The 57,671-nt window shown below is 35.0% G+C and carries 55 protein-coding genes and 1 pseudogene (2 of these 56 only partly in view); 24 read left to right on the forward strand and 32 right to left on the reverse strand.

Features of this window, described 5'->3' with window-relative positions:
* From ACPF63_RS04775 to ACPF63_RS04815, 9 genes are all read right to left on the reverse strand, one after another.
* On the reverse strand, positions 1-694 hold the 5' portion of the coding sequence (locus ACPF63_RS04775; protein ID WP_426482176.1) for an SDR family oxidoreductase. Its footprint begins 128 nt before the window's first position; the window shows 694 of its 822 coding nt (coding positions 1-694); its start codon is at positions 692-694; the stop codon falls past the left edge of the window.
* Positions 695-715: 21 nt separating this feature from the next.
* On the reverse strand, positions 716-2,317 hold the full coding sequence (locus ACPF63_RS04780; protein WP_426482177.1) for an aldehyde dehydrogenase family protein: 1,602 nt from the start codon (positions 2,315-2,317) through the stop codon (positions 716-718).
* Between the two features lie 85 nt (positions 2,318-2,402).
* On the reverse strand, positions 2,403-2,975 hold the full coding sequence (locus ACPF63_RS04785; RefSeq protein WP_426482178.1) for a TetR/AcrR family transcriptional regulator: 573 nt from the start codon (positions 2,973-2,975) through the stop codon (positions 2,403-2,405).
* Positions 2,976-3,398: 423 nt separating this feature from the next.
* Positions 3,399-4,526, reverse strand: coding sequence for a tyrosine-type recombinase/integrase (locus ACPF63_RS04790; RefSeq protein WP_426482179.1), 1,128 nt, complete (start codon positions 4,524-4,526; stop codon positions 3,399-3,401).
* A 122-nt stretch (positions 4,527-4,648) separates the two neighbouring features.
* The gene (locus ACPF63_RS04795; RefSeq protein WP_426482180.1) at positions 4,649-4,999 is read right to left on the reverse strand and encodes a helix-turn-helix domain-containing protein; all 351 of its coding nucleotides are present in this window, start codon (positions 4,997-4,999) and stop codon (positions 4,649-4,651) included.
* A 521-nt stretch (positions 5,000-5,520) separates the two neighbouring features.
* The gene (locus ACPF63_RS04800; protein WP_426482181.1) at positions 5,521-6,258 is read right to left on the reverse strand and encodes a glucose 1-dehydrogenase; all 738 of its coding nucleotides are present in this window, start codon (positions 6,256-6,258) and stop codon (positions 5,521-5,523) included.
* Between the two features lie 189 nt (positions 6,259-6,447).
* Complete coding sequence (locus ACPF63_RS04805; protein ID WP_426482182.1) at positions 6,448-7,734, reverse strand: TolC family protein; 1,287 nt, start codon at positions 7,732-7,734, stop codon at positions 6,448-6,450.
* Between the two features lie 98 nt (positions 7,735-7,832).
* Positions 7,833-10,970 (reverse strand): efflux RND transporter permease subunit, encoded by a 3,138-nt coding sequence (locus tag ACPF63_RS04810; protein WP_426482183.1) that lies wholly within the window; start codon positions 10,968-10,970, stop codon positions 7,833-7,835.
* A gap of 19 nt (positions 10,971-10,989) precedes the next feature.
* The gene (locus tag ACPF63_RS04815; protein ID WP_426482184.1) at positions 10,990-12,030 is read right to left on the reverse strand and encodes an efflux RND transporter periplasmic adaptor subunit; all 1,041 of its coding nucleotides are present in this window, start codon (positions 12,028-12,030) and stop codon (positions 10,990-10,992) included.
* Positions 12,031-12,892: 862 nt separating this feature from the next.
* Here ACPF63_RS04815 and ACPF63_RS04820 point away from each other — a divergent pair.
* The 3 genes from ACPF63_RS04820 (at position 12,893) to ACPF63_RS04830 (ending at position 14,729) form a co-directional block, all read left to right on the forward strand.
* The gene (locus ACPF63_RS04820) at positions 12,893-13,144 is read left to right on the forward strand and encodes a hypothetical protein (protein ID WP_426482185.1); all 252 of its coding nucleotides are present in this window, start codon (positions 12,893-12,895) and stop codon (positions 13,142-13,144) included.
* A 26-nt stretch (positions 13,145-13,170) separates the two neighbouring features.
* A complete protein-coding gene (locus ACPF63_RS04825) occupies positions 13,171-13,725 on the forward strand; it encodes a TetR/AcrR family transcriptional regulator (RefSeq protein ID WP_426482186.1) in 555 nt (184 codons plus the stop codon).
* 98 nt (positions 13,726-13,823) lie between these two features.
* Positions 13,824-14,729: an AraC family transcriptional regulator gene (locus ACPF63_RS04830; protein ID WP_426482187.1), complete on the forward strand. Its 906-nt coding sequence runs from the start codon at positions 13,824-13,826 to the stop codon at positions 14,727-14,729.
* A gap of 335 nt (positions 14,730-15,064) precedes the next feature.
* Here ACPF63_RS04830 and ACPF63_RS04835 read toward each other — a convergent pair whose 3' ends face one another.
* The 13 genes from ACPF63_RS04835 to ACPF63_RS04895 all read right to left on the reverse strand — a co-directional run bounded on the left by ACPF63_RS04835 (position 15,065) and on the right by ACPF63_RS04895 (position 25,962).
* On the reverse strand, positions 15,065-16,414 hold the full coding sequence (locus ACPF63_RS04835; protein ID WP_426482188.1) for a Dyp-type peroxidase: 1,350 nt from the start codon (positions 16,412-16,414) through the stop codon (positions 15,065-15,067).
* A gap of 22 nt (positions 16,415-16,436) precedes the next feature.
* A complete protein-coding gene (locus ACPF63_RS04840) occupies positions 16,437-17,558 on the reverse strand; it encodes a catalase family protein (RefSeq protein WP_426482189.1) in 1,122 nt (373 codons plus the stop codon).
* A 17-nt stretch (positions 17,559-17,575) separates the two neighbouring features.
* The gene (locus ACPF63_RS04845) at positions 17,576-18,118 is read right to left on the reverse strand and encodes a hypothetical protein (RefSeq protein ID WP_426482190.1); all 543 of its coding nucleotides are present in this window, start codon (positions 18,116-18,118) and stop codon (positions 17,576-17,578) included.
* Between the two features lie 52 nt (positions 18,119-18,170).
* Complete coding sequence (locus ACPF63_RS04850) at positions 18,171-18,503, reverse strand: hypothetical protein (protein WP_426482191.1); 333 nt, start codon at positions 18,501-18,503, stop codon at positions 18,171-18,173.
* 87 nt (positions 18,504-18,590) lie between these two features.
* A complete protein-coding gene (locus ACPF63_RS04855; protein ID WP_426482192.1) occupies positions 18,591-19,265 on the reverse strand; it encodes a VOC family protein in 675 nt (224 codons plus the stop codon).
* Positions 19,253-19,666 carry a VOC family protein gene (locus ACPF63_RS04860; RefSeq protein WP_426482193.1) on the reverse strand — a complete coding sequence of 138 codons (414 nt, stop codon included), beginning with the start codon at positions 19,664-19,666 and terminating at the stop codon, positions 19,253-19,255. Before ACPF63_RS04860 ends, ACPF63_RS04855 begins: the two co-directional genes overlap by 13 nt.
* Positions 19,656-20,612 carry a fumarylacetoacetate hydrolase family protein gene (locus ACPF63_RS04865; RefSeq protein WP_426482194.1) on the reverse strand — a complete coding sequence of 319 codons (957 nt, stop codon included), beginning with the start codon at positions 20,610-20,612 and terminating at the stop codon, positions 19,656-19,658. Before ACPF63_RS04865 ends, ACPF63_RS04860 begins: the two co-directional genes overlap by 11 nt.
* A 6-nt stretch (positions 20,613-20,618) precedes the next feature.
* The gene (locus tag ACPF63_RS04870) at positions 20,619-22,526 is read right to left on the reverse strand and encodes an acyl-CoA synthetase (protein ID WP_426482195.1); all 1,908 of its coding nucleotides are present in this window, start codon (positions 22,524-22,526) and stop codon (positions 20,619-20,621) included.
* Positions 22,523-22,915, reverse strand: a complete 393-nt coding sequence (locus ACPF63_RS04875; protein ID WP_426482196.1) for a hypothetical protein — start codon at positions 22,913-22,915, stop codon at positions 22,523-22,525. Before ACPF63_RS04875 ends, ACPF63_RS04870 begins: the two co-directional genes overlap by 4 nt.
* Entirely contained in the window at positions 22,879-24,366 is a 1,488-nt protein-coding gene (locus tag ACPF63_RS04880; RefSeq protein ID WP_426482197.1) for an FAD-dependent monooxygenase, read from the reverse strand. The genes ACPF63_RS04875 and ACPF63_RS04880 overlap by 37 nt, the downstream gene beginning before the upstream one ends.
* 86 nt (positions 24,367-24,452) lie before the next feature.
* Positions 24,453-25,019 carry a Crp/Fnr family transcriptional regulator gene (locus ACPF63_RS04885; protein ID WP_426482198.1) on the reverse strand — a complete coding sequence of 189 codons (567 nt, stop codon included), beginning with the start codon at positions 25,017-25,019 and terminating at the stop codon, positions 24,453-24,455.
* Positions 25,020-25,069: 50 nt separating this feature from the next.
* Positions 25,070-25,579 (reverse strand): hypothetical protein, encoded by a 510-nt coding sequence (locus ACPF63_RS04890; protein ID WP_426482199.1) that lies wholly within the window; start codon positions 25,577-25,579, stop codon positions 25,070-25,072.
* Positions 25,580-25,638: 59 nt separating this feature from the next.
* Positions 25,639-25,962: a 4-fold beta flower protein gene (locus tag ACPF63_RS04895; protein ID WP_426482200.1), complete on the reverse strand. Its 324-nt coding sequence runs from the start codon at positions 25,960-25,962 to the stop codon at positions 25,639-25,641.
* A gap of 397 nt (positions 25,963-26,359) precedes the next feature.
* Between ACPF63_RS04895 and ACPF63_RS04900 the strand changes: the two genes are divergently transcribed.
* Both ACPF63_RS04900 and ACPF63_RS04905 read left to right on the forward strand, forming a co-directional pair.
* Positions 26,360-26,725 (forward strand): hypothetical protein, encoded by a 366-nt coding sequence (locus tag ACPF63_RS04900; RefSeq protein ID WP_426482201.1) that lies wholly within the window; start codon positions 26,360-26,362, stop codon positions 26,723-26,725.
* A gap of 391 nt (positions 26,726-27,116) precedes the next feature.
* A complete protein-coding gene (locus ACPF63_RS04905; protein WP_426482202.1) occupies positions 27,117-28,160 on the forward strand; it encodes a hypothetical protein in 1,044 nt (347 codons plus the stop codon).
* 198 nt (positions 28,161-28,358) lie between these two features.
* Here the strand turns inward: ACPF63_RS04905 and ACPF63_RS04910 are convergent, their stop codons facing one another.
* The 4 genes from ACPF63_RS04910 to ACPF63_RS04925 form a co-directional block, all read right to left on the reverse strand.
* Positions 28,359-29,927, reverse strand: coding sequence for a tetratricopeptide repeat protein (locus ACPF63_RS04910; RefSeq protein ID WP_426482203.1), 1,569 nt, complete (start codon positions 29,925-29,927; stop codon positions 28,359-28,361).
* Between the two features lie 368 nt (positions 29,928-30,295).
* Positions 30,296-30,613, reverse strand: coding sequence for a helix-turn-helix domain-containing protein (locus tag ACPF63_RS04915; RefSeq protein WP_426482204.1), 318 nt, complete (start codon positions 30,611-30,613; stop codon positions 30,296-30,298).
* Complete coding sequence (locus ACPF63_RS04920; RefSeq protein ID WP_426482205.1) at positions 30,610-31,026, reverse strand: transposase; 417 nt, start codon at positions 31,024-31,026, stop codon at positions 30,610-30,612. The genes ACPF63_RS04915 and ACPF63_RS04920 overlap by 4 nt, the downstream gene beginning before the upstream one ends.
* 537 nt (positions 31,027-31,563) lie before the next feature.
* Positions 31,564-32,985, reverse strand: coding sequence for a helix-turn-helix transcriptional regulator (locus ACPF63_RS04925; protein WP_426482206.1), 1,422 nt, complete (start codon positions 32,983-32,985; stop codon positions 31,564-31,566).
* Between the two features lie 255 nt (positions 32,986-33,240).
* Here ACPF63_RS04925 and ACPF63_RS04930 point away from each other — a divergent pair, with 255 nt between their 5' ends.
* Positions 33,241-33,438, forward strand: a complete 198-nt coding sequence (locus ACPF63_RS04930; RefSeq protein WP_426482207.1) for a hypothetical protein — start codon at positions 33,241-33,243, stop codon at positions 33,436-33,438.
* A gap of 567 nt (positions 33,439-34,005) precedes the next feature.
* Here the strand turns inward: ACPF63_RS04930 and ACPF63_RS04935 are convergent.
* The 3 genes from ACPF63_RS04935 to ACPF63_RS04945 all read right to left on the reverse strand — a co-directional run bounded on the left by ACPF63_RS04935 (position 34,006) and on the right by ACPF63_RS04945 (position 37,455).
* Positions 34,006-35,346 (reverse strand): hypothetical protein, encoded by a 1,341-nt coding sequence (locus ACPF63_RS04935; RefSeq protein WP_426482208.1) that lies wholly within the window; start codon positions 35,344-35,346, stop codon positions 34,006-34,008.
* A 362-nt stretch (positions 35,347-35,708) separates the two neighbouring features.
* Positions 35,709-36,053, reverse strand: coding sequence for a hypothetical protein (locus ACPF63_RS04940; RefSeq protein WP_426482209.1), 345 nt, complete (start codon positions 36,051-36,053; stop codon positions 35,709-35,711).
* A 523-nt stretch (positions 36,054-36,576) separates the two neighbouring features.
* A complete protein-coding gene (locus ACPF63_RS04945) occupies positions 36,577-37,455 on the reverse strand; it encodes an AraC family transcriptional regulator (protein WP_426482210.1) in 879 nt (292 codons plus the stop codon).
* A 940-nt stretch (positions 37,456-38,395) separates the two neighbouring features.
* Between ACPF63_RS04945 and ACPF63_RS04950 the strand changes: the two genes are divergently transcribed.
* From ACPF63_RS04950 to ACPF63_RS05000, 11 genes and pseudogenes are all read left to right on the forward strand, one after another.
* The gene (locus ACPF63_RS04950; protein ID WP_426482211.1) at positions 38,396-39,361 is read left to right on the forward strand and encodes a hypothetical protein; all 966 of its coding nucleotides are present in this window, start codon (positions 38,396-38,398) and stop codon (positions 39,359-39,361) included.
* Between the two features lie 192 nt (positions 39,362-39,553).
* Positions 39,554-40,990 (forward strand): hypothetical protein, encoded by a 1,437-nt coding sequence (locus ACPF63_RS04955; RefSeq protein ID WP_426482212.1) that lies wholly within the window; start codon positions 39,554-39,556, stop codon positions 40,988-40,990.
* A gap of 15 nt (positions 40,991-41,005) precedes the next feature.
* The gene (locus ACPF63_RS04960) at positions 41,006-41,428 is read left to right on the forward strand and encodes a transposase (RefSeq protein WP_426482213.1); all 423 of its coding nucleotides are present in this window, start codon (positions 41,006-41,008) and stop codon (positions 41,426-41,428) included.
* Complete coding sequence (locus ACPF63_RS04965) at positions 41,425-41,742, forward strand: helix-turn-helix domain-containing protein (RefSeq protein ID WP_426482214.1); 318 nt, start codon at positions 41,425-41,427, stop codon at positions 41,740-41,742. Before ACPF63_RS04960 ends, ACPF63_RS04965 begins: the two co-directional genes overlap by 4 nt.
* A 91-nt stretch (positions 41,743-41,833) precedes the next feature.
* A pseudogene (locus tag ACPF63_RS04970) lies at positions 41,834-41,956 on the forward strand (PhzF family phenazine biosynthesis protein); the annotation flags it as partial.
* 124 nt (positions 41,957-42,080) lie between these two features.
* Positions 42,081-42,557 carry an N-acetyltransferase family protein gene (locus tag ACPF63_RS04975; RefSeq protein ID WP_426482215.1) on the forward strand — a complete coding sequence of 159 codons (477 nt, stop codon included), beginning with the start codon at positions 42,081-42,083 and terminating at the stop codon, positions 42,555-42,557.
* 294 nt (positions 42,558-42,851) lie between these two features.
* Positions 42,852-43,796, forward strand: coding sequence for a BPSS1187 family protein (locus ACPF63_RS04980; protein ID WP_426482216.1), 945 nt, complete (start codon positions 42,852-42,854; stop codon positions 43,794-43,796).
* Positions 43,797-44,053: 257 nt separating this feature from the next.
* A complete protein-coding gene (locus tag ACPF63_RS04985; RefSeq protein WP_426482217.1) occupies positions 44,054-44,431 on the forward strand; it encodes a DHCW motif cupin fold protein in 378 nt (125 codons plus the stop codon).
* 102 nt (positions 44,432-44,533) lie between these two features.
* Positions 44,534-45,439: a carbon-nitrogen hydrolase family protein gene (locus ACPF63_RS04990; RefSeq protein ID WP_426482218.1), complete on the forward strand. Its 906-nt coding sequence runs from the start codon at positions 44,534-44,536 to the stop codon at positions 45,437-45,439.
* Positions 45,440-45,592: 153 nt separating this feature from the next.
* On the forward strand, positions 45,593-46,006 hold the full coding sequence (locus ACPF63_RS04995) for a hypothetical protein (RefSeq protein WP_426482219.1): 414 nt from the start codon (positions 45,593-45,595) through the stop codon (positions 46,004-46,006).
* Positions 46,007-46,071: 65 nt separating this feature from the next.
* Complete coding sequence (locus ACPF63_RS05000; RefSeq protein ID WP_426482220.1) at positions 46,072-47,361, forward strand: hypothetical protein; 1,290 nt, start codon at positions 46,072-46,074, stop codon at positions 47,359-47,361.
* 584 nt (positions 47,362-47,945) lie between these two features.
* Here ACPF63_RS05000 and ACPF63_RS05005 read toward each other — a convergent pair.
* Complete coding sequence (locus ACPF63_RS05005; protein ID WP_426482221.1) at positions 47,946-48,563, reverse strand: NADAR family protein; 618 nt, start codon at positions 48,561-48,563, stop codon at positions 47,946-47,948.
* Positions 48,564-48,584: 21 nt separating this feature from the next.
* A complete protein-coding gene (locus tag ACPF63_RS05010; protein WP_426482222.1) occupies positions 48,585-49,631 on the reverse strand; it encodes a phosphoribosyltransferase-like protein in 1,047 nt (348 codons plus the stop codon).
* Between the two features lie 706 nt (positions 49,632-50,337).
* Here ACPF63_RS05010 and ACPF63_RS05015 point away from each other — a divergent pair.
* From ACPF63_RS05015 to ACPF63_RS05040, 6 genes are read left to right on the forward strand one after another with little or no spacing between them, the layout of a single operon-like run.
* Entirely contained in the window at positions 50,338-51,108 is a 771-nt protein-coding gene (locus ACPF63_RS05015) for a hypothetical protein (RefSeq protein ID WP_426482223.1), read from the forward strand.
* A complete protein-coding gene (locus ACPF63_RS05020; protein ID WP_426482224.1) occupies positions 51,098-52,300 on the forward strand; it encodes an SMODS domain-containing nucleotidyltransferase in 1,203 nt (400 codons plus the stop codon). The genes ACPF63_RS05015 and ACPF63_RS05020 overlap by 11 nt, the downstream gene beginning before the upstream one ends.
* Positions 52,278-52,706, forward strand: coding sequence for a hypothetical protein (locus tag ACPF63_RS05025; protein WP_106915235.1), 429 nt, complete (start codon positions 52,278-52,280; stop codon positions 52,704-52,706). Before ACPF63_RS05020 ends, ACPF63_RS05025 begins: the two co-directional genes overlap by 23 nt.
* A 54-nt stretch (positions 52,707-52,760) precedes the next feature.
* On the forward strand, positions 52,761-53,357 hold the full coding sequence (locus ACPF63_RS05030) for a restriction endonuclease subunit S (RefSeq protein ID WP_426482225.1): 597 nt from the start codon (positions 52,761-52,763) through the stop codon (positions 53,355-53,357).
* Positions 53,347-54,876 carry a type I restriction-modification system subunit M gene (locus ACPF63_RS05035; RefSeq protein ID WP_426482226.1) on the forward strand — a complete coding sequence of 510 codons (1,530 nt, stop codon included), beginning with the start codon at positions 53,347-53,349 and terminating at the stop codon, positions 54,874-54,876. Before ACPF63_RS05030 ends, ACPF63_RS05035 begins: the two co-directional genes overlap by 11 nt.
* Positions 54,877-54,924: 48 nt before the next feature.
* Positions 54,925-56,151, forward strand: a complete 1,227-nt coding sequence (locus tag ACPF63_RS05040) for a restriction endonuclease subunit S (protein WP_426482227.1) — start codon at positions 54,925-54,927, stop codon at positions 56,149-56,151.
* Position 56,152: 1 nt separating this feature from the next.
* Here ACPF63_RS05040 and ACPF63_RS05045 read toward each other — a convergent pair whose 3' ends face one another.
* Positions 56,153-57,223 carry a restriction endonuclease subunit S gene (locus ACPF63_RS05045; protein WP_426482228.1) on the reverse strand — a complete coding sequence of 357 codons (1,071 nt, stop codon included), beginning with the start codon at positions 57,221-57,223 and terminating at the stop codon, positions 56,153-56,155.
* 127 nt (positions 57,224-57,350) lie between these two features.
* Here ACPF63_RS05045 and ACPF63_RS05050 point away from each other — a divergent pair, with 127 nt between their 5' ends.
* Positions 57,351-57,671, forward strand: the start of a protein-coding gene (locus ACPF63_RS05050; RefSeq protein ID WP_426482229.1) for a tyrosine-type recombinase/integrase. 606 nt of this gene lie beyond the right edge of the window; 321 of the gene's 927 nt are visible here — the first part of the coding sequence; it begins with the start codon at positions 57,351-57,353; its stop codon lies beyond the right edge, outside the window.

The raw sequence follows: 57,671 nt of genomic DNA on the forward strand, positions 1-57,671 counted from the left end.
CTTCATAGATTTTCTCAGCCACTACAATTGGCTCTGAATTCTGGCTTCCTGCCTGCTGCATTCCCTTCATTACCTTTTCCAGGAACGGAGCATATTCAGTCTGGGTAGGATCCACATTCATATTCTGCATTACCGTTTCCTCAAAATTCGTATTGATCATTCCTGGCTCAATCATTTTTACCTGAATACCAATGGCTTCCAATTCAAACGAAAGGGCTTCACTCAACCCTTCCACTGCAAATTTAGAACCGTGGTACAACGTCCCTAATGGGAAAGAAATTTTACCTCCCATTGAAGAAATATTGATAATCGTCCCTTCACCTTGCTTTCTCATGATGGGAATGATATTTTTAGCTACCAGCAGGGTCCCAATTACATTGACATCAAACTGCATTCTGATAGCCTGTTCAGGGGTTGCTTCCAGGATACCATAAGAGCCATACCCTGCATTGTTGAGAAGTACATCAATTTTTCCGAACCGCTGAACGGCTTGTTGTACGGCAGATTGAATGGTATCTTCTTTGGTAACATCCAGTGCTATGACCTGTACATTATCCAGGCTGTTAAGTTCTGTGTCTTGTTCCGGATTAGAGCGGACAGTGGCTGCCACATTCCATCCTTTTTGTTGGAAATATTTGGCAGTCATACGCCCGATACCGCTGCCACATCCTGTAATTAAAATTGTTTTTCTCATTGTATGTATTGAGGTGCTAAATTAAAAATCTTTCTTTCTTAAGCTGTCTATTATTGCTGTTCCTGCCATTTTCGTTAAGTTTCTCCAGGTAGGTTCCATAGAATAGGTTGCCATGTTTTTTGCAAGATGGTCAAATGCCTTCTGGTTGGTACGAAGCATATGTCCCGGAGCTACAAATTTGTCGTAAACAATTGATTTTTCAATGTTCTCAAATCCCAACAGATTTCCGAAATTACCGGAACCGGATACCATTTCTTTACCTTGCTCATTTCCGCCCCAAGTCAGATATGGGCTTAAAAATACAAATACAGGAATAGTATTTACGGCTATTCCTCCGTATTTCAAATTGTTAACGGCTGTATCTAATTCTTTTTGGTGGGCCTTTTTTGTGTCTTCATCTATCAGAAGCATACATCCCAATGAGCCCAATAATTTATCATTGCAAAATGCAGTAGCTTTTGGTAAAAAATCTTTGGCATTGGCTGGTACGTCTAATGCAACTTCATCCATAATTTGGCAGAATGCTTCGTTTTGTGTGGCATAGCTGTCCTCTTCACAGTCTGTAATAAGCATAAAATTGGCATGTTTGAATCTGCCGTTTTCAGGTTTTAAGATTTCTGCATTCGGATAGGCTTTTTTGAAACCTTCCTCTGCTTTGTCTGTGCCAGGATAATAGGCTCCGGCAGCCGGAGTATCTTCAGAAAGAGCTTTTCTCAGAGCATTTAAAAATTCATTTCTCTGCTCCCAATGTCTGGAAGTCACCAGTGTTTGCGGGCGTCCGCATACAGCACCGCCATTGAGCTTGGCAACCGTAGCAATCTGATTGGCCTGATGTTCCATTTCTTTTTTCGTCCAGGGTCTGTCGCCGGGAACAATAATGCAGGGGTTATTGCCACCACACTCAGCTACCATAGGGGTATTGGTATTGCCCATAATTGCTTTGGCCGTTCCTGTTCCCCCTGTGAAATAGATGGCCGCTAAACCATCAATTGTTGTAAGTTCCCGTCCCTGGTCTGCTGAAACAAAGCGTAAGGCTCCAAACTCGATAATAGGCTGGAAAATCTTTTCCCAGATAGCATCGGTTTCTTCGTTTAGATGATGCGGTTTGTGGATGACAGCTTTGTTATCGTAAAAAAGCGCTTTTACCATTTCAAGTGATGAACTGTAATTTCCGGCACCCAAAATGGCTGTTACTCCGGCTGGCTTTTCTAAAGGATTTACCTGCTTCGGAGTTCCTTTTACACGTAAATGTCCGCTTTGTGTTCCGCTGAGTACTTTATCCTTGGCATCCATTGGGAATACGTGTACATCATAGGTGTCGTCATTTACTTTGGTAATATTCAAAGGTTTTGGCATTTCACCTTTCGCGATGGATTCGTAAAGCTGGATGCAGGCTGAAACATTTCCTGCCAATGGAACTGCCGTGGCAAATACTGATTCGGCATGCGTGTAAATGTCTTCACCCATGATGGTGTTTTTCATTTTTTGATCAGAGGTGCCCAAATCGTCTGCATACTTTTTCAGGTTATTCTGTACTTCTTCCAGTAAATGAAGTTTTTCCACTACTGAAGTTTCTGCCCATTTCTTAGGGTCTAATTGATTAAAAGCTTCTTGTGCTGTCATTGTAAATAATTTTTTTTAAATCATTAGTTATTAATGATATCCACTTTTAAATGAATATTCATTCAGTTTTTATATTAAATTTTTTTTACGAAATAGCTTTCCATATTCTTTCAATATTTTGGTCTATCATATGTTCTGTAACTTCAATATTATCCTTGAGCTGTACCTGAACCAGTGCAATTACGGCATTATAAATAAACCGGATTAATAATATAATATTAATAGGTTGAAATGATCCGTTCTCAAGTCCCTCAGTCATCAGGTCTACAGACTGCTGATAATAGGTTCTTCCCAATTCTGTAATTTCTTTTGATATATATGGTGAATAATTGAGGGTATTCACAACAAAAAAATGCGTAGGATTGTCTACATAATAATGATGTACTTTTCTGCCTAAAATAAAAAAACGATCCTTGTAAGAAGCTTTCATTTCTACTTCAGAAAGATTAACCGCTTTACCAAACGATTCTTGAATATGCAGAAATAATCCTTCAACCAATTCATCCTTACTTTTAAAATGTAAATACATTGTTCCTACTGCAACTCCTGACTCTTTTGAAAGCTGTGCCATTGAAGTCTGTTGCAGGCCCTGTTCTGAAAATAACCGTAATGCTGTCTTTACAATTTGAGTTTTTTTATCTAATTTTTCTCTCGGCATAATTTAGTCAACTGAATATTCATTCATAAACAAATGTAAAAAAAAAATATGAATAATCAATGGTAATTATTTTTCTATTGCAACTCCCATTAAAAGACATTGTTAAACTTTCTGGTGATAAAATACTGTTGTTGCGTTTGATAGGGAAGAGACAATACACCTTATTTAGTGCAGGTGCTTCCATTGAATACAGCGGTTTCCAAAGAATTTCTTCGGATCTTTTACGCGCCAGGCACTCCACATAGTCACCAAAAGCAGATAAAAATAATCCTGTCAATAATGCTCAGGACACTACAACTCAACAATTAGAAAAGAGAAATGCGGACGGCATGCAAGTAAAAATCAGTGTAGAGCCCGAGGTATACAAGCTTAGCGATATAAATTCATAAAGCATAAATAAAATATGAAAAAGAAGGCAATATCTTAAATTAATGAATTTTTATTATTCAAATCCAACTTAATTTTTTCTGAAGCTTCTTTTGTTAAAGCGTCAACAATCCTGACATAAACTTCTGTGGTTTTTACATCTTTATGACCTAATAATTTTGATACAGTATAGATATCCGTACCTGACGTCAGCTGTAAAGTGGCGAATGTATGACGAAAACCATGGAATGTAAAGTGTTTCTTTATTCCGGCATTTTTAAGCCAACCGGGGAGGAATTTGATTACGTCAGAATAGGTTAGGTCTTCGAAAACTTTTGCGTCATATTCACCACGAAGACCTAGTCGTGAAAGGGTGTCATCTGAAACCGGATAATATTCTGCCTTTCCTGTTTTATTCTGCTTGTATAATATATAATAATTACCGGGAGTTCCTTGTATATCGCCCCACTTTAGATTTTCAATATCGCAAAAGCGAAGTCCGGTTAGTGCAGAAAACAGCCCAGCTTTCTTAACAATTAGGGAGCTACATTCGGAATCAGCCATTTTTTGTAATTCATCCTTAAAAAGGTAAGGTCTATGGGTATCATCTATTTTGATATTATAAATGGCATTTCCCAGATCTGCCGAAATGTATTTGTTTCTATAAGCTTTTTTAAGAACGGATTTAAATCTTGAAAAATAAGTGGATGCCGTATTCTTTTGAATTTTTCTTTTTGAGCGTCCAAGCGCAGGAGAAGATAGTAGATAATTCTTATACGCCTCGCAGAGTGTTTCATTAAGATGTTTAAATAGAAATACTTTGCCCACAAATTTTTTAAAATAAGTAACTGCCATACTCCAGTGCACTGATCCTGGTCTTTTATCTGCTTCTGTTTGAAAAAATTCTACAAAATCAGCATTCAATTTTGTTTTATTTAAGAATCCATAGTAAGCATTATCAAGGTCAATTTGCCGCTCGGCACGTACATGCTCGGCCAATGAAATGGTTTGTTTATTATAGAGTTTTTCAGCCTCGGATCTTGGACGATTGTAAATGTATAATTTAAGATAAAATTTTCTAAGCAGTTTACCAGTTGTTTCACTTTGGATAGGGGGATAAATGTCTAAATACAAACTTTTTCTTCCTTTACCTATCTGCTTATGGCGTAGCGTTACTTTTGCCATGATCTTGGTATTAGGGATTAGGGTAGATTAGGGTTTTGTCAAATTGACCCATAGCAAACGCTATTGAAGTCCTCTAAAATATCAGTAAGTCAATCTCATCAGTGATATGGATGCCATTGATTCTAATAAATTAGTGCTAGATCTAATACATTAATTCTTGTTTTTCTCACAGATAGGTTGATGGCTTTCAGGCGGCCGCTACTGATTAAAAAATACACCATTTTTGTACTGCATTTCAATATTGCAGAAGTTTCTTTTACAGTGAGGTATACCGGATGGGGTACTGTCTGGTATTGTCGTTCTTCAATAGTGTGTGCGTTGTACCTGGCATAGCTTATTTTCGTATTTCTTTGTTCAAGTTTATAGGCTTTTTTATTGCAGGTATGACTGCAATATCGGGTAACAGTTGTTTTGGCTATAAATTTTGCGCCACAATATTGGCAGACTTTTTCAATTCTGATATTTGAGCTCATGATCAGATTTTTTTAAGTCCAGAAGAATACTTTTATAGGCCACAGGCTTCAATAATGGCATTTGAGATGTCATTATACTCCTTTTATTCAGGGTCAATGCATTTTAGACTGATGCAAAATCTATCCCAAAGAAGAGGTTAATCTGAGAAAAAATAATTGAAAATTTAATTTTTTTAGGGGTTCATTCAAATTAAATAGGTTTTTAGATTGATTGCTATTTTTTTAAATCATCAAACTTTGGAGGTCAGAAAATAATAATTTCTCCAAATTAAGGGTATATAGAATCCATTAGTCCTCTTTAAAGATCATTTAATAATACGTTTAAACTTTTTAAATTTTTAAAAGAACCGACTGTCTACAAACAGCCGGTTCAAGGGAAAAAATCTTTTTCCTTCTAAAAACACTTAATACTCACTATTTATCGCTGATGCTTTTCTATACTTAGCTTCATTGATCTTATATTCTGCCTTAAGAACCATGTAAGCTCTTTATCTTGCAAATTTTTCTGTGTGTATTTAATTTTACAATTGTGCGGTAATACCCCCATCAATTATAAACTCTGATCCTGTAGAATAACTTGACTCATCAGAAGCAAGATAAACTACTAAAGAGGACACTTCCTTCGCATCTGCAGCTCTTCCTAAAGGGATGTTGATTTTTGACAATTCCTCCTTTGGCACCGCGCTGGTCATTGGTGTATCAATCAATCCCGGATGTACAGAGTTAACCCGGATATTATACTTCGCCAATTCCACCGCTGCTGATTTGGTCATTCCTCTAACTGCAAATTTAGATGCAGAATAGGCAAGCCTGTATGGTGCTGCAACAAAGCCTGCGATTGACGATATATTGACTATCGAGCCCGTCAATCCTTTTTTCATTGAAGGAATTACTGCTTTCATGCCTAAAAAAACAGATACCTGGTTGATCTCTATCACCTGTCGGTATAAAGCTTCTGGCATCTCTTCCAATAAGGCGGGCTTATCAATACCTGCATTATTAACCAGTATATCGACCGGGCCAAAAGTTTTTTCAGCGGCTTCAATTACTTTATCCCAGTCCTCTTTGCTCGAAACATCATGTTTGACAAACAGTGCGCTGTGATCTCCCAGAGATTTGGCGACTTCCAGGCCTTTCTCTTCGTTAATATCTGTGAGTACAACTTTTGCACCCTCTGCAACAAAAGCAACTGCGTGGGCTGCACCCATTCCTGATGCTGCACCCGTAATAATTGCTACTTTACCTTTTAATCTGTCCATGTTTTATAAATTTTAGTGTTAAATCTTCTTATTAATATTACTCTGTCATAAATTCTGCATCTGCAACGACTCTTATATTACAATAGATTGATTCATCGCTTGCGAGATCAAACAGAACAGTTAGCTCTTCTTTCTTTGTGAGTCTTTTTTAGTATTAAGGAAAAGATTATTCTTCCTTTCTAAAAACACTTAATGCTCACCATCCATCCCTGAAGCTTTCTTATACTTAGCTTCATTGATCTTATATTCTGCCTTGGCATCAAGAATCTCCGATTTGGATTCCTGCCAGAGAACCTGAGCTTTCAATATTTCTTCTGCTACCACAGTTCCTGCGTCGTATCTGTCTTGGTTCAGCCTGAGATTTTCCGTGGCCTGAACAAGAGATTTTTCAGCAAGCTCGATATGTTTAACAGATTGGTTGAGCTGCATCACGGCATTCTGGACTTCCAGCACCAGAAGTTCCTTCGTTTCTTCCAGTTCAAGCTTTTGAGCATTGGTTTTATACTGCTGCTCTTTTACTTTCTGTTCTCTTACTCCCCAGTCATAAATCGGAATGTTTACAGACAGCATTCCCACAAATCCCTGCATATTATTTTTCATATTGGTAGGATTAACATTTTTACCAAAACTGGAAAAGCCGATTCCTGAAAGAGCTACCGTCGGCTTGCGGTCACCATCAAGCAGTTTTTCCTGAAGCTCATTTATTTCTACTGCTTTGGCAAGAATGGATAGCTCAGGCCGGTTCGTCGGCTGTAGCTGATTGTCTTCCAAAATACCAGCAAAGCTGCCGCTTACAGCATCCTCCACATCAAAATCGGAATTGGGAAGTCCTGCGATCTGAGCAAGGTTTAACTTGGTTATGCTAAGACCATCTTCTGCACGTTTCAGATTGAGTTGTGCCTCATTCTGCTGAACTTCTATTTTCAGGAGGTCATTTTTATATGTCAACCCTGCGTCAAAGGAATTCTTAACATTGGTATGCAGCTGATCCAAAAGCTTTATATACTCTTTTGCCAGTGCTATTTTCTCCTTGGCATTTACAATTTGCCAGTACATGGTTTCCGCAGAGAGTTTTACTTCCTCTTTGGTAAGGTCTTTCTGTGCCATCTGCAGATCTACTACTTTTGAAGAAAGCTTTTTCCCAGTTTCTACTTTTCCACCGGCATACAAAACCTGGGTAACATTCACATTGGCACTTCCCAATACTTCCGGTATCAGGTTGGAAAGTGGTTTCGAGAAATAATATCCTCCCACACTTCCGTCCACTGTAGGTTTTCCCCCTGCTTTTGCAGCCGTTCTTGCTGCCTTGGCAGCTTCTATATTCTGTTGCGCTTTTTTGATCTTTTTATTGTTCTCTAATGCCAGATTTCTGACTTCATCCACAGAAACTATACGTTCCTGGGCCTGAGCTCCTATTGCCGCTGTAAACAACAGCACCAGAACTATTTTTGATATCGTATCGTATATTATTTTCATTTTTTTTACATAATGGTTGCCCTGCAGCAGTAAACAAAGGAGTTTATTAACAAGGAATCAACGCAGAGCAACCGGTTAAAAAATTGATATTATAAATATTAGTGATGAGGTTTGGGCTTATATAAAATAACCTCGTCGTCCAATTGATCTTCAGGTGTTTCATCTATAGGCACGGGATCTTTCAGATGCTTGTAATACATTACCGGAACAATGAAAAGCGTAAAGATCATTGAGAAGATCAACCCAAAGGCCAATACACTTCCTAAAGGTGCCCACATCGGGGATTTACCCAGGATCATTGGAATTACTCCTACGGCAGCAGCGGCAGATGTAAGGAATATAGGGCGCATTCTTCTCTTAGCCGCCGCTATAGCCGCCGCTTTGTGTGAGTACCCATGTTCCCGAATTAGCTCATCTGCATAATCTACCAGGATGATTCCGTTTCTTACCACGATACCAATCAAACTGATGATTCCCATAAAGCCTGTCATTCCTAATGGATTTCCGGTAATGAAAAGTCCGAAGAAGGCTCCGAAAAGACTCAGTAGGAACGTGCAAAGGATAATGAGCGCTTTTCCCAGACTCTTGAACTGGAACAATAGTGTCAGGAAGATCAGGATAAGGCTCACAGAAAGTGAAAGCATCATTCCCGGAGTATTTTCAGCCGTTGATTCCGCATCTCCTCCATATTGGATTGTCGTGCCTGCCGGGAGCGCAAGCGCCTCAATTTTTGGCAGGGCTTCTTTCAGTATTCTTGACGGCTTAGGGCCAAGCTGTGCTTCTGCCAATACACTGGTATACTTGATGCCATTCCTTCTTGAAATTACTCCTGTATGCCATTCCGGCTGCAATGTCGCCACTTCCTTCAACGGGATCTTTCCGCCAAAATACGATTGTATGTGAAGATTCTCCAGGGCATTCATATCTTTCCTGCTTATGGAATCATATCTCAGGAAAATATCGACAGGTTTGTCTCCTTCCCATAATGTCGAAACAGAATATCCTTTCAGCCCGGCTCCAAGTGTTTGGGTAATGGCCTGATTCGTTACACCTAGCCGATTGGCCTTAACATCATCCACATTCAGCTTTACGCCCATATAATCATATTCGCTGCTCAGACGGACATTATTGGTTCCTGGTGTGTTTTCAAGGATATTTTTAATCTCCAGTGCTACGCTTCTCTGATTGGATTCATTATCACTTACCACACGGATATCAATTGGTGAACCTTCCTGAAAGCTGAGCTGCTTCAACTTAATGGAGCCATCAGGTATAAAATTTTTCAGTTTTTCAAGATATTCTTTGACCATTTCATTAGATGCATCATTACTGATTGTCGTAATGAAAACCTGTGCAAAATATTTTTTGGGAGATTCCGGCGCATAGGAAGTATGGAATCGTGGCGAACTCATTCCTACGAAGCTTGTGATATCCACTACGCGATTGTCTTTTTTAAGGATCTTTTCAAGCTCTTTTACTTTAACTTCCGTTTTCTCCAGTGAAGTCCCGTTAGGCATCCAGACTTCCATATTGAATTGATTACGCTCAGTGAGCGGGAAAAACTCCGGATCTACTTTGGTAGCAATAAAGAGGGCACTAACGATAGATAGCACGCCAATAAACATTGTTGTTTTTGGCCATTTGAAAGCTAATCCAATCCCATTATCAAATGCTGTCTGAAGATGATCCAGCATGTTTTTCTTCAGGGGTCTGTCACTTACTTTATGCTTTAATCCTTTCTTAATGAATACATAGCAGGTATATGGTGTAAGAAACAGAGCGACTAGCATTGAGGTGATCAGTGCAATAGCTACAGTAATCGGGAGTGAAAACATAAAATCTTTTGCAATGCCATCCATAAATAAAGCTAATGGAGCAAATGCAAATATAATGGCCATCGTTGCCGTAAAAATCGGAAGTGACAGCTGTTGGGCTGCCTGCCAGGCTGCCGTCCATGGTGTTATCCCTTCATCAAGCTTTTCAATATAATTATCAACTACCACAATGGCATTGTCCACCACCATTCCAAGGACGATGATCAAAGCGGCAAGGGTTACTTGGTGCAGTTCCAGACCCACGATCTGCATGAGCCCAAACGTAATAACGATAGAAATAGGCGCTGCTGCTGAAGCTACACCAGCTACCCGTATAGGAAGCAGTAACATTACAACAAGTACCACAGAACCTATCGCCATGGCGAACTCTACCATGAAATGACTGATACTTTCTCCAACGGCTTCTGGCTGATTCACAATCGTTTTCATATGAATATCCGGCGGGAAATTTTTCTGAATATCCTCAATCTTTTTCTCCACTTCTTTCCCGAAGGCTACGATATTGTTTCCGGGCTGCATGTCAACGGTCAGTACCATTGCCTTTTCATCTCCTATTCTTACCAATGAAGAAGGTTCTTCAAAACGTCTTTCAAGGTCGGCGACATCTTTCAGGCGCACCACATTGCCTGCCGGTGTGGTATAGACGATCTGCTCGGCAATATCAGATATATTCTTGTAACGGCTATTGGTAAAGACTGGAATGATTGCATTGGAACCGGAGGATATTTCTCCATTATATCCGGTGACATTCTGCTGCTGTATGGCACTGACCAATGTGTTGATTCCAAAACCGTACTGCTGTAGTTTCTGGTCATTGATCTTAATGTAAATCTGCTGTTTCTGGCCTCCGGATCGGTTAATCTTGGAAACCGTAGGTATTACCTTCAGACCATCTTCCAGCTTATCAACATATCTTTCGATCTCAGCGTATGTTCTTTCTTTAGAAGATACGGAGATGATCATTGCCGTTACATTGGCAAAATTACTGTTGATAAATGGTCCGACAACTCCGGCAGGAAGCTTTGGACGGAGATTCGCATCCATATCAAGCTGAAGCGTATGCCAGAATTTCTTACGGTCTTTGACATCAGTATTCATTTCCACGGTGAAAAATACCTGTCCTTCTTTCACTTCGGCTTTTACTTTTTTCTTTTTGATCTCTTCAAAGGAGAAGAGATACTGTTCTATCTTTTTTGCCACTTCTTCCTCAACCTGATGCTCATCGGCTCCCGGATAAAATGCATATACAGCAGCAGTCGGAATCTCGATTCGTGGATTTTCGCTTCGAGGCATATTGATAAGAGAATTGATCCCCATTACCATCAACAGGACTACCAGCACGATCACTACCTGCTTGTACTTCATCACAGCTTCCAGAAAATGCACTTTTTTATTCGTCATTTCTTTTATTTCTTTTGAATTAAAATTTAACAGGCTGACCATCTTCCAGGCGTGTCTGCCCAGAAATAATTACCTGATCATCCGGAACCAGCCCACTTTTGATAACTACATCGCTGGCGCCTGCCATATTCTGCATTTCTATTCTCTTTTTAAATGCTATAGTCTTATTTTTAGCAGATTTTACAGTATACACATAGCTCGAACCATTAGGGTCTTTGAGGACTGCCTGAGCAGGAAGAATAATGACATCCTTACTTTTACCGGTATTGATGTTAATATCCGTAATCATCCCCGGCAGTATCTGACCTCCTGGATTGTCTAGACGTATCTTTACCGTATAAGTTCTGGAATTGTCATCCGCCTGAGGATTGATGATGGTAATATTTCCATCAATCGTACGATTAAGACTTGGGATAGAAATCTCAGCAGGAGTTCCTATTTTCAGTGAACTGATCTCATTCTCCGTGATAGATGCAACTGCATACACCTTATCTGTTTTCACAATAGTAAATGCCGGAACTCCAGGTGCTGCTGTAGCACCGGCTTCGGTAAGCTTTTGGGAAACGATCCCTGAAAAAGAAGCATAAAGCCTGGTATCTTTCAAATTTTTCATGGCAATATCTCTATTGGCTTTAGATTGTGCCAGCGCTACCTTTGCAGCGATATAATCTCTTTCCGGTAAACTTTTTTTAAGATACAACTGGTTGAGACGGTTGAAATTGTCCTGGGCCTGATCCATTCCTGCGCCGGCAACAGCCAAGGCATTCTGATAAGTACTGGTTTCTATGGTTGCTAAAGGCTGACCTTTAGATACGCGCTGACCCTCCTGAACATATACTGCGGTAACACGACCGGAAACTCCAAAACCAATGTTCACACTGTTGTCTGCCAGAATATTTCCACTGTAAGAAAATGTTTCAGGCTGGGAAACCATTTCTATTTTTTGCACGGCAACCTTTATAGGCTCAACTTTGACTGTAGGTTGCTCTTTTCCGCCACATGCTGAAAGCAGCAACAGACTTCCTAATAAAAAAAGACTTTTCTTTTTTTTGATTATCATAAAATAAATTTTTACCGTTAAAAGGAATCCAATCAGAAATTGGTTCACCATGCAAATTTGAGGTAAGGAAATACATGATAAAAGGTCTGTTTTTGGCTGATATTGGTCTAAAACGAAACTATAATTTTCCAGAAGATAATAGCTTAATATGAATAGCTATTCCGAGCCTATTAAAACAAACCATGACCTTTGCAATGCAATGATTTTGAATGATACTGAGATCATTTATTTTCTTTTAAAGAATTTTCTTACCGACTATTTGAAAACAGATTGCACAAAAGATGCTCCTTTGAAAATAATGAGCATTCCAAAAAAACAGCTCTTATATAAGTGGAATTCTAAAAATATTTAGATATGATTATTTGTTCAGATTTTGACCAGTTTACACCGAATTTAGACCTTTTTTATTAACATTTTACTGCAGAAATTTGTATTATCAACCAATATGAAAGAAAATTATTGAAGCGCCGGACCATATCTGTAACCGGTGAGCTGATTGGTAAAAAACAAGCCTGGTACTGATTACAAATATTGATTGCTGGAGTGAATGAGATTTCAACATTGAAAACTCAAAATGTATTGAAGCGAAGGTCGGGAAACTAAGCTTATTTATAGTTAACACCGTAATTTTCTTACAACGAGAGGTGTTGATGAGGAATTGATACCTTATGACAACTTCATATTCTGAATCCGTCTTGCCAGATCCAAACTGTACAGAAAATAAGTAATGGAAGATACAAAGGTGAGATTGAAAATAACCATTATTACTTCTGTTTCTGGGTTTTGGCTAAGCTATGGAATTAGTTGGTGGTAAATACTCCCAAAGATCTTACCATAATCGTTGAACACATAAAAAATAGAAATGAAAAACAATGTGCTTTTTAAAACAAAATTCAAAAAAATTATAGATGCTTTCTGGCTTAGGGAAGATATCCTGGAAACAATTCCCAACTGCCAGTGCGAATATCTCGACAACAATTTCAGACTATTGAGTGTATCTTCTGAAACTTTATTTTCAGAAAATGAACTTAAACCTGTTTTTGAATTGTATAAAACGGAATTCTCTATTGTGGAAAGAAATATCTCAGGAGGCAGGTTGCATATCATATCCTGATAATGAATAATCCACCAACAAAAATCTTGAATACTGAAGAAAAAATAAAGGAAATTGCTAAATATGTGCTTTTCGTGGAAGGCAGGTTCTATGCCACAACACAGCAGATCGCACAAAGCGCAGGTATGGACAGAACGGCAATACATTATTATTTCCGTACAAAAGTCAACCTTGTTAACATCATCATTGGTGAAGTGATCAATGAATTTCCAGCTCCCGCTTGGAATGATATTAAGGAGCTCTCACTGAAGGAGAAACTGAAAAGATATATTGATTTCAATACTGAAAAAAGCAAAAAATATCCTTACCTGGATGTTTATATTATCACCCAGAATGAGTGTTCAGGATTCGGGGAGAAATTATTTTTCCCGTTGACGGAAATGATACCTGAGATCTCAGCTTGTATCCGTGAAGAAAGGACAAGCTACAACAATCCCTTATTGTTTCTAGTCGATCTTGTTTCCATGGTTTCAGGTTTTCATATCTCTGCCGATTTCTTTAGGAAAAGATCAGATATTGTATTATCGTCATCTTTCTACCATCAAAGAGCTGAAAGTATTATAAATTTATTTTTAAAATAAATATCAAATTTGAAAATCAGCCGTATGATGAATTTTCGAATATATAGCATGATCCAGCGGCTTATTTATTAACTTTACTAACGTTCATATTAAAAGCTATGACTCATAAAGATATTGTTTTTCATAATCTACACGATCTGTTTAAAATGATCGACAAAAACGGTGATAATCAAAAAAACAACAATGATTTTTTCATCATCCGGGAATCTCATGACCTGGACGAAAATTCTTACAAATATCCTTTCAGAACAGACAATGGCGTAATTATGCTGGTTACAGAAGGGGAAGGTAAAATACAGATTAATCTTGAAGAAATAAGCGTTAAAAAAGATGATATTGTTATTTTTACCCCAAATTCAATTATTTATCCAGCCCACAAGGATTCTTACATCAAGGCAAGGGGGATTGTCTTCAACGATTCTTTTGTTCAAAAAAATATCCGCCACATGCATTACATCAATGAGATCATCTTCTTTTCCGAAAGAAATACTCCGATTTTACATCCCGGCCTTAATGAAAGGGAAACCATAAGGTTCCTGCTTGATAAGATCAGTCTGGCTGATGAGCAGGAAAATTATTATTCGAAAGACATCATTAATCATTATTTTAATGCGCTGCTCCTTGAGCTGATGGTATTATACCGCTACAATGACACCAGGACCATTGATTCTAAAACATCAAGAAAGAAGGATCTTATCAATCAGTTTCTTATTCTGCTTTCCGAGCATTCAAAAAAAGAGAGAGCTGTTGAGTTTTATGCTGAGAAGCTATTTGTAAGCCCAAGCTATCTGACACGAATCGTAAAAGAAGCCTCTGGTGAATCTACCCGTACAGTTATTACCAATTCTGTCATTATTGATGCTCGTGATCTGCTATTGAATTCTAATCTTTCCATTACACAGATTGCAGAAGAGCTTAATTTCAGTGATCAGTCTTTTTTTGGTAAATTCTTTAAAAAGAAAATGAAAATGTCTCCTAAAATGTTCAGGTCAAAAATGAAGTGAGAACCGAATATAAAAATACAGAAGACAACCTATTTACAAGAACAAAGTTTAGTAGAGAGAAAATTAAAAGAAGTAGGACTAACTATTTCTTAAGCTGGAAAGTTATTTGTAGGAAGGATCTTGACGCTTGATGATTACAATGAATTTTACCGGGATAACCGCTAAAGAAAACATTATTTAAAATTGATTCTAATAAAACCATAGAGTGCTTTGAAGTGTTTACCTTGTAGCTATACAACGCACTAAATCGTCTTTTCTTGGATGGATAATTTAAATAATAACTTTTTGGATTTTTTTAAACCTCCGAATTGAAATTAATTTTAACCTTACAGCATCTATAACTCGCTCATCCATTTTATAGCATTTATGCCCGGCATAAATAAATACATGCCCCCTTTTAATGTATTGAATGTCGGCATTCCAATAAAGCGTTTTGGTAAAGGATCGCTGGGCATTGTAAAAGTCCCTTTACCTTCATTCAAGCCAATAATAGGATCTTTCTCATTTTTGAGGCTCATAAAGTTACCGTTATTAACCCATTCTCTTTGTAAAAATTCGAGTGTTTCCATTGCTTTTGCGCTGAATGCTATAAAATAAAGTCCTCGCTCTTTACCATCATCTTTAGTGCTCCCATTAGACAGTGCAGGCCCATAACCGACGCCTTTGCGTATAATGCGGTGCAGGTTTACATCCGACATTACCGCCATTTTACTGTTACGTGGATTCATACGGCGCATGTGGCTTGAGTAAGGTACTAACTTACCACTTTGATCATTGCTGAAATCAAAATCATTATTTTTTGTAGCATCTGCCCCTAATGCGGCATTGTCTTTAAATGGACAGATATTTAATGGGGCACCACTCCGCCATCTGCCTATCATTTTAGCGGCTAACAATTCCTGCTCGTCTTTTGATTTTGCCTGTTCGCTGAGGTATTTATTGAATGCAGCGACATGACTGTGATATTTTCTAAAAATGACAAAGGTACCATTCCTGGCAAATTCAGGTGGGTGTGGCATAGGATAATGATTACCAGCTTCGTTGGTGTATCCTAATATAAATTCACCTGCCTTTATGGGCCGTTCTTTTGAATTTAACTGTTCTGCACCACTGCCTTCAATTTCCGGGTTACTGATACCATCACGAAAACCAAAATGGTTAAAATTGCCTTCTATAGGGGTATCAAAATCTGCCTGAAAACACAATCTAACACCTTGGTGCTTTTCCAATATTTGAAGGGCAAGTGCTTTTTTGGAGTTCAGATCATCTCTATTTTTTGCAACGATGGAAACGGCAATATGGTTATTGGTTGCTTTAAAAACAGAATCCCATTTTTCGGGGGCATTCTCATTAATATCCATTAGTTTTGCGCTATAGGCTGCCATTCCTTTTTTTAAGGCTTCCGGAAAGCTTTCAATAGTAAACTGCAGAAGTCCAAGCTTCTTTAATCCCTCATAGGTAAAAGCAATGGCAAGCCATGCGTCATCATTATCCCACCAATTTTTTGCATTGGTAACATAAGGTATTATTTCTTTCAAAAATGCTTTGGCGGAAGCAGTATCCAGAATTTCCAAAAAAACATTTACCCCGTGATAAGGCAGAGGTCTCTCACGCAATATAATGGCTTGAATATCTTGCAGGTCTATTTTTTCGACAGTGCGTTTAAATAAATTTTTTAAGAACATAAGACTATTAAAATTTGAAATGTTAACCAAAAAGTTCTTTCAGCGTTCGGGGTTCTTTCCGTTCCTTCCCGTTAAGCCGATGCCTTGTTTCTGACGAAATTTGATAGGCCTTCAATCTTGCCATTTGAAGGTCACCCATTGGGCGGTTGGCTTCCAAACAGCGAAAGGGAGTGAAGGAAAGATGTTCCATTATTTCAAAATTTCCGTCATCATCAACTTCCTGTCGGGGAATATACAATTCTGCCACCGTTTGAAAGGGGGACAATTCCTGGGACCATTCCACAATAAGGTCATTTATAGGCATTTTTGTAAGATCTTTGCAAAGTTGTACCTGAAATTTAAATTTAAAGTCCTGCTTACGAATCATTTCTAAAATAGATTTTCGATAGGCCTCGTCGTCCTTATTAACATCTACATCGATCTGATTTACCTTCTTTACCGACTCCTCACAGGGACTTACTCTCAGCTTTGCTATATATTTGCCATGTCGTACCGCTCCCATGCTATAAAAATTGTACAACAATGTATTTTGGGGCTTAATGTCCTGGAAAGACAGTAATGCCTTCAATTCCTTGAGTGTGTTTCTGCTTGGAAATGCTTTGCCCATTTCGGTTGTCCACAGATAAGCCAATTCAATTTTTCCCCAAGCACCTTTGCCAAAGTATTCGTGTAATCTGTGAAACAGTTTGTCTATAAACATATAGTCGTGGGAAGAGTTGCAAAAGAAGATGGGATGATTAATGAGGTTAAAGTCCACATTGGTTGAATCCTCTTCACCGGGTGCTAATTTTTTACCGGGTATATCCAAAACTTTTATAGCCAAGCCTTGTGCATTACCACTAAACCTATCCATTGAAGCACGGGCTGCACCATTTGAAAATCGAACAACAGCTTCGTGTTTGCCAGGATTGGCATAAATTCCCTGTGTCAATTCGTCTGGCAGATTATCAAGAATAGTAAACTCTGCTTTCAGCGCTGCATATCCTTTTGTGTGGGCATCTCTTGTATGATAGCTGGTATTGCTTACCGAAGGAGACCTTTCTACAAACGCCTTCACATCCGCATTAATGGCCGCTGTATGCTGCTCAAAATCTTTTGGCAGCTCTTCGGCCTCTTCCGAAAACAAAATATATTCTGATTTCATTGCATTTTTTTTGAAACTTATAATTCCAACAGTTTATTCAGGCCGTTACCAATTTTTTCTAATCTTGTAATATCGGCAACGGTAAGGTTGGGGTGGCTTACAAACCAGCCAGAAGCCGTAATTTGTTTGCTGAGTATAAATTCTTTTACTGTGGGCGATTTTATGCCAGGCCATCCTTCAATATTTCCAAATAGCAAATCCATCATCTCCGGTATTTTGGTGGCAAAGTCATTGATGTAGGTATCCCAATCGCCATCATAGCAGGTGCAGAAAAGCAGCTTGGTGTCGTTTTCCAAAAAAACAAAACGCATATCGTGCAGTGTACCCACTTCTTTTGCACCGGCAAGATTGCCTTTCAATGTTTCAAAAATAATTCTAAGGTTCCTTGCTCCTTCTGGTTTTAAGTCTGTGATAATCGTAAGTTCCGAAAGGTTGCCACTGCGCAGACCCGCATCGGCATCGGTAATTACATCGTGCATTTTTCCTGAAGGTTTGCCAAGGGTGGCTAAATACAATTTTAGCTTTAATGCTGCATCTTGTGAAAGTTGTTTAATATTCATGATACTTTGATTTAGAAATTAAATGAATTGAATTAAAATAAATAATTTGTGTTTACTGCTTTACCCAATACATGGTTTTTGAAAAAATACCTTTATGTGCTACAATTTTCAGCTTTTTCCCCTCCAGGTAAATTTCACAGTTTCCTTTCTGCCCTGTCTCATGATTTTCTACATTGCCTTTCCATTCATTTTTTTCAAGGTGTACATTATAGAGTGCGGGACGGCCTTTAGGATCCACACCGGAGAATTTTCCTTTATTATTGGAAATGGTGATAACAATGCCATCTTCAGTTTTCCATTTTCCTGTAAAATCATCTTTTGCAGTTTGGGCAAAAGCAAGGGCAGCAAAAAACATGGAGAATACTAATACAATAAGTTTTTTCATTTTCTCATTTTAATTGATAATGCAAAGATGAATCTTTATTTCCTATGTCTTTTTTAGATATCTAAAAAAAACACTTTTACCTGAAAATTATTTTTTATTTTTATAATTCTTAATCGTGTCCATCGTTCCGCAGAACTCTACATTGTTCCAATCAGGATCATAGAAATAAACAGCAGTATTACCACCTGTTTCACCATCTCCCATGGGTGGTTTATCATTATGAGTGACAGTTCCGTAATTAGGTATATATCCTTTTGTCCTTCCTTGTTTCTCAAAATTTGACACATCTTCAAAGCGGTTTCCACTTACTTCAAATGCAAAATGAAAAAAGCTCATTCCCGAAGGAATTGTAATTTCCCCTTGCTCGTTCCGTTCCTCAATGAGTACCAAACATTCTTCATGTTCATCAGCACTCATATAACAACATCGGATGGTATATCCTTTTTTGAATGGATGCGGTTCTGTTTCGGTTATCCGGCTTGTGCTTAATCCCACAAGATCGCTGTACCATTTCCGGCTATCATCGATACTTTGCACATATATTGAAAGCTGGTCTAAATGTGAAATCAATGACGGTTTAAACACTCCATAATCGGCGGTTTTATTGGAAAACCGTTTGCCGGTAATAGTGCCCGGTAACAGCACTAATTCTCTTGCCCATTTTTTACGTAGCAGAAACGCAATCTTTTGCTTAAATGGCGAAATAACATTTGGCGGTATGTATGCATTTTGTCTCATCTTCTTTACATTTAAGGTTTCCATAAAATTTCTATCCAATGCTTGTCAGGATCCTGAAAACAGAACGCTTGCCAATCGGGCTGCATTTGTGCTGATTTCAACATTCTGCCTTGTCGCAACGGAATGCTCATGGCTTCGGCCCGTTGCTGTATTTTTTCAAAGCCGTTTTTATCACGCACCACCATTGAATAGTGCAACATAGAGTGATTATCCATTTTTAGTTTGTGGTGCTTAACCATGCAAATATCGTGGTGGTAAAAACCGAAACTGAAAAAGTGCATTTCCTGTTTTGATATTTTCATTGCAGCACTGCTGTCAGGATGATTAAGTGCTGAAAACTGCAGGTCGAATAACCGAATGTAGAAATCTTTTGAACGTTTCAAATCTTCTACATAAAAAACGTGGTGTTGTAATTTAGAAATCATAAGAAATTATTTTGTTGAGTTGCGTACCTAAATCAATTTTCCCGTCGGCTGAATAAATCTTTGTTTTTACGATGTCATTGTCTTGCAGATAATCAGCTTTCTTTTTACGAAGTGCATTTACTTTTTTCTCATTACTCAGCAACCACGTCGCAACACCCTGCAGAAACTTGCCTGGTGCCTTTATCACAACTCCGCCCGGTGTGCCTGTCAAAAGCACGTCGCCTGCAGACAAGTCCTGAAATTCTGAAATCTCAGTAAGTGTTTCGGCAGGTTTGAAAATAAGTTGTGCAGTATTGGCTTCCTGCCGAAGCTGGTCGTTTACCCAAAGCTGAATGGTAAGATTGTTCAGGTAATTGAAATCGTCTTTGTCCAGCAGATAAAAAACAGGTCCTAAAGGCAATAAGGTTCGGCAACTTTTACCTTTATACCACTGTGCATAATCGTCTTTATATTGAAGGTCTCTTGCTGAAAAATCGTTAGCCAGCACAAGGCCCGCAATGTACTCATGTAAGTTGGCTTCGGTGATTTTTACAGGCTGAGTAATGCCTTTTCTGATGATTAAACCTAACTCCACTTCATAATCCAAACATTGGCAGTCTTTGGGCCGGATCACAGGGCTGAAAGCACCGGTAATGGAACTTGAATCTTTTGTAAATAGTACATTTCCGCTGGATTTGTCACTCAAACCTGATTCTTTGCGGTGCGAAGCATAATTTACGCCTTGGCAAAGGACTCGTAAAGGACTCGAAACCGGTGCAAGGATTTCTACTTGTTGAAAATCAAACGTTTCCTTTTCCAAATTTTCGTCAATCAGATAAGTATTTGGCGCCGTTATGATTGCCACCAAATTAGGAGGTTGGAGAGCAAGTTGCGAAATTTTTTCGCCAGATAGAATACCCCACATAGTGTTGCCATTTTTTTTGTATTTTACGATTGATATTCCCATAATAATTTACTTTAATTGATATTTAATAGTATAATTTCCTAAGGCTTCCTTTACCTTTTCGGCAATAATATCAGGATCTTTCCCCGTTGTGATAATGTGTGCCACCATACCCCATTGAGGAGTCTGGTCTACGTTGATTTCAAAGTGTTCGATTTCGTTGATAGATATCAATTCGTTACTGAACACCCTTTTTATTTCAATTTGTGTAAGCCCGGGCTTGAAAATTTTACCTACTGCGGTAAGCGGAATGGCTTCTACAATAAAAATTTCTTTTGGTATTGCTGCTTTTTCGGTAATGTTTTCCTGTACAAAAGTTTTCAGTTCTTCTGCTAAAACTTGCTGATTGGGTTTGAGTTGCACAAAGGCAACAGGCATTTCGCCAACCCGCTTATCGGGACTGCCGATAGCAGCTACCATCGCAACAGCCGGATGTTGTGACAATGGTTCTTCAATGGCTTTTGGGTCAATGTTGTGTCCGCCACGAATGATTAGCTCTTTTTTACGGCCTGTTATCCAAAAATAGCCATCTGTGTCTTGTTTGCCTGTATCACCTGTGTTATACCACACCTCTTTTCCGTCATTTACCCATATATTTTCGTTGTGTTGAGCTTCTTTGTAACCGGGGAAAATGTTGATGCCTTTGCAAACAATGATCCCGATTTCTCCTGTTTCGGCATCACGGATATATTGCCCTGTTTTTTCCTCCAAAACCACAATTTTCATTTGGTGATGTGGCAACGCCAGACCAATGGACCCTACTTTGCGCTTGCCAAAAGCAGGATTGGCAGAATTAACGCAGGCACCTTCTGTGAACCCGTAGCCTTCTATGATCTTTACACCGGTGCTTGCTTCAAAATCGTTGAACAATTTAACCGGCAAAGGAGCCGCACCGCACAAAGCATACTCCAGACTGCGAATATTTTCCTTCTGCATTGGTGTCTCCAGTATCATCTGCAAGACGGTAGGCACGGAACTGAAAAAGGAAATTTTGTAATGCTCTACAATTTTCCAAAAGTTTCTGATAACGCCTTCGCCCCGATAGCCTGACGGTGTTGCCATCAAAATACAGCCACCACTTAAAAGCGGTGCGATACCCGTAACAATAACGCCATTAACGTGAAACCAGGGCAAACCACAAAGAAGTGTTTTGTAGCCGGTTAAATCGGCCCAATTCATAAGCGACCATGCATTGGCAATCTCGTTGCGGTGGGTATGCTGTGCTATTTTCGGTTTACCTGTTGTGCCACCTGTATGAAAGTAAGAAGCAATATTATCGGGCGAAATAGTACGCTGAAAAGAAAGATGATCTTCCGGATATTGGCTTACCGTTTTGTGAAAATCCAAAAGCCGTATGTTGTGTGATGTTTTGGGCTTTTTGACTGTGAGCTGTACAACTATTTTTGGAATGAAATCAAGGTATTGGGCAAGGTTTACGGTGATAACTGTCTGCAAAGTGGGAATATCGGCAAAAATACCCGATACTTTTCCCCAAATATCGGTTTTAGGGAATGGTGACAGCGTAACCAAAACTTTTGTGCCTGCTGCATTCATAATCTCCGCCATTTGCGAGGGTTGCAACAACGGATTTATAGCGTTCACAATGCCTACGGTTTCTGCACCGAAAAGTGTAAAAACGGTTTCGGGAGAATTAGGTAAAATGTAGGAAACAACATCGGTATCTCTAATGCCTAAATCATGTAACATATTGGCTGTGGCATTAATTTTTTTGAATAACTCTTTGTATGTCCACTCTGCCGAATGTTTGAACTTAGTGCCTTGCAGGAAAAATTTTAATGCGACGCGATTTGGATATTTCGTGGCACTTCGGGCAACCGCTTCATAAGTGCTGTCTGGCAAATCAGGCAATGGCTTCTGCTCAAATTCCTGAACATCTTTTCTGTTTGCTATATTCATATTTTATTAATCTGTTTAATTACTGATAAGCTGACTAATGCAACCAATAAAACCGTGGACAAAACCGCTAATATATAGTTCTGCCAGGTTTCTTTTATTTTGATTAATGTATAAAAGATACCTATCATAATAAGCAACAAACCAATAGCCGACCACAAGGCATATTGCGTAAATAAACCTGCTGTAAACGTGGCCTGCAAAACAGCAACTACATACATAGATGTCGTGCTGTAACCTGCCTTTTGAAAAGTGAACTTTGATTTGCCCACCAACTTGCTGATAATTGCCAAACCAAAAATGAAAGCAATGCTGTATATGATTGAAGTTATCATACCTTTTTTATTGGTGTTGATTATATATTTTTCGTTTTTAGTTGAAATTCCCTGCACAGTTTTTCAGCATTGTCACCTGATGAGAACACATACAGATCGGGGCGGACAATGAAATAATATGCTTTTCTTTCTGCCCATTTCCGTAACTCTTCAGTATAAGGTTCGTTGTCAAATACTATATATTTCAATTTTATTTTTTCGCAAAGGCCAGCAATATGTGGCTCTCTGCTTTTACCGATTGCTACCAATGTCCATTCATTCGCTAAAAGTATATCGGAATAACTGTTTTGGTTAATTTTTACTTGCGGAAACAGATAACGCTTCGCCTTTCCTGTGCCCCAGAAACCCTTTCCCAGCGGATTTTTTGGCAGATGAAAATTTAGCAGCCACCCATTGATCAATGGAATCTTTGACAGCACTTTCAACACCATCCAAAGCCGTGTAGTAAAAATCCAGCCTACCAAAATTGCCAATCGGATATGAAACTTTACATGCGGATGCCTTTCGGTCTGATAATTTTTGAGGATAATATCAGACCACTGCTTTTGAAGAACAGCATCTAATTTCCAGGTGAGGTTGATTACATCCCTGAAACCTGCTGCCATTCCTTGCCCGGTATAAGGTGGTGTGGTATGTGCAGCATCGCCTGCCAAAATGATATTTCCGCGCTGCCACTCGTTTGCTACAACACTTTTCACAGAATATAATACGCCATGCTGAATTTGCAAATTGTTGGTTTCTACACCTATTTCATTCAAAAGTTGTTTGATTTTTTCTGGTTTTTGAATTTCTTCTTTGCTCAGACCATTTGTATAATTTAATTCCCAACGTTTGTGATTGCCTACACCATTCATCCTTACCCAAGGTTTCCTATGACTGCATATTTTTTGAACAGTGTTATATTGATCCAGCGTAGAATCCAATTCCAATGCATCTATTTTCAAAATGTCTTTATCAAATCTTAAATTTTCCAGGCCAATGCCTAATTTGTTTCGGGTGAAACTGTTGGCACCATCGCAGGCGATCATGTATTTTGCATCTGCAAGTCTTTCGGTATTTGAAAAAACGGTTATCTCTTCATTGCTTTGTTCAAAATCAGTAATGTCCTCATAAATAAGATTTACATTGGGAAATCGTTTGCAACCATTCCTTAAAATAGTTTCCAGTTCGGGTTGCAGAAATAAAAAATGATCAGAAGAAAAGCCTCCCGGGAAAACACTTTTAGCGCGAAACAGTACATTGAATTTTTCATCAACAAGCTCTAATCCGTTTGCAGGTTTCAATTTTGGCAGCAATTCATCCAGTAAACCAACAGACTGTACTATGCGTACAATTTCTTCATCCATATGAATAGCTCTCGGAAAACTAAACGCTTTTTCAAACCTGTCAACACCTAAAACCCGGTATCCACGCGAACCTAATGTGTTGCAGGTAAGCAACCCAACGGGACCTAACCCGCATACTATAATATCATATGCTTTGTGATTGTCTATTTTATTTTCTTGCATTACCTTGCTTTTTATACAGCAAAGTTCAGCAACATTTTTGGGCGAACTTTTTCGATATCTAAAAAAATGACGAAGTCTTAAAAAAACTATTTTGACTTTTCGCCCCTGATTACGCTTAATGTGGATTGGGTAATACCCAGATAGGATGCAATATGCCCAAGTGATGAACGGAGAAGAATATTGGGATGCCTTTTAATTAATAGTTGGTAACGCTCTTGCGCAGATTGAAACTGGATAGAATAAAGCTGTTCTGCAAGCCGTTTAATGGTACCAACCAGAACATATCTGGAAAACCGTTGCAGTGCAGTGTCTGTATCCATAATTTTTTCGACTTTCATAAAGTCTGCCGTTCTGATGATACCATTTTCCAACATTTCAAGATAATATGGATATGGTTGATTTAGAAATATGTTTTCAATAGGAGCATAAAATTTAGTTTCATCAAAGAAATCGTGGGTAATATCCTTACCGTCTTTAAGGTAATATAAACGCATCATGCCTTTTTCAACGTAAAATATTTTTTTTGATTGTTTACCTTCACTTAATAGCTGATACCCTTTTGGTAATTCTATATATTCAAAGACCTCATCAACAATATGTGCTTTTTCGGTTGACAAGCCTGCCATTCTTTGTAAGTATTCCAGTAATTCCATAATAAAAATTTTATTTATAAAAACCAAAGATTTTCTCCTATTAAAATCAGCTAATTTATCATGCTGAAAGTAGGGATAAATTTTAGTAACCATTTCAGGATAGTTGATTGTAACGGGCAAATTCTGCTGTTTGGTTCTTTCCAATATATACGGCTGAACTTGATACCTAGTTTAATTAAATTCATATCCTTTAATCCAGGTTGTTTACCTTCACAAAGTTTTTGAAAGTATTTTCTTCTATCATCCTCAATTGGATAGCAATGTTTTACATAAAAGGAATATTCTTTTAGTGAATTTTCTTTAGGATAGACACTTTCACTATTTAGCCATTTCTGTATATGGATTCGCGCCTGAGCAGAATTCCTATCAATGATTTCAAAAAGTTTGGAGTTTGATTTTGTTTCGTAGATATTCGTTTTCCACTCCCAAATACATTCTCCAGCAGAAGGTATACCTGATGTTACGGAGGCCCCAGCGCCCAATAGGAATGTGAAGGCATCGTTTTTGCTAATTTCTACTGATCTTAAAAATTGATCAAACTCAAGCGTTAAGTTGTCCATTTAATTTTTTTTGTACTGTTGTATTTATACTATTATGAGTCTCCATTTACAAATTGCTCTCAAGTTAGAGAGGACCATCCGCCTACAGGAGTAAAAGGTTGGAAAGGTCTAAAGGGAATAAAAGGAGTAAAGGGAGTATAAGGTCTGTATGGTGGAGAAGTATTTGAAATAGGTGTATCAGGATTCCAAAATAATGTTTTACCAGTGTAATCTCTGATGTTATTACCATAAAGATGTCCGCACCAATTTTTCTTATTTACATTCCATACGCTTGAATCACTGGCTACAAATGCAACCCAGTTCATAGCTGTATCAAATATGTTTTTTTTATCCTCACTCAACCATCCAACTAGGTCAGTGTCCTTATTAAACAATGGTGTCATTATGTAAAGTTGTTATTAGTGCTGAAAAAATAGTAAAGTGTTTCAATTTATGCAATAAATAATTCAAATTTAATTATATAACAAACAAAAAAATAAAAGGAAACCGTAATTTTATATTTTCTTCGAACTTCAAGAGATCAGAAATACGTTTCAGTTTAAAAAAGATAAAGTTAAATTAGGACCATCAGATGAGGGTTCTCCAATAGCTGAAAAATAAATTGATATAATTTCGATTTTGCCAGATATTTGGATTGAGGAAGGTAAAGACTATAAATTGAAAATGATTAGTAAAAATGAAAAAAAGGTACTTATCAACCTTTATATTATTAAATTAACTATTTTTCCAGAAATAGTGGTTTAAAATATTCTGTAAATTAGCTATTATAAAACCATGTTTATGAAATATGATATTCCAGGAGGCCAAGCTGAAACATTACCCAATAAGTTGGGGCTGATAAAACCTGAAGAAATAGCCATTTCAGAATTTGAAGGATTTTTGGAAGCCGAAATTTTGCTTACAGAAAGCCTTACAGCTAAAACTAAATTTAATACCAAATATATTTTAAAAATACATAAGTTAGCATTGGCTCACTTATATACTTTTGCGGGAAAATATCGCAATGTAAACCTTTCAAAAGGAGGTTTTATGTTCTCATCCGCATTACATCTTCCGCAATCAATGAAAGAATTTGAAGATGAAATACTTTTGCATTTACCCATCACATATTCAGAAGAAAAAAAATTACTCAAGAGTAATCCTTAACTCATAAAACTGATTTAAATTGTTATCTCCAGTAAGGTTTATTAAATTGGCAATATTAAGACTTAACTGATAAAAGGCAGGCTGAATTTCATTTAGTTAGATTAAATTTGAGAAAGAAAAGAACCCCATCACCAAGGAAGAAGTGATGTACGACAGTTCAGTGTACACACCCTACATAAACAAAACCATTGATTTTTACTGATCCTATTGAATATTAAAATGATAAGAATTGATACGTATTAACTACGTATCACTCTTTAATTACAGTTTTTCAATCACTGTAACACTTTAATTTTAAACATCTTACATGTTTAATCAATTTTACGTATCTATTTATTTTCTCTAATTCTCTTTCCATTGTTTCTTTGCATTTATTATTTAACCGAAGAAAATGAAAAAATTATTATTACCTATGACTACTGTTCTCTTCAGCACTATAGTATACGGACAAGTGGGAATAAATACTCCCAAGCCTCAAGGAAGCCTTCATGTTGATGGAGCAAAGAACAATCCTACAACAGGAGCACCCAATTTAGCACAGCAACAGGATGACTTTACAGTAATGCCTTCAGGAAATGTTGGAATTGGAACTACGGCTCCCAGAGAAAAGCTTGATGTAGGAGGAAATAGCATATTTTCAGCCACAGATTCTCCAGTAAAGGTGACTTTAGAAAATACGGGGGGATCGAACTTAAGTAATGGTGCTGAGTTAGGTAGAATTGTCTTTAATGGCAAAATAGCAGGAGCTAATCGTCCTCTAGCAGGAATTAAAGCAAATTACTGGGGAAATGGCTTTTCAAATTTATCTTCATTAACTCTGTCAACCAGTGATAGGCCAGCCGTTTTGATTAATGAATCTGGAGATGTTGGAATAGGGAGAGTAGATACAAATTTTGCAATCTCTCCTACACAGAAGCTTGATGTAGATGGAAATGTAAGATTTAGAAACGTTCCCAATTCCAATTCCATTACTTCTACAGAAAGGATTATGCTGTTGGAAGCTGATGGTACAGCAAAAAAAGTGCCTATAGAAACTATCCAGCAATCACTTTCCAAAATGTACTATAAATATTATGTATTTACCAAAAATAATGGAGATGACTGGATTTCAAACTTTGATACAAAAATCCCAGAGAATAAATATACAGCATTAATTACAGGTTTCGATACAAATTTAATCGGTCCTGGTGCGGGATTCAAGAATAACGATGGTTCAACTTTTGACTTCCAAATTGCTAATATAATTGCATTTACTGAGGGAGGGACATGGAGGTTGAAAATAGATGTTCCCAATGCTAAAAATAACACCACATCAATGGCATGGGGAATTAAATTGCTGATTATTTCAAACGAACAGATAACCAATTTGGAGCAATCAACATTTGATTTAGGAAGTCAGAATACTAGCTCTGCTCTAGTTTCTCCTGTTCCCTAACTAAATGAGCTGGAGAAAATGGAGTGATTTTATAATAAATAATTATGGTGATGATATACTTTAATTTACCAATTTTAATTCTTGCATTGCTTTAAGCAAAAAACAGGCAAAGGTTTAATCCAAAAAAAGCACTACTTTCATAAATGTCAATTGGTGGTACATTAAAGTATATTATTATCTAAAAAAAATACTTAATATTTACGTACTATATAAGTATACCTTTCTTTTTAGCCATAAATAGAGGTCTTGATTGGTCTCCAGATTAAGTTTCTTCCGTAACATATACTTTCTGCTTTGTACTGTTCGGTATGATCTAAAGGTATATGCTGCTATTTCCTTAGATGAAAAGTTAAGGTAAACATATGCCAAAAGTTTTAGTTCGTTGGTGGTAAGACTACCATTAATCTCTAGTAATTTTATGCTGAAATTCGGATGTAATGATTGGAAATTTTCAAAAAAAACAGGGCTATTTTCTTTTGCGGCTTCTATAACTTCATTTAAAGATATTCTTAACTTTTGTTCCAATTCATTAGTATAAACTATCTTTTTAGCTATCTCGAGTTCTTTGATGTTTAACTTCAAGTCATTTTGTTTCTTTGATTTTCGAAAAATATAAATAACTATTAATGATAAAATAATTACCACAATAATAACTATTAATCCTACTTCATAATTAATTTTTCTATTTTCATTTTCGTAAATTTCTCTTTCTCTCTCCAAAATTTCATTGACAATGAAATTGCGATCACGATCCATATTTACATTGATGCTGTCTTCAAACCTTAGTCCTAAAATTGAATATTCCTTAGCTTTTTCGATGTCATTGCATTTAAAATAGAAATCCTCTAATTTTTTATATAATATTCCATGCGAACGCAAATTATGGAGACTTGATTTATTCAATGCTTCCTGATAGTATTGAATAGCTTTATCATTCTTTTTTCTGTACATGTAAAGATCCCCCATTCCGATTAAAGCTTCAATTTCGTACGGATGTTCTTTATTTTTTAGAATTGATAATGACTTTTTAAGATAATACTCAGCTGAATCAAAACTTTTTTTTAAAAGATAATAGTTTCCTAGTGAGCTATAAGAGCTTCCCACTTCTCTATATGCAATATGCAGAGGAATTGTTCTTAATATCTTTTTTTCTTTTAGCAAATAGGAATATACAGAATCCGGAAAATTCTGTATAGTATACAAATTCGCCATCGTATTATAGGTGGTACTTTGAGTTAAAAGGTCATTGTAATTTTTGGTATTAATCTTTTCAATTTCGCGAACAGCCTTATAATAGTTTTGAGCTGCCACTGTATAAAGTCCAAGATCTGTTAAATTATCTCCTATTAATCCATAATTACGGGAACTTTGCGTGAAATCACTTTTTAGATACGAAGTATATGATTGTGATTTCTTAATGTATATATTACTTTTAAGGTATTTTCCAGCAAATGATAAACAGGAGGCAATATAAAAGTTACCATAGCATAACCCTCTTTGATAATTATTTTTTTTTGATTCAGGTATTATTTTTTTCTCTACAATTAAAATAAGTTCTCTATCCTTTCCATTCATGTATAAATCATCAGCAATAACAATTAGAGAATCAATTTTACCAATCACTCTTTTGTCAATTTTTTGTCCCTTAGCATAGAAACAAATAACTAATAGCAACAACAAAGTTATCTGTTTAAAAAATGGAAAAAAATTTGATGAATGTTGTTTTTGAGAATAAGAAGAATACTGAAATTCTTTTGATTTTGTCATATTGTTTTGTGTTATGATGCGACTATCATATTGCACTTTGATTACAGGAGAAATTATTCCTGATCCTGCTAAAACTGCTGTTTGCTTACAAATAAAGAATTCACCATTCCTTTTTTAAAATATAAGCCAAATAATAAATATCACATACTATTATAAGTAGTTTTTTTAAAGCCTGATGAAATGATATTCTATAAATTATTTGTTTATGTATATAGAGATTACCTATAAAAAAGGATTTTACACAAAAAACGTACAGTGATATTATCACTCAGCAAAGTGTTCAGCTAAAAACGATAATAGCCCGATCTCATTGGCAGAAGTTTTTAATACATATATATTTGTAAGTAGAATTAAAAATCTGTTCTAGATTACAATTTATTGTATAGTTTCTTCCATTTTGTAATCGTATTCCGGCTTAATTTAAAATGGGATGCTACATTGGTATTATTAAGCTTATTAATTTTCTGATATTGTAAAATTTCCAGAATAGCAGGTTCATCATAAGAGCGCAGCTTTTGATTATAGCAATCCTGTTCATTACTAAAAAGCAAATTGTTTAGCCTAATGACATCCAATACTGATAAAACATTATTTTTGAGTAATGTTTTACATTTTACCTTTTTATCCGGATATTTTTGTTCAATAAGATCTTCATAAATCCTACCATAATTGGGATATTGTTTCATTTTTGAAATTTTTCTATCCATTTGTATAATGTTGTTTTAGGAATTCTATATTCCTCAATGACTTGTGATTTTGTCTTTTTGCCTGATGTAATTTGCTCCAAAATAAAATCAATCACTTCCTTCGAATAAATTGCTTTTCTAAAAACGGGCAGATCTGTCTTATCCTGTTTAACATTCGGTCCCTTAGGCGGGGAATACAAAATCAGATGCTGTGAGTAGATACGGAACAAATCGTATTCCGTTAACTTAGAAAACCTTAATAACGTATCACAATCAATATTTGCAGACTTATATATTTGCTGTAAATCAACGTCCATAATATTCAAAAAATTACAAACCCGGGATATTTCTATTCCGTTTTCTTTAATTTTTTGTTCTATCATCTGTCCAATGTGGATATTTTTAAAATTCATAAACATATTATAAAAGTATGTACGTCATAAAGATTGTAAATCAAGATGCTGTTTTGTACTGGTGACTTCCGACCGATTACATTTAGTTTTTGAGTAGGAGAAACAATACTAACTAAGGTCATTCAATATCTTTTTCATACACTAAGATTTTTTGTGGGTTAGAGAAGTTACATTCCAGCAACTTGAGAATCTATCAAATCTTCGCTCTATCAGAAACTTCAGTAATTTATGGGAAGGAAAATGACAGAAAATCTAAATAGAGCAAAGCATTGGTTGTGTTTTTAGAATCTTTTAATTGTAACTTTTCTGATGTTAATAGATTTGGTTTTTATTTTAGATTTAAAATCATAAAGAAAAAATGGATTAATATCAATACTGCTTATCTTAATTTGAGCTTAGACAGGTCTTTGCAATACAATTATTTATACGATAGACATTCTAGAAAACAAATTTATTCGATTAGTACCAAAAAATCTTTACTGCATTTATACCGCACCCTATAAAACCCTGATTTACTGATTATATAATTTAAAAAAATTAAAAATCCTGAATCCATTTATAGAGATCAATATCTCTGGAAAGTTTTAACCTCTTTCGGAGTCTGTATTTTTTCGATTCAACTGTTCTAACTGAAATGTGATCATAATCAGCAATCTGTTTGTTGGATAAATTCAATTTAAGAAATGCACATAATTTCATTTCATTTGAATTTAAATCCGGATATTTTGAAATTAGACAATCATAAAAATCCGGATGAAAACCTCTAAACTTAATCATAAAGAGTGGATCTGATTGTTTAGCGAGCATAATCAGCTCTTCATATGTATAAGATAATTTCTCTTTAAGGTGTTCTGACTCTTTTACTTTTTCATTGATCACGGCATCTTTAATCCTTTCCCTACTTTTGGAAAATTTAAAAACAAAATATATGATAACACCGCCCAGGAAAACAATACTGAGTATGACATACAATAAAACGAAACTGTATCTTTTTTCTTGATCTGCCTGCTCCTTATGCATTCGTTTAATTATCATATTGATTCCGGCATTTTCCTCTTGCTGTAAGCTATCATTTAGAGCAGAGTATTTTACCAGATATTTATTCTCAAGTTCGGGAAGATTCAAGCCGCTGTACGTCCCAGCAATCAATTTGTAAGATTCCAGCGTTCCCATACCTAATTGAGCTTTTGAAGTGATTTTTAAAGAACTGAATAAATATTTTAAAGCTTTATGGTAATTCTTCTTTTCAATATTCAGTTTTCCAAAAGCCCTCAGTACATTGGCCTTCCCCTCAATAGGAATTTGTTGGGTAGTGAGAAGTTCATTGGCTTTATTAATGTAAAATTCAGCAGAGTCTATATTATGTAACTTAAAATGTCTTTCGGCTATCGTAATGTATAGCATAGGCATTGGAGATTTCAGACATTTCCGCTCATTGCTGTAAACAGAATCCATTAATCCTAAATACTCAAAACTATTTCTCTTCCAATCATAAATACTGTAGAGTCTTTTTTCTTTTTCCTTTTGATCTTTAATCTTATGAGCCAGTACAAAAGCATTATCAAAGTATTTAATTGCCTGTTCATGCAAGCCCAGAAAATTATAGTTTTTACCATACACAAAGTACATATAGGCTTCAAGATCATACTCTTCCTTACCTTTCAATTCTTTCTCAGCCATTTCAACCATTTGAAGACTCTCCTTATTTTTCTTCATTATGATCAGTACATTAGCTAAATTAAGACTTCCCCGTATCTTGCCATTTTCATAATTTAATCGTTGACATTCTTTTCTTAGTTCCGTTTCCAATAAAACGATTTTGTACAACTCCCCATTTTTAAGAAGCTTACGGAATGTTGTGGTTTGCAAACTATCAATTTTCTCAATGGTGATTTGAGATTTAAAGGTACAGGTCAGCAAAAGGAGTAGAACAATAAAAATATTTTTTAAATGAGTCATAGGTATTTGAAAAAAAATTAAGGTAATGTTCAAATGATTCGGAAAATGTCATTTTATTCACAGTTACTTCACGTAAACCGGTATTTTCACAGTACTAAAATTTAAAATAATGAAAGCTTATACAGCTATTGGTTTTTCGAATTATAAAAACTTCCTAAAGAAATAGAGGCCCTCAAAACATCTTTAACAGAAGCTCAAATAACACCATATATCTTTGTAGAAAACTATTATTTCGAAAAAGACCAGGAGAAAGAAATGATAGACCAGGCTTTTGCAGATATTTTAGCATGCGAGTTCCTGATTGCTGAATCTTCAGAAAAAGCAATTGGAATGGGAATTGAAGCTGGATATTCGAAAGGCTTAGGAAAAAGGGTAATGTATATGAGACATGTGAATGCTGAACATTCTTACCACACTTTCAGCAAAATCAGATGCCATTGTACCCCAACTTAGTTCTTTCCTGAATTTAAAAGATACTATTTGAAACAATGTATGGGAATTTAATATTTTTAATTCAACTTGTATTTTAAAAGAGGGAGTATAAAAATAAGCCATAGATATGATGTATTACAGATTATATTGTTCATGTTTGGATTGTGTAGTGGTAGTTCAGAGTACCATTTGTGAATTATTAGCAGTCCATACACCACCCTCATTGAATCTTTGACCGGCTATCTTATCTACCACAAAGTTGACAAAATCATCCAAATTAATAAAGGAAAATTCTTATATATTTTGGTACTTTTCTGACATTTTAATGAATAATAGGTCTACTTCATTCCTTATATCAAATCAATAAAATAAGCAATCAGGATTGGGCTGTTATTTTAAAAGGCGATTGTACAATCGCCTTTTCTGTTAAGTATACTTCATATCTGCCCAATAGAAAAACACGATACATAAGTACAAGTACATAGTAACTATCATTTTCAATTTGTCATCCAGTAAATTAAGAACTATATGCTTCCAACTTTCCTTATAGGTTCACAGCAGTAATTTAATTCATCTTCATGATAGCATTTACAATGCAGTATAAATAATATGCAAAAATGCACTGCTATGATTATAGCTAGCTCCACCAACACCTGCTTTGGTCTCACAATAAATAATATCTCCCACATTCAGCAACTTTACATAAGTCCCGGATAATATAAAAATATTTCCTGCCTGAGGAGCTCCGCCGAAGGTCCAAACATTACTACCGGCATGAATATAAAGTCCGTAATTTGGTGAGTCAGAAGCATTTTCCAGTCGTACTCCAGCTACAATATGATATATCCCTCTTTTGGCTACTGTATAACTGCTATTAGCAGAGTTCCAGGTACCTGCCCCTGCAGTATTGATATTGACTGTCCCAAATATAACTGTGTTAGCAGCCCCATTTCCAGGCAGAGTTGCGCTACTGGCAAATTGCTCAGCATTGAAAATATTATTAGGAGTTTTCAAAGTATTGATAAAGTCATTACCAGTAATCTGTGAAGCAACACCTGTGGCATCAGACAATAAAATATTATTTGTTCCAAGACTCGTTTGAGTCACTAACGAACGAAATCTAACACTTCCATTTACATCCAATGTATTGGTTGGAGTATCTATAGCAATACCAACATTACCATTTGCTGTAATTGACAATCTTGTACTATTACTTGTTTCCAGATGTAAGGGATGTGATGTTGTCGTTCCCAGCCATACAGCACCTGATCCTATATAAGACTTAAGACTAATCGTTCCATTGGTGTGATGGATACCAAAACTATTATCTGGTGTATTGATCGTTAATTTAGTATCCGGTGCAGCTGTACCAATCCCAACTCTATTATTGGCAGCATCTACTGAAAAAGTATTTCCGGCTACAGAAAATGCATTAGGCTGATTGGCTGTAAATGCCAAGGTATTGGCTCCCTGCGTTACAATTCTGTTACTGCTAAGCGAACCATCTGCGGTATAAATATTGACAGGTACTGCGCCTAAAGTCCCTCCGTCGGTAGCTCTCCACCCTGCATTACTGTACACAAATTCCAGTGCTTTTCCATTGGGTATGGTAACCCCATTTAGTACTGCACCAAACCCACCTGTAGTGTTGTTAAAAATTACCAGCCTTTGACCAGCATTGGGAGCAGCCGGAACGGAAATAGAAACTGTTGCAGTAGCACTTCCTGTAAGCTGTGCCTGGCTTATATTAGCCGGAATATTAGCATTATTACTGGCGACACTTATGGCTGTTTCACGGTTGGTAATAGCACCATTCACATCAAGTGTTGTACCGGGAGTTGTTGTATTAATTCCTACATTGCCTGTTTGTGCGAAAAAAGCTACACTTACTACTGACAATGCAATTGAAAATAAATTTTTTGTATTCATTTTTTTTATATTTTTTTGTTAAAGGATAATGTATATTACTGCAGCTGGAAACTTCAAAATTGAAATAGACTTAATGTAATCTCAAGACGAAAATATGATATACCCACAGCCTTTCTATTAAGGCAGTATCAGTATTTATCATCGCTATAGCAGTAATAGATAAAATGTTTTTATTTTGGAAATTGATGAAATCATATTCCAGACAATACCTATATAGATTAAGATTAAATAGGTAATCTTCCAGAATCCAACAAAGTAAATTATTGATTGACTATGTATTACTTTAATTTGTCTGGGAAAAATTCTCAGAGATTAAAAAGATATTAATCTTGTTCTCTTATTTTTTAGTATTCTTTAGGGCATCATGTCGATGAATACCTACCGATATCAATATTATCAATCTTCGAATTGCTTGTACTACAGGTGGTACCTGTGACATTCTTATCAATAGGAGCACTAGCTTTCAGGGGGTAAATGTCATCCAATGCAAACTTCCCAGGAGGCTGCAGAGAACTTATCATAACCTTTTTGGCTGTTCCATCTCCCTGTAACAAGATTGTTCTGTCTGTATTGCCCAGAACATCATTTTCAGGAACATTTCGAAATCGCAAATTGCCATTGACATCTAATGTTTGAGTTGGCGATGTTGTATTTATTCCAACTTGTGCTAAAGTTAATCCATAAAAAAGGACTGCTATAGGTAACATTTTTTTTTCATTGCTTTTAATTTTTTTTATTAAAATAGTAGTGTTTTATTAGAGATTATAATACATTTTTAAAGATGTAAAGAGTCATACTTAAATTTGGTAGTAAAGCTATAGTAATTATTTTATGGAGTTTCTACTGCATTTCTACTGCAATGTGTAATCAATTGATTTATAATGCTATTTTTGTAAAAACTAAAAAAAGTTCATCTATAATATTTGAGAAAAAAATTTCTATTATTCACTAAAATATTTGTTTTACCATACCTATAATAATGAATTGAAGGTACCATTCAATAGTATCAAAGATAATTTGCCATGTAAATGAATAAGTTGAAATGGCATCTGATGCTTATTTTTCTGAGTGTTGAATTATGGTAGGGTAAGAAATAGAATGAAAAGAACTTGTCAAGTCAAGAATCCTTGTATTAACTAATACCGGACTACTATAAAACATAATTTCTATCATCCAAGAGTCGCTCCTAGAATACATCTAGGAGGTGATTAATTGCGATAGAGAAAAGTTCTAAATATTCTGGAACTTTTCCGACATTGTATTTCTATAGTCAAGTGGAGTTAATTTTTCTTTTTTTCTGAATTGTCTTGAAAAGTATGATAAATCTGCAAAACCAAGATGTTCTGAAATTTTGCAAATGTTCCAGTCAGTATGAACTAACAGCCTTTTGGTTTCCATTAATACACGTTCCCGAATAATATCACCAGCCGTTTTTCCAGTTATATGTTTGGTAACCTCATTCAGACGATGGGGGCTTAAACCGAGCTGCTGAGCATAAAATTTAATTTTTTTTTCATTCAGATAATGACAGTCTACCAATTCCCGGAACTTTCTAACCCTTAGACTATTTACATTGTCGTAAATATAATCGTGGGTATTGATAATAATACGTTGAATTCTGTTGAGTAAAACAAAAAGTAAATGACTGACAATAATTGCTGACTTTTCAGATAATCCTATTTCATATTCTAACATTTCTATGAGACGTTTCACCTCATTCACTCTATCATCCGTTAATTTAACGAATGGCAGTATGCCACTTTTATTAAGAAAGCTCAGGGAAAGAAGTCTATCCTTATTATTTGAGGTAAGCAACAAAAATTCTTCAGTAAAAGTAATACTGTAACCTTTCACATTTTTAGTTGTTGACATCTGATGAAGTTGGGCAGGTGAAATAAAAAATAAAGTATTGGGTCCAATTTCTGTTTGATGATGATCAACCATATTGATAGCACTCCCTGAGGTAAGCCAAAGTATCTCGTAAAAACTATGCTTATGAGGCCACTGTAGATCAGGAGGGCGATTAAGATCCTCAAATCTTTCAATCATGAATTCGTTACCTATAGATTTCTGAGACTTAAAATCTTCAATATTATAAATTTTAAACATAGAAATGTTGATAAAATAATGAGTTTAATTCCTTATAATGTTTGCAAGACACCTCAGAATATTCAAATCAAAAAGGCAAATTTGCATTGAAATTGTAGAAGATTTAAATACTATTGATGTTAGCTCTATGTTCTATAACTATCTGCCCGCTATTTTATTTCAGATATTATGAAATTTTCTCGGTCTAAGATATTAAAAAACAATTATTCCTAAAATCTGGAAAATAAAAACATGTCTTTTGATATCTAATATTACACTTCATTATAAACATACACCGAAAAAAAATAGAGCTTTCTAGAGATATAGATCTTAATAAATGGATCAACAACCATTAATAAAAAGTATCTTTTTGTAGGAAAAACAATCATTTGAGATTATAGGGAAAAGTTAATGCTTTTTTTATACACTATAAATCAATACTTTAAATAATGCAGTATAAATGCTGTATACGTTTTTTTTAATCATTAATATAAATTCGTTCTTGAAATTTTAATAGAATTTAATAATTAAAATTTTATAAAAAAGTAAATAAATTTCAAAAGTGATGAATATAAAATTTTTTTTTCCTGTTTTTGTATACTCTAAATTATATTTTCCTTAGCACAAAATTCACTGTTATATCTCTAAAAAGATTTAGATCAAATGTTAGACATATTTATCTTTCAAAACATAATAGGAAAATACTTGTTTAAACAAAAATTATGCATAATGGGAAAATTTTTTTTTCAAATATGTTGGTATTAGTACTGTCTATTATGCAGATGATCTTAACGAAATTAATCCCACAGCCATTATAATTATATAGGAGGTTGCATCTATAATAAAGTGGTCTTTTATCATTTTTGTGTAATGGTTATTTATAAAAAGGGAAAATTAAGTCGTATCAACCAAAAACGAAATATTTTACAAAGATGCTAAAAACTCATAAAAATTTACAGATATGAAAAAGCCATTACTTTACTTAATTGTATTATTAATTAATTCAATTTTACACTCGCAGGTAGGACTAAATACAACCTCACCAGGAAGTACCCTTACTGTCAACGGATCAATTGCCGGACAATATAAAATATCTTCGGTATCAGTTACACTTGGAATTAACGATTTTTATATGGCATTTAACGGCAGTACTGCTGGAACATTCACTTTACCAGCTGCAGTTGCAGCAGCTCCAGCGCAAGGGAATATATTGGGCAGGGTATATTTTATTAAGAACACCGGAAGCGCCCAGCTTACGATTGCAACTAGCGGCACAGAACTGATAGATAACCAGTCAGGGGCAGGTGTTGCAAGTTTTAAGCTAAACCCAGGAGGATATACTATGATAATCAGTAAGGGAACTACTTCCGGTACAACTTGGGAGTTATCAACTTTTATAGATAAAACAACTGCAACTATTGCAGCACTTGGGGCTATTGACCAGATAATGTATACTGGAACATCATTAACCGATTTTAATAATAGCATTCCCCAAGTTATTCCATTTTCTGCAAGTAACCTTATTGTTAACCAGGGAGGATCAGCAACTTGGAACGATGCAGGTGACTACTGGCAAATTTTAGAATCAGGAGTTTATAAGATAGATGCATATGCCTATTTTGGTAGTGGAGGGGCTTTATCTGGATCTTATGAATGGACAGGAATTAATCTTAATATTTCAAAAAACGGTACAGCACTCTCTAACATAATAGGAGGAAATAGGGCAAACATCATGAATGTTATTGCACAGATAGCAAATACCCCTATTAATACAAGCTGTATTGTACACTTAAATGCAGGGGATAAAGTTTATCTAAGTATGAATTGGGGGTTTGGTAATAAACCTACAACAGATGTTCATATTACACGCCCTACTTCCTTAATAGAATCTAGAAATTTCTCATTACAGCAGCTATCAGTACCTTAATGGGCTTCTTTCCAAACTAAGATTTGTTTCTCAGTTTGGAAAGATTGAAAGAAGATAGCCAATAATATTCTGATTTAAAAAAATATGAAGTTAAATATATTATTATCCCCTTTTTTTGATTATTTAAAATAATCAAAATGTCAAAAAATAAAATTACTCAGGTTCGAATTTAATTCTAAAAACACAAAAAAAATGAAGAAAGCATTATTTCATGTATGTGCCCTTTTAATGGGCACATTTTTATATGGACAAGTTGGAATAAATACTCCACAACCTAAAGCGACTCTTGATGTAAAGGCTACCGAAACAGACATAACCAAAACAGATGGTATTTTAGCTCCTAGACTTACAGGGAATCAGCTGAAAGCAAAGGATGCTTTATACACGGATGATCTTAAGGGTGCTATGGTATACATAACTGCAGGAGCAAATCCCGTAACAGTCAAAACAACTAATGTCACTACTGCAGGCTACTATTATTTTGATGGGAGCGTATGGATCAAGCTTAATGGTGAATCTTTTAATGGAGATCCATCTCCGGATGCTTTTATAGATGATACAGCAAACAGTATGGTAAAACTCGGAGCTTCCTCTTCAGGGAGTCCTAGAATTACAAATTCAGATTTTGTAATTAAAGATAACGGGAATGTAGGAATTGGTACTGTCTCACCTTCTCAAAAGCTGGATGTAAAGGGAAACGGTAAATTTGATTCAGGGAACACTCAGGTCGAAATAATTTCCAGTGGGGGTAATCCTGCTAATATCAATTTAATAAGAAACAATAATGGAACAAACTTGTCTAGTGGAAATCTTATTGGATATTTTAATTTTAACGGAAGAATAAATGGTGTAGACAATACGCCTTTATCAACTATTGTAAGCAGTTATCAGGGCAATGGAACAGGAAATGAATCTTCCATAGATTTCCGAACAAGCGGAACATCAAACGTAGATATGAAACTGGATGAAAACGGTAATTTAGGAATTGGTACAACTTCTCCCTCACAGAGACTTGACGTCCAGGGAACAGGTGTAATTTCAGGAAGATTAGGGGTAGGTATTTCCGATCCTCAAAATAAATTGGATGTTGATGGAAACGCAAGATTCAGGGGAGTTCCTTCCGCTACTTTGGGAGATACTGACAGTTATGTCGGAATTACGAGTGAGGGAACTTTGAAAAAATTTGATGTTTCTCTTCCCTCATTCGCCGCTTATGCTTCCAGTACTCAGACTGTGACAAGAAATGCAGATGGGGTAGCTCGGCCTTTAGCTTTTGAAGAGGTTAATAAATTTGATAATGAATACATTACAAAAACTGGTCCTAATACCTTTAGAGTAAATAAGTATGGAATTTACACCGTAGAAGTATGGGGATTATTCTCCGATATTCCTGAAGCTGTCGATGATGTTAGATCTGGATGTTCGATACTATTAAACACTGGTGCAAAGTCTGCCCAATTAATTGGCAGCCGATGGCAAGATGGCAGGGGAACAACCAATGTAACAAGAACAGTTATTTTAAATGTAAATAGCGACATAACTGTAGACTCAAGATGTAACAGATCGGGAAGTCAGCAATATAAAACAGCACCAGGCTCTACTGTTTTTATTACTTATATACCAATGTAATAATATAATACCAAAATGAATTTTAAAAATATACATATTGGGCAGATGATAGAACAAAAAATTGTGGAAAGCGGGATAGAAATATCCCGAGTCTGCAGTTTTTTAAAATGCACGGAAAATGTTTTAGAAGAAATATACCAATCGGATAGTATTAATACTGAACTACTTTTAAAACTTTGTAAATTAACCAGTTATGATTTTTTTCGCATTTACTCTCATCATTTAATTCTTTATTCTCCTCCTAGTCGTCCAAGTCCAATCATTATCAAGAAAGCAACTACACTACCAACTTTCAAAAAGAATATTTATACAATGGAAATTATTGACTTTATGTTGGATATGATATATTCAGAGAAAAAGACAAAAAAACAAATCATTGAGGAGTATAAAATACCAAAAACAACATTATATAAATGGATTAAAAAATATCAAAAATGAATCACTGTCCTGACTATAAAAAAATTTATAAAGATCTTATTGCCCAAAAATATCCTGAGAAAGCAAAAAAATGTAAATCATTATTGGAAAAAAAGGATTTTTCAGTTTTGGATGTAATTAAAATAAATAGGTTGCTCTCTGATGATAGGAATATTGATGACTATAATCAAAAATACCGTTCTTATAATAAGCATACTATTTTAGAGATATTAAAGTATCAGAAAGAGCACAATTTGAACAATAGCCAATTGGCATCTCACTTTAAACTAAGTCGAAATACCGTTGCAAAATGGAGAAAATATTTTATGGTTTAGAATTCCCTACTAGATATCAATAGAATTAAAATCAAATTTAGGAAAACTAAAAATTGAAATTAACTGTTATAATTAAACAATATAAATTGTAATAAAATATAACTTATATCAAATTGATGCATTTACTGACAAAATTTTTGGTGGCAATCCTGCATGCGTAGTTCCACTTCAAAAATGGTTTGATGATAAAATACTTTTGAAAATTGCAAAGGAGGTAGAGTGATTATTAGTAGACGGCAAAAACCAATTCAATAGGACACTTTTAGGTAGATTGATAATATGCATTTAGGACAATTGTTAAAAAAAATCTGGTTAAAACTGTAATTTAAAATTAAAAGATGAATATAAATTATCCCGAAGTACAAATTCGAAAAGCGGTTCCGGAGGATTGCGATAAATTATGGGTTCTTATGAAAGAGCTCGCAATCTTTGAAAATTATATTGATTACTTTGCTATTACACCTGAAATAGTTTTGGAAAGAGGGTTTAAAAAGAGTCCACCTGATTTTTATTCTATTGTTGCTGAGAACAACAATTCGATAGTAGGAATGTTAGTGTATTATTTTCTTCCATACACTGCCCAAAACCGACCATCAATATATCTAAAGGAACTTTATGTGGATGAAAATTACAGAGGTCAAAAAATTGGGGAACAACTAATGAAGGCTTTACGTGTAGAAGCAGAGAAGAACAATTGTGAAGAAATAAAATGGACTGTAGCACCTTGGAATAAATCAGGTAAAAAATTCTATGAACGATTAGGTGCAAATGAAAATACTTATTGGTTAATTTATGAATGGAATATAAAATCGTAAATATGGAAAACATAAAAATTAAAAAATTGCTATAGGTGACATTAAGACTTTACAGTCTCGAAATGGAACGGAAAACCTTTTTAAACATTATTAGCTCTTTTTTAAATATATTGCTAACGTTTGAATTTAATTACCTCAGGCATCCCAATGTATTTTTATTGCAGGAATATATGTGGTCACTATTCCTATTATCAAGCTGTTTTCTATAAAAATTTGATGATCATCTCCTTCAATACAAATTTTATTATTGGACTAGGAGATTTATATACGAAACTCTACAAATATTAATACTAAATGAAAAAGAAAATTTCCTCCTCAATCTTTGTACCATTAATTTTATTGCTACTTGTTATAAGTCCAAACATAAGTATAGGAGCGCAAAACATAGCCCTTGCTGATGGTTTTGCTGAATATAAAATAATAAAGGTAAAACCCAGCGAAGCGGATTCCTCTGTACGTAAGTGGGACAGTGTACATGTTGTGTATTACGATAAGGCTATTAAAAATAATAAGGTATTATTATGGCTCACTGGTACCAACGGATCAACTGATAATGTTCCATTAAGTTTTTTTAAAACAGCATTGGATCAGGGTTATAGGATTATAGCACTCTCTTTTATTAGTACACCCGGTGTTTCGCAGGTATGTGTAGGAAATAAATTAAATGAAAATATTAATTGTGCAGCTGAGTTTCGTAGGAAACGAATCTACGGTGATAATGTTTTTTTGTCTATTCCGGATGAATTTCAAGATGCTATTATACCCCGTTTGACAAAGCTGTTACAGTATTTATCAAGAAATGATAAAGAAGGTTTCTGGTCTCAATATTTAAATCAAAGTACGGACAAGCCTATCTGGAGCAAAATAGCCATAGCCGGACAATCCCAGGGTGGAGGAATGGCCGAATTTATTGCCCAGTATGAATCGGTGGCAAGGGTAATGAGTTTTTCCGGAGGATGGGATTACAGCAATTCAAAAACAAAAGAGATAGCTGGTTGGTATTATCAGAAATTCATTACACACCCTGAAAACGTTTTCGCTACTTATCATATACAAGAAGCTGCAGCAACACAGTTAGATGAAATATGTCTAGCATTGCACATACCCAGAGAAAATGTCTTTGCACTAGACCAACCACTTCATAAACAAAATAAAGGTCGCAATCCATATCATATAGAAGGAATTAAGAATCCTGTTTATAAACCTATTTGGATAAAAATGCTTGGTTCTGGACGCTAGAAAAAGGATAATTTTTGTATTATTCTAGATAAATTGGCTTTCCTCCACTTTTAGCACTTGAGCATGTAGATTCTTACAATTACAAGATCATACTCTTCTAAAAGGAAGAGATAAATGAGCTCAAGCAAATAAGGATGTATCAAGGAATAGCGCAATTGAAATACCCTTATAACTTCCTTGTCACCTAGTAATACTAAAAAAACAACCAACCTTATAGATAAAATGTAAAAGTAAAATTAATAAACAAGACAAACAAAATGAGCAATATACCCTTTCAGACAATAGACTGGACTTCAATTGAAAAAATTGAATACAAAGGAGAAACAGGAGTAGCACTATGGCAGACAACTCAATTTGGTGGACTTAGAATAAGGCTAGTGGAATATTCAAACGGATATTTAGCAGACCATTGGTGTCAAAAGGGACACATTGTGCATTGTTTAGATGGAGAATTCATTAGCGAACTAAACACTGGTGAGAAAATTAAACTGACAAAAGGTGAAACTTATGTTGTATCAGACGAGCTTAGTTCTCATCGTTCTTCTTCTGAGAATGGTGTTCAACTTCTAATTGTTGATGGTAACTTTTTGAAAAACAATTGGACTAATAACGAAAAGCAATGTCTACAAACATGAAACCATACAGTAACTAATTTCTAATAAACAGTTTTGCGAACTTCGGTCTGATAAACTCCGAATGAACAGTGGCACAAATACATAATATAAGCTAAAAAGGAAATGAAATTTACAAGAAAAATTAAGCGAAGAATTTTAGTAATCGTTGGAATATTAGTTTTGGGGTTAGGGATTAAAACACTTTTTACTAAACCGAACATCCCAGGAATGGAAACGATGAGTTTACAAGAGTGGATCAGAAATCCATCTCCCGTAAAGGTGGAAGGTATGAAACAAATCATAAAGGTAGCAACAACTTCCTTGCAAACAATGCCCGACAAAGACTCGTGTATAATTCAAATCATCAACTTAGCGGAAGAAATTAAAAATAAAGAACCCGACACTCGATTGATCGTTTTTGGTGAAGCTTCTCTTGGTCTTTATTTTGACAGCAAGGAACCTAATAAATATCAAAAAAATATTGCTGAAACAATTCCCGGCAATGCAACAGACAGTTTGGGAAAGGTTGCAAAAAAACTATCTGTTTACTTAGCAATCGGACTTATTGAAAAAGCAGGAGACACGCTCTATAACTCAATGGTGGTTTTTGATACAAACGGTGAAATTGTTGCCAAACATAGAAAATCATTACTACACGACTACGATGTACAAAACGGGATAACAACAGCCGAAAATAACGCCCTAACATTTAACATTGACAATTTTAAATTTGGGCTGTCAATTTGTGCTGACGCAAACTCTACAGCGCTCGTAAACGCATACAAAGAACAGGAAATTGACGGCTTAATTTATTCGGTAACATCCAACCTTCCGTGGTTTTGCAGACAGATGGATTATTGGCCTATGGCTAAGAAATACAATGCTTGGATAATCGCATCAAACAGATACGGCAAAGAAGGAACAGATGATTATACAGGCTTTATTTTTATTGCAGATAACAAAGGTGCTATGCATAAAATGAAGAACAATGAAAAAGGCTATATAACTACAGTAATAGGGAAAAATTAACACAAAAGCATAACTGCACATTTTCGATAGTCGAGTTTCCAACCCTTTTTTATCGTAGAGAATTACTGTTTTCAGCATATGCAAGACAAAATTTGGTTAGTTAATTCTGACTTGCTTCCAATTTCAAACATCAGAAAAATAATATCTAAAAATATGGAACCACATTTTATTCTAACGGACAAAGAATTTGAAGAACAATTTGCAGGTTCTTCATTAGACCCAACACTTTTTTCACACGAAGCTCATCTTAGATTAGCTTGGATACATCTTTCAAAATATGGAGAGAAAAAGGCTGTTGAAAATATCACCGAACAACTTCAAAATTTTGTAAGACATTTAGGTGTAACAGACAAATACAATGAAACATTAACTGTATCAGCCATAAAAGCAGTTAAACATTTTATACAAAAAGGATCTATAGCCTCTTTTTATGAGTTCATAACAATACATCAAAGGCTAAAAACAGACTTCAAGAACATCATCGAACAACATTATAGTTTTGACATTTTCGACTCGACAACAGCAAAAGAAAAATATTTAAAACCAGACTTGTTAGAATTTACATAAAGATAGCCAGCTCCTAACATCGGTTTGCAATATGGTGAAACCAACATAATTAAAGAAATAACTGAATGACAAGAATTAAAAAAAGAGTTTTGATAACTTCCATTATCCTGACAATAGTTGCGGGTGGTTTGTGGTATTTACATTGCGATTTTTACAAAATTCCTAACAGTAGAATTGGAACAAACGAAAACTATCCTGAAATGCCAGATGATAGCTTTCATCATTACATCAATTTGCCAATCGACCATCATCAATCGACCAGTGAAAATTTCAGAGGCTTTTATCAGTTGAGTCCTAACTTTTATAAAAGCAAAAACATTACTTTCTTACTGACCGATGGACAAATGCAATTAGTAAGTACAAAAACAGATTTTCAGTTTTTTGAAAATGTATTACAGGGAAGCTCTTATGTTTTGATTGGAGTTAGAGGACATTCACCTACTTTATTTCCTGAGGTTTATAAAAATGGCGAAGTGGATTATGAAATAGCATCAAAACTTTTTAATTCTGATCAGCAGATAGAGGATATTGAACTGATAAGACAGGATCTAATCAAAAAAGGACTTTTGACAAGTGATCAAAAAATAAATGTATTTGGAGCATCAGGAGCTGGAGTTTTAGCTCAGCAATTTATAAGTAAGTATGGTAAAAATGTAAATCGTGTAATTTTGGAATCAACAGGAGCTCCTGATCTATCCCAAAATTTCAACTTAAAATATTCGCCAGATTTTGATGAATACAATCCTAAAGCAGCAAGGATTTTAAGAGAAGTTCTCCAACAAAAATCAATAGATAAACAGACTCTTTGCAACATCTTGTACCAAACTGGAAGAACTGAAAAATCCCCAAAAGAAGCACAAATAAATATTTTGAAAAAATTGAAAAACGGAGGAAGTTTATTTCAATATAAGTTCAAACCGATCACCAATCTTTCAATGCTTAATTATATGATAAAACCACCCTCCGAAATCGCAGCAAGGGTACGCTGGTTTGAACTGGTTGGTTATGACTTACTGAAATATAACAATGAAAGCGAAGCCAATTTGTTGTACGAACTATCATCAAAAGCTGTTTCTGACTTATTGGAGTATCACAAGCTTAATAATATTCCACCTCGAAAGTTTGTTCTCGAAAGAAGTAGTTTCTTGGGGGAGGTTTTAATTTTAAAAGGTACTGAAGATGTTGTTTTTTCAGATGAAATTAACCATAAAATTCAAGCCTCGTATCCCAATTCAAAATTACTATTCTTTAAAGACGGACACAGAATGCAAAATAATATCAAAAAATATATAAATATCAGGAACAGCTTTTTAAATTATGGTTTTAACTCCAAAGAGTTTAACTCTAAAATATGAGAATTGTTTACTAAAAAAGATTTGATATCACGATAAAATTCAGTTCTTAAATTGAAAAAAGAATATATAATATGAAGAAGAATAGAATAATAAAATTGACTATTTTGGCTTTACTAATAGCTTTTTTAACATTTATCGTGCTTTAAATAAGTTAGAAGATCCAGCAAACTTTAGTTTAGAACAGTTTATAGCTTCATATTCTCGATTATTTGTGTCATTCAATAAACGATATTTATCCTTGTTACCGGTGATGATTAATTCTCTCAGGATACTTGAAAATACTAACCAAATAAAAATAGGTAAGGAACTTGTAAATATGTCATCATTACATATTGAGGGTAATGAATCTTTAGGAGATCGTTTTCTGTTAATTGAAAATGCAATCCCTAAGTTGTTATTATTAGGCCAAAAGACAAAAACACAATTATCCGACACAAAACTTAGAGCTCATATTAAACCATTGTTTATTAGTTTGTTATGATTTTCGAGGGACAAATGGGTCACACGATAAATTTAACCGTAATAAACTGTTTCAAAGACAGTTATATTATTGCTATGAATCCAAATTTGATTGAGCAAATTATTTAGTAAGCATAAATGTCATCTAGATCATTAATAAAATAATCCTCATTATATACGGTTTCGATTTGATAATCAAAAAGTAGAAAAGCTTTGATTTCAGGTTGTAAAATTACACTTTCTTTGGTGATCCTTCCCGATCGGATATTCTGTCTTAACTCCATTAAAAGTCTTCCCAATGCGTTCTTGCCTTTTAACAAGTTAGGTGAGGTAGGAATAGCCCCCCAAGTATCATCTTTTTTAGAATATTCTACAATTGTTTTATCCCCAGTATTTAATAACAATTTGGAAAATATATCAAAGTTTTGAATTAGTTTTACTTCAAGGCACCATTTCATTACTTTGAATTTTACACTGTCCCAGTCTTGCCTTGCAAATTGATTATATTTTCTGCTCACCGCTTTGGCATCCATAGGATTTTTTGTTTCAATAATCTCCTTTTGAATTAAAGGGAATAAAGGGAATTTGCATGACTGATAAAGAATTTCTGCACTTTGAATATTCACTTCATTAACAAAAAGTGAATAGCCCGGAGCCATATTGGATAAGCCTCCATATTCATTTTCAGTTTTTGCAAAAGAAATAATCTCTTTTGTTTTATATTCTCTTATGCTGGGATTCATAATGCTAATTTAAACATTTTTTTATAAACCTCTATTGGCAACAGGAAATAATGGTGTCCAATTATGCCCTTCAACTTGCCACCAATATACTAGTGGTGCGTTATTGGGTATATTTCGCCATGTGAAAAAATGAGTTCCTAATCCAAAAATCTTATATTGTGGATTTATAAGTCCCAGGGGACGTATATTCTGAGAAACTGTGCCTTGGATCATATTAATTATATCAATTCCTTTTTCAGTTATAATATTTTCAAATAGAATGCGATTAGCAGAACTAGTGAAAAAAGTTTCAATCAAAGGCGTATTCATATTTCTGTAAGCATAGTCTTCGTATTTTGTTGCGGTTAAACTCTGAAGGTAGCTATTGATTTTTGGATTGTTACCTTTAACTGGAATTGCAATGTTTAGTTTTTGGTCTGAGAATTTTCCGTGATTCTGAATTTCGTAATTCCAAGACCAATTTATCTTTTTACCCAGTTTCTCATTGCATGTCTTATTGATTCTAAATTCTTGAAAAGAAAGTCCCCATCTATGAACACAAAATACACATACGGATAAAGTGATTTCATTTTCAAGAATTTTGTTAGTATTTTTTTTATTTTTTGTGTCCTCTTTTTCTAAAAACTCAATTAGATGCTTACCAATAGTACTACCTGATGCTAGGATATCATCAAAATATATATAATGCTTTTTGGGAAATGTTAAGTAATCTAAGTATGATAATGAATATTGCTCATTTAGTACCTCATCAATTAATTTTAGAATAGCGGGCTGACTTTTATGAGGTTGTTGCACATCCATAAACTCTGCATCCATTAAAAATTGGATTATACTAGAGTAGTTGAACATCTTGTAATATTTATCTAAGTTACTTTTTACGTATTCTTTAGCTTTTTCCCTAGAAATATAAACCTGTGGTAGGATATTGTTTAGTTCTGTAAGAATTAGTTTACTATCAGTTCCAAACTGTCCACCCCATTGTAGTATTTTTTCCGGAGTGATATATACGTTATCATGGTTACGATAGTCTTTCACAACTTCATATATACTATCTGCGAGTTCTTTCATGTAGTAGGTTATATATTTATAATAGAATTCAAAAATAGACAAAAAACACATACTACAGAAAGTCTTTCTTGTATCAGTCAGTAAATTAAATAGCTCTGTTCACGGGAGAAGTATGACAATGATCAAATAGAATGTAAATATTAATATATGCCTTTATGAAGCAAAGAAGCCGTCTGTTCTGAAAAATGCTCCGTCCTTATTGCCTGTACTACTTTTGATAGGAGACTCGTATTCACGGATAAATTAATTTAAATATATGTCAGAACAATGCTAAATATCCACTTTGGGAATTTAATATTTAATGATGTATAAAATATTTAAAACAAATTTTAAAATCCGTCTATTTGTCTAAATTTTTAAAGCATCTAAAATGTTGGTAATCAGATGTTTGTTTTTGTGTTTTAAATTTAGTACAAAAAATACTTTGATTTTTTATTGATGGTTGTGTGAAATTTTATATCTTTGTAATGTTATTACTAAACAAAAAAACCAAATCTATTGGCGTAGATCCGGTTTTAAATTTTTTATTGACTTACAAAAATCGGTATTGAGCTTACAATACAACCAGAGGTTGGTCACCTCATATGATTAGAGTATTATAGTCGTTTTCGTTCTGCAAACTTATGTATTATTTATCTATTACACAAGTTTTCATTGATTATAGTACTCCATTAAGCATTTTTATAAATTTAAAAAATCCACTTAAATGGTAGTAAAAACAATTTTGGCAGTTTGCGGTAAAACTGCTGGTCAGGTTATTGTTAAAAAAGCCACCGAAGCGCTCATTGACAAATTTAACCTCTTTTATACGTACGGGCTGTCCAATTTTACAAAAATTAGAAATCAGGATGTTCGTTTTTCAATTAGTTATTTAATCCGAATCAAAATTCCAGGTACTTCAAAGTTCTTATTGGTGCGAGGGCATCGGATAAAAGACCAGTTACAACCCGTTGGAGGTGTGTATAAAAAGTACAACTCCTTTTCTGAATTTAGAAAATGGGGCTATAAGGAAGACTGTCCTCATAAAGGTATTAAAACAGATGATATCAGTAAGGATGATTTACGTTTTCGAGTAAAGGGTAAGTATGCTTTGGATGTGGTAAAGTGGTTTGAGTCGGAACGTGATAGAGAGTGTTCCTGGGATAGGGAGTTTGAGGAGGAGCTTATTGAGAGTAATATCCTGGATGACAAAATCTTTCGCAAAAAAAGATTCGAAAAAGTATCTAAGATAATGAAGTTCCTTAATTACAGTACCTATCATCAATGCTATGAAGTCTTAATTTATGACATTATCGAATTTTTGCCCACAGAGGAGCAGGAAGTCGCACTAAAAGGTTTTTTGGGCAGAGCGAGAAATTCGGGAGATGAACTAATGCTAGTCGATATCAATGAAATTGAAAGACTGATTGTTAGTGAAAATGAGGAGCAGATAGCTAAAATAGGGGAACATACTAAATACTTAATCAATGAAAAATAACTTAAATAGATATACAGAGCAGGAACTAAAGAAAGATGAACTTCTTGCTATAATTGCTTCCAATTTGGAGCTTGATGAAACTAGAAAAAGTCAGATGAAATCGGCATACAAGGCTGTTAATGATATTTTGGCTAAAGATGAAAATTTTTTTAAGGGTTATACAATAAGTGTATATGCACAAGGGTCACTTTTGATTGGAACAACAATCAAACCTCTTGCTGGCAAGGAATTTGACCTAGATATCGTTCTGCATATTGAGGATTCTTTCCTGAATCATACACCATCAGAGATTTATGATGAACTCTATCGTGTGCTTGCTGAGCATGAGACATATAGACCTCTTCTTCAGGAAAAAAACCGTTGTGTACGTATTAACTATAACAGTGATTTTCATATGGATATACTGCCCGGTTGCATCATAATGAAAGATAATACAAGATTGATGATTCCGTTGGATAAAAAAAGAATCTTTTGGTCAAGAACAAATCCTAAGGGTTATTTTGAATGGTTTAATGAGATTTCTGAAAGAAATCGTACGAGTTTTCTGCTTCAGGAAAGATATGGTATGCTTCTGGAAGCAAAGATTGAGACAGAAGATTTGCCTACAGATTTATATTTAAAAACCCCTTTGCAGAGAACGGTTCAGATAGTTAAACGCTATCGGGATTTGTATTATCAAAATAAGGATACCGAGCGCACTCCTGCGATTTCAAGCATTGTGTTAACGACATTGCTAGCACAGATTCATGCTGGTAGTCACTCAATTCAGGAAGCTTTAAAGGATGCAGCGTCCAAATTAAAGGGACTAGCGGATGACTTTAAGTATAAGGGAGTAAAGTTCACGGTTTACAATCCGGTGGATGACCATGAAGATAAAAATGAAAGAGAACATTTTACGGATTCTTGGGAGGAGAGACATTATAATAGCTTTGTCGGCTTTGTCGAGGACTTTCAGAGAAAACTAAATACCTTTCTTGGGAATTCAACCAATGAGTTTAATTATAAGGACCTGTTTGGAAATGGTTATTATAAAGAGAATATACAAGCGCTTGTCAAACTTGAGGAGAGTCGCAAAGGAAATCAAAAATTGGCAGCTTTGCTTGCTGGTACTGCTTACACAAGTGCAGATGGAATGATTAACATGTCAACAGGGGTTAAAAATGGGAGTCATGGATTTTATGCTGAGTCCTAGCGAGCTGGCTCGGAAAAACTGGATGGGCTTTTTGTTCAAGACCAAACTTGAATGCGAAAAAAAGTTTGACTGGATAGATTTTAAAGTTACAGGCCGGATGCTTGAAGGGACAGGTTCACTGCTGTTGAATGGTAGAAACTATTATTTTAAAATTTTGTGCTCTCCATTTTTACGTGGTAGATTTGAACGTGTTACCGTTGAGACGAAAAATCTAAAAAAATGTGTGGATACACATTTTAATGGAGACGGTTCTCTTTGCTTGTATCATCCTCTGTTTGATTTAAAGGGGCGCCCATACATGGATTTGGTCGATGTAATACCCTGGATATCTGAATGGGTGTATTACTATGATAAATATCTTGAATATGGAACCTGGTTGGGACCTGAATATCCTCATGATATATAATAATTTTCAAGTTCTCCGTTTCTTATGGAACGGAGACTTGCTTAAAAAATTGCTATGAATAAAAAGTTTAAATTGTCAGACATTGTCAATATCCGGTCTGGGATGGTAGTTCCCAAAACTGTTAATAATGATGAAGATCAATTGACTGATGCCTATGTTAGAATGATCGGTACCTCGGACTATAGCGATGACGGGGTCTTACGAAAAGATCTTGAAGCAAATGTTTTGATTAAACCTGCTATTGAAAAAAATTTCTTGCAGGAAAATGAGATTTTGTTCAATTCGAAAGGAAGGCGTTTTTTTGCCGCTAGATTCCAGAATGAGTATTCCTATACAATCGCAAGTGCTTCTTTTCTAGTGCTTACCATAGCTAGTCCAGAAGTTTTACCTGAATTTTTGGTATGGTATTTAAATCATCCGGATACACTGAAGATTTTTGATTCAAAAATGAATACTCAGGTGATGCCATCGATTACTAAACAGGAATTGGGGGAATTGGATATTATTATTCCTAATTTTGCAACCCAAAAGCAGATCATAAACTTAGATTCATTAAAAAAAGAGCAAATTGCGCTTCAGAAAAGGTTGATTGTTCTAAAAGAAAATTTCATCAACACAGTAACATATAAAAAACTAAAAAATGAGCAGTAAAGTAACTCAAAAAGATATCAATAATACAGTATGGAAAGCATGTGATACTTTCCGTGGAACAATTGATCCTTCTCAATATAAAGATTATATCCTGACTATGTTATTCTTAAAATATGTTACAGATGTATTCATTGAAAAAAAAGAAGAATATGGGAGGAAATATGATGGAAATATGGACCGTGTTAAAAGAGCATTGGAGAGAGAGAGATTTATAGTTCCAGATGAGTCAAGCTTTTATTTTTTATATGAAAACCGTAATAATCCTAAAATTGGTGAAATGATTAACCATGCTCTTGCTGAGCTGGAGGAGGCTAACAGGGAGAAACTTGGAGGACAAGATGGTTCAAATATTTTCAGGAACATTGATTTCAATAGCTCTAATTTAGGTGATGCGAAGGGGAAGGTAACAAGATTACGAAATCTTTTGAATGATTTTGTCACTTTGAATCTTTCATCGTCACATCTGGAGAATAATGATGTCATAGGGGGAGCTTATGAATTTCTAATAGCGAATTTTGCTTCTGATTCAGGTAAGAAAGCAGGAGAGTTTTTTACGCCGGCGGAAGTTTCTACTTTATTGGCTAAATTAACTAAATCAAAACCTGGTTCACGTATTTACGATCCCACATGTGGTTCGGGATCATTGCTGATCAAGGCTGGACGAGAGGTTGGTGATAATAATTTCTCGCTTTATGGACAGGAGGCTAATGGGAGCACATGGGCACTGGCTGTAATGAATATGTATCTACATGGTTATGATAGTGCAATAATACGTTGGGGAGATACTTTACGTAATCCTAAGCATAAAGATGGCGATAGTCTCATGCTGTTTGATACGGTCGTAGCAAATCCTCCGTTTTCATTGGATAAATGGGGTGCGGACGAGTTGTTAAATGATACTTATAATCGTTTTTGGAGGGGAGTGCCACCAAAATCAAAGGGGGACTGGGCATTTATTTCCCATATGCTTGAATCTTTGAATAATACAGGGAAGGCTGGTGTTGTAGTTCCCCATGGTGTATTGTTTAGAGGTGCGGCAGAAGGAAAAATTCGTGCAAAAACTTTAGAAGAAGACCTTATTGAGGCAATTATAGGGCTACCTTCAAATTTATTTTTTGGAACAAGTATTCCGGCTGCAATTGTTATTTTTAATAGGCAAAAAGTTAATAAGCAAAAAGTTCTGTTTATTGATGCAAGTAAGGGATTTGTACCCGGTAAAAACCAAAATTCATTGGGCGATTCACATATTCAACGTATTTTAAACGTTTTCTCGCGCTTTCACGATGAGATGATTCATGTTGGTGTTTTAGAGGATAAATTTGCATATGTATCAACGCTGGATGAAATTATCGAGAATGATTACAATCTTAATATTCCAAGATATGTTGATACTTTTGAAGCAGAAGAGGAGGTAGATATTAAAGCTGTTATGCAGGATATTAAATCTTTGGAAGCTAAAAGAGATGAATTGGACAGGGAGATTGAAGGTTATTTAAAAGAACTAGGTCTTGATTTTTAATTTATTTGAATCCTTAATGTTTTTACTAAAGAAAATTAAATGATCGAGATGGCGGATAAAGAGTTAAAAGTAAGTAAGGTTCCTAATTTGAGATTTTCTCAATTTACTGGAGAATGGGAAGTCAAAAAATTAGGTGAGATTGCTACTTTTTCAAAAGGAAAGGGAATTTCTAAAAGTGATATTGATGAATCTGGGATAACTAAGTGCATAAGGTATGGTGAACTATATACTCATTACAGAGAAATTATTAATGACGTAAAATCCAAAACGAATGTTGATATATCGACTTTAATTTTAAGTGAAGAAAACGACGTTATCATTCCGGCTTCAGGAGAAACAAGTATTGATATTGCAACAGCTTCTTGCGTTTTGAAGTCAGGTATTGCTTTAGGAGGCGATTTGAATATTATCAAGACCAAGAATAATGGAATCTTTTTATCTTATTATCTAAATAGTAAAAAGAAAATAGAAATAGCTAATTTAGCACAGGGTATTTCGGTAGTACATCTATATTCAAGTCAACTAGCTTCTCTTTCTTTAAGTTTACCAAAGCTCAATGAGCAGAATAGAATTTCTTCATTTTTGGCTTTACTTGACGAAAGAATTCAAACCCAAAACAAAATACTTAAGGAATTAGATGTATTAAAAAAAAGTATATCATATAGAATATTTTCTCAGAAGTCGAAATTTACAGCTTTCGAGGGACATGAATCTCAGAAGTGGCAGCCGACGAAATTGCAGCAAGTTTGTGAAATATTTGGTGGTGGGACACCAGATACAAATAGACAAGAATATTGGAAAGGAGATATTCAGTGGTTTACCCCAACTGAAATAAAAAGAAACTTTGTCTCTAAGAGTGAAAGGACAATTACTGCATTAGGATTAAAAAATTCGTCAGCAAAACTGCTGCCAAAAGGAACAATATTATTAACAACTAGAGCTACAATAGGTGAAACTTCAATAGCTATTGTTGAATGTGCTACTAATCAAGGATTTCAGTCCTTAGTAACTAAAGAAAATTGTTACAACATCTTTCTCTTTTATTGGTTAAAGAATAATAAACAAGAACTAAAGAAAAGAGCAAATGGCTCAACGTTTGCTGAAATTAGCAAAGCAGCTCTCGAAAAAATTGAAATAAAACTACCTAGTTTAGAGGAGCAAATTAAAATTGCGAGCTTCCTATTATCAATCGATACTAAGATTGATATTGAGAGCCAGTATTTAGAAAAATTAGAACAGGAGAAACAGTTTTTATTGAAACAAATGTTTGTATAATCTATACAAACATTTGTTTCAATAGATAATTCTTATTTTGAATAAATTTCTCTAGAATCGATTTTTCAAGCTGTATTTTATTGTCAATCTCTCCCAAAAAAGAAACAATTATTTCTTGTTCCTTTATAGTTGGTACCCGAATTCTAATTTTTTCAATAGTAGATTTTGATAGACTTGGAACACCAGAAGCCTCTTTGTATTCAAGCCATTTAATTGTTTTGAAAAGATGGAATACAAATTTAGGAATGCAATTCTTGAAGGAGTGTGTATAAAATAAAGTATCTACAGTCCAAATTTTGCCATTATGATACATTGGTTTATCAATTGTACCTTTACGCCCAATACAGACAGTTTCACCATTATACAGATATTTATCCACAAATGTCATAAGTCCACCAGTACCAAATACAGGAATTTTGCCCGTGTTTAAATGTTTATAATCCTTTCCGCTTCCAATCTTCAATATTTCCGAGATTGTATATTCTTTCCACTCTGTCTTATGAGATTCAAGTCTAAAACTTAGTTTTTTATTAAAGAGTCGACGTCGAAAATTATTGATTAAGGTTTCCAAGTTTCCAATTATTTTGTTTTGGGTTTGAATTCTCTCATCAAGCAGTGAAAAGAAAGAAGCTATCTTTTCTTGTTCAGCAATTGTAGGAAAGGCAATTGTGCAAGCGTGTATATCACCCAAATTAATTTTTTTAGGAAAAGCTACGTGAATAATTCTTTTGTTAAGCTCCTTCTTAAATTGACTACTTTCAATTCTATATTGAAGAAAATTAACTTTATACCCCTTTCTAACCCTAATAAGTGCGAGACTAACATAGTATGCTAATGGCTCATTATCTTGAATTATAGCAGTTGCGCCAATGATACCTGCAGTTATTCTTGTCATCAAGAGATCACCCTTTTTAGGTTTTACCTTATACTCTTTTTCGTATGCTTCTTTCGTGATAAATTTCTCTGTATTAGCTAAGCTATTAATATTTTCAACACTAACAAATCTAACTCCACTCTTAACGTAAGTAGGTGTTTGATGGGTTCCGTCATAAATATCAGCTACTTCGCCCAATTTTTTAATTTCCCATTCTCCAGTAAATTGAGAAAATCTCAAATTAGGAACCTTGGGGATACATTTACTCCAAAGATAAAATCTTCTTTATTTCTTTCCTTTGACTCGTTAATTAAATAAAATTATAATGAAACAGCAGAAAAAGCTATCGGAAGTTATTGGTCTATGGAAAATAGATAAAAAGCAATTTGTTAAAAAGTCAAGTTTTGCGGCTTATATACTTTTGATAGAGAATCATATTCTTCCCACCTTTGGGGAGTTATATATAATCGAAGAGTCAGAAGTACAGGGGTTTGTAATTAAAAAATTGGAAGACGGATTGAGCCATAAGACTATTAAGGATATCCTGATTGTACTAAAGATGATTTTAAAATTTGGTGCGAAAAGGAAATTTTTTGACTACTTACCCTTTGATATCCAATTCCCAACTGAAAGGGAGAGGAATGAT

It is taken from the genome of Chryseobacterium sp. R2ACT005, assembly GCF_049949215.1.
Classification (GTDB): Bacteria; Bacteroidota; Bacteroidia; order Flavobacteriales; family Weeksellaceae; genus Chryseobacterium.

Coding starts and splice junctions, on each gene's coding strand:
- ACPF63_RS05000 (WP_426482220.1), top strand. CDS start 46,072: ATGACAAGAATTAAAAAAAGAGTTTTGATAACTTCCATTATCCTGACA.
- ACPF63_RS05025 (WP_106915235.1), top strand. CDS start 52,278: ATGGATTTTATGCTGAGTCCTAGCGAGCTGGCTCGGAAAAACTGGATG.
- ACPF63_RS05030 (WP_426482225.1), top strand. CDS start 52,761: ATGAATAAAAAGTTTAAATTGTCAGACATTGTCAATATCCGGTCTGGG.
- ACPF63_RS04870 (WP_426482195.1), bottom strand. CDS start 22,526: ATGAATATAGCAAACAGAAAAGATGTTCAGGAATTTGAGCAGAAGCCA.
- ACPF63_RS04810 (WP_426482183.1), bottom strand. CDS start 10,970: ATGACGAATAAAAAAGTGCATTTTCTGGAAGCTGTGATGAAGTACAAG.
- ACPF63_RS05020 (WP_426482224.1), top strand. CDS start 51,098: ATGAAAAATAACTTAAATAGATATACAGAGCAGGAACTAAAGAAAGAT.
- ACPF63_RS04980 (WP_426482216.1), top strand. CDS start 42,852: ATGAAAAAGAAAATTTCCTCCTCAATCTTTGTACCATTAATTTTATTG.
- ACPF63_RS04910 (WP_426482203.1), bottom strand. CDS start 29,927: ATGACAAAATCAAAAGAATTTCAGTATTCTTCTTATTCTCAAAAACAA.
- ACPF63_RS04955 (WP_426482212.1), top strand. CDS start 39,554: ATGAAGAAAGCATTATTTCATGTATGTGCCCTTTTAATGGGCACATTT.
- ACPF63_RS04850 (WP_426482191.1), bottom strand. CDS start 18,503: ATGAAAAAACTTATTGTATTAGTATTCTCCATGTTTTTTGCTGCCCTT.
- ACPF63_RS04960 (WP_426482213.1), top strand. CDS start 41,006: ATGAATTTTAAAAATATACATATTGGGCAGATGATAGAACAAAAAATT.
- ACPF63_RS04795 (WP_426482180.1), bottom strand. CDS start 4,999: ATGAGCTCAAATATCAGAATTGAAAAAGTCTGCCAATATTGTGGCGCA.
- ACPF63_RS04885 (WP_426482198.1), bottom strand. CDS start 25,019: ATGGAATTACTGGAATACTTACAAAGAATGGCAGGCTTGTCAACCGAA.
- ACPF63_RS04880 (WP_426482197.1), bottom strand. CDS start 24,366: ATGCAAGAAAATAAAATAGACAATCACAAAGCATATGATATTATAGTA.
- ACPF63_RS04845 (WP_426482190.1), bottom strand. CDS start 18,118: ATGAATATTAAACAACTTTCACAAGATGCAGCATTAAAGCTAAAATTG.
- ACPF63_RS04930 (WP_426482207.1), top strand. CDS start 33,241: ATGATAGACCAGGCTTTTGCAGATATTTTAGCATGCGAGTTCCTGATT.
- ACPF63_RS04900 (WP_426482201.1), top strand. CDS start 26,360: ATGAAATATGATATTCCAGGAGGCCAAGCTGAAACATTACCCAATAAG.
- ACPF63_RS04860 (WP_426482193.1), bottom strand. CDS start 19,666: ATGATTTCTAAATTACAACACCACGTTTTTTATGTAGAAGATTTGAAA.
- ACPF63_RS05010 (WP_426482222.1), bottom strand. CDS start 49,631: ATGAAAGAACTCGCAGATAGTATATATGAAGTTGTGAAAGACTATCGT.
- ACPF63_RS05040 (WP_426482227.1), top strand. CDS start 54,925: ATGGCGGATAAAGAGTTAAAAGTAAGTAAGGTTCCTAATTTGAGATTT.
- ACPF63_RS04905 (WP_426482202.1), top strand. CDS start 27,117: ATGAAAAAATTATTATTACCTATGACTACTGTTCTCTTCAGCACTATA.
- ACPF63_RS05015 (WP_426482223.1), top strand. CDS start 50,338: ATGGTAGTAAAAACAATTTTGGCAGTTTGCGGTAAAACTGCTGGTCAG.
- ACPF63_RS04855 (WP_426482192.1), bottom strand. CDS start 19,265: ATGGAAACCTTAAATGTAAAGAAGATGAGACAAAATGCATACATACCG.
- ACPF63_RS04945 (WP_426482210.1), bottom strand. CDS start 37,455: ATGTTTAAAATTTATAATATTGAAGATTTTAAGTCTCAGAAATCTATA.
- ACPF63_RS04965 (WP_426482214.1), top strand. CDS start 41,425: ATGAATCACTGTCCTGACTATAAAAAAATTTATAAAGATCTTATTGCC.
- ACPF63_RS04895 (WP_426482200.1), bottom strand. CDS start 25,962: ATGACACCATTGTTTAATAAGGACACTGACCTAGTTGGATGGTTGAGT.
- ACPF63_RS04915 (WP_426482204.1), bottom strand. CDS start 30,613: ATGAAACAATATCCCAATTATGGTAGGATTTATGAAGATCTTATTGAA.
- ACPF63_RS04815 (WP_426482184.1), bottom strand. CDS start 12,030: ATGATAATCAAAAAAAAGAAAAGTCTTTTTTTATTAGGAAGTCTGTTG.
- ACPF63_RS04990 (WP_426482218.1), top strand. CDS start 44,534: ATGAAATTTACAAGAAAAATTAAGCGAAGAATTTTAGTAATCGTTGGA.
- ACPF63_RS04785 (WP_426482178.1), bottom strand. CDS start 2,975: ATGCCGAGAGAAAAATTAGATAAAAAAACTCAAATTGTAAAGACAGCA.
- ACPF63_RS04975 (WP_426482215.1), top strand. CDS start 42,081: ATGAATATAAATTATCCCGAAGTACAAATTCGAAAAGCGGTTCCGGAG.
- ACPF63_RS04925 (WP_426482206.1), bottom strand. CDS start 32,985: ATGACTCATTTAAAAAATATTTTTATTGTTCTACTCCTTTTGCTGACC.
- ACPF63_RS04985 (WP_426482217.1), top strand. CDS start 44,054: ATGAGCAATATACCCTTTCAGACAATAGACTGGACTTCAATTGAAAAA.
- ACPF63_RS04780 (WP_426482177.1), bottom strand. CDS start 2,317: ATGACAGCACAAGAAGCTTTTAATCAATTAGACCCTAAGAAATGGGCA.
- ACPF63_RS04950 (WP_426482211.1), top strand. CDS start 38,396: ATGAAAAAGCCATTACTTTACTTAATTGTATTATTAATTAATTCAATT.
- ACPF63_RS04830 (WP_426482187.1), top strand. CDS start 13,824: ATGACTCATAAAGATATTGTTTTTCATAATCTACACGATCTGTTTAAA.
- ACPF63_RS04835 (WP_426482188.1), bottom strand. CDS start 16,414: ATGTTCTTAAAAAATTTATTTAAACGCACTGTCGAAAAAATAGACCTG.
- ACPF63_RS04805 (WP_426482182.1), bottom strand. CDS start 7,734: ATGAAAATAATATACGATACGATATCAAAAATAGTTCTGGTGCTGTTG.
- ACPF63_RS04840 (WP_426482189.1), bottom strand. CDS start 17,558: ATGAAATCAGAATATATTTTGTTTTCGGAAGAGGCCGAAGAGCTGCCA.
- ACPF63_RS04935 (WP_426482208.1), bottom strand. CDS start 35,346: ATGAATACAAAAAATTTATTTTCAATTGCATTGTCAGTAGTAAGTGTA.
- ACPF63_RS04865 (WP_426482194.1), bottom strand. CDS start 20,612: ATGGGAATATCAATCGTAAAATACAAAAAAAATGGCAACACTATGTGG.
- ACPF63_RS04920 (WP_426482205.1), bottom strand. CDS start 31,026: ATGAATTTTAAAAATATCCACATTGGACAGATGATAGAACAAAAAATT.
- ACPF63_RS04995 (WP_426482219.1), top strand. CDS start 45,593: ATGGAACCACATTTTATTCTAACGGACAAAGAATTTGAAGAACAATTT.
- ACPF63_RS04820 (WP_426482185.1), top strand. CDS start 12,893: ATGAAAAACAATGTGCTTTTTAAAACAAAATTCAAAAAAATTATAGAT.
- ACPF63_RS05005 (WP_426482221.1), bottom strand. CDS start 48,563: ATGAATCCCAGCATAAGAGAATATAAAACAAAAGAGATTATTTCTTTT.
- ACPF63_RS04790 (WP_426482179.1), bottom strand. CDS start 4,526: ATGGCAAAAGTAACGCTACGCCATAAGCAGATAGGTAAAGGAAGAAAA.
- ACPF63_RS04800 (WP_426482181.1), bottom strand. CDS start 6,258: ATGGACAGATTAAAAGGTAAAGTAGCAATTATTACGGGTGCAGCATCA.
- ACPF63_RS04940 (WP_426482209.1), bottom strand. CDS start 36,053: ATGTTACCTATAGCAGTCCTTTTTTATGGATTAACTTTAGCACAAGTT.
- ACPF63_RS05035 (WP_426482226.1), top strand. CDS start 53,347: ATGAGCAGTAAAGTAACTCAAAAAGATATCAATAATACAGTATGGAAA.
- ACPF63_RS04890 (WP_426482199.1), bottom strand. CDS start 25,579: ATGGACAACTTAACGCTTGAGTTTGATCAATTTTTAAGATCAGTAGAA.